The organism is Streptomyces sp. NPDC001157, from assembly GCF_053598255.1.
Window position 1 is genome coordinate 1 of sequence record NZ_JBSFJW010000019.1, and the last position, 55,529, is coordinate 55,529.

The window sequence follows — 55,529 nt, forward strand, 5'->3', positions numbered from 1 at the left end:
ACAACCCACAGGCTGAGCCCGATTGTCCCCAGCGAACACCACGTTCTCCACATCGCTGTCCACTGTTCGGCAACGTGACGCGCCGGCGACCGATGGTCGCCGGGCCTCTCCCGTTTCGCCCCAGGAAGTTTTTTCTCCACAACTGGAGCACAAGTCACGCACAGGGGAGGATTGCATTCCGCAGGTCACGGGTATGACGGGCTACGACCGCGAAGGGCAGTGTGGCCGTGTGGGAGGGACTCCATGATGTTGTTCGAAGCGCTCGGATCCGCACTTCTCGGTCTCGTGCTGGCAGGGGCGGCGATCCACCGCCTGTCCGACCGTCTGCCCACCCGTTCGCTGGTGCTCGCGACCGGTGTCGCCGGAGCCCTCTTCGGCGCCTTCGTCACCCACAGCGCGCTGGACCCCGGCAACTTCCTGCTGATCCTGCTCGGCGCGGCGATCGTCTCCGCGGCCTCGCTGTCGCTGCTGGTGCGCCCGGCCGGGAGACTCCGCCGGCGATCAGCGCCGGCGTGATCCCGACCGGGAGGACCAGGACAACCAGGACGACCAGGGAAGCGAGAGCTAGGCGGCGAGCCCCAGGGCGGCCATCCGCTTCGTGTGGGCCTCGGTGATCCGGGAGAACATCCGGCCGACCTCGGCGAGGTCGAAGCCGTCCGCGACGCCGCCGACGAGCATCGTCGACAGGGCGTCGCGGTCCGCGACCACCCGCTGGGACTGCGACAGGGCCTCGCCCATGAGACGCCTGGCCCACAGCGCGAGACGGCCGCCCACGCGCGGATCGGCGTCGATCGCGGCGCGCACCTTCTCCACGGCGAAGCCGGCGTGCCCGGTGTCGTCCAGCACGGCCAGCACCAGTTCACGCGAGTCCGAGTCGAGCCGCGCGGCGACCTCACGGTAGAAGTCGCTGGCGATCGAGTCGCCGACGTAGGCCTTGACGAGCCCTTCCAGCCAGTCCGAGGGCGCCGTCTGCTTGTGGAACCCGTCCAGCGCGGCGACGAACGGCTCCATCGCGCGCGTGGGCTCTTCACCGATCTCCGTGAGCCGGTTCCGCAGCCGCTCGAAGTGGTGGAACTCCGCCGACGCCATCTTGGCCAGCTCCGCCTTGTCCGCCAGCGTCGGCGCCAGCTTGGCGTCCTCCGCGAGCCGCTCGAACGCGGCGAGTTCGCCGTACGCGAGGGCTCCGAGGAGGTCGACGACCGCTGCACGGTACTGGGGGTCCGCGGAGGCCCGGGCCCAGTCCTGGGCGGCCACTCCGGTCTGCTCGGCGGGTGCGTCAGAGGTGTTGTCAGGCGTCGTCATGAAGCGCACAATAGTCCGCTTGCCGAGCCATGGAAGTCCCTGGTCAATCAGTGTGATGACGGCTACGTGACCGAATCGGCCATCGCGTGTGCGTGATTCCGGGGTATGGTGGTAATGCGCCTGCCGACTACTCGACGGGCCGCACGTATGAGGATGCCCGGTCGGTGGCCCGATCGGCTCCGACCCGACAGCCCTCCATATCCGTACGGCACATTGCGTACGGCGCCCGGAGGGACCCCCTCAGCGGTACGAGCGCTAGAGCGTCGGCAGTGGTCCCGTGCGTTACGGCAAGCCCGTAAGGCAGCCGACGTCCCCGGCACGGTCCGTCAAAGACCCCCGCGCTCGCCTCGCACCGCGCACACAGAAGAGGCAGCACCCTGACTACCACGTTCAGAGATCTCGGCATCCTTCCCGAGACCGCCGAGGCCCTCGAGGCCGTCGGCATCATCACCCCCTTCCCCATCCAGGAGATGACCCTCCCCGTCGCCCTCTCCGGCACGGACGTCATCGGCCAGGCCAAGACCGGCACCGGCAAGACGCTGGGCTTCGGCCTTCCGCTCCTCGAGCGCGTCACCGTCCCCGCCGACGTGGAGGCGGGCCGCGCCAAGCCCGAGGACCTCACCGACACCCCGCAGGCCCTCGTCGTGGTCCCCACGCGCGAGCTGTGCACGCAGGTCACCAACGACCTGCTGACCGCGGGCAAGGTGCGCAACGTACGCGTCCTCGCCATCTACGGCGGCCGGGCCTACGAGCCCCAGGTCGAGGCCCTCAAGCAGGGCGTCGACGTGGTCGTCGGCACCCCGGGCCGGCTCCTGGACCTCGCGGGCCAGAAGAAGCTCAACCTCAAGCACGTCAAGGCCCTCGTCCTCGACGAGGCCGACGAGATGCTCGACCTGGGCTTCCTGCCCGACGTCGAGAAGATCATCAACCTGCTGCCGGCCCGCCGTCAGACGATGCTGTTCTCGGCGACCATGCCGGGCGCGGTCATCGGTCTCGCGCGGCGCTACATGTCGCAGCCCACGCACATCCGCGCCACCGCGCCGGACGACGAGGGCGCGACGGTCGCGAACACCTCGCAGCATGTGTACCGCGCGCACAACATGGACAAGCCCGAGATGGTCGCGCGCATACTGCAGGCCGACGGCCGGGGACTGGCCATGGTCTTCTGCCGCACCAAGCGCACCGCGGCCGACCTCGCCGACCAGCTCAAGCAGCGCGGTTTCGCGGCCGGAGCGGTCCACGGCGACCTCGGCCAGGGCGCCCGCGAGCAGGCGCTGCGCGCCTTCCGCAACGGCAAGGTGGACGTCCTCGTCTGCACCGACGTCGCCGCCCGCGGCATCGACGTCGAGGGCGTCACGCACGTCATCAACTACCAGTCTCCCGAAGAGGAGAAGACGTACCTGCACCGCATCGGCCGTACGGGCCGTGCGGGTGCCAAGGGCATCGCGATCACGCTCGTCGACTGGGACGACATCCCGCGCTGGCAGCTGATCAACAAGGCGCTGGAGCTGAGCTTCAACGACCCGCCGGAGACGTACTCCACGTCCCCGCACCTCTTCGAGGAACTGAACATCCCCGCGGGCACCAAGGGTGTGCTGCCGCGCGCCGAGCGCACACGCGCCGGTCTGGACGCGGAGGAGCTCGAGGACCTGGGCGAGACCGGCGGCCGCGGTGCGCGCGGTCGCGGTGGACGCCCCGAGCGGGGTGGCCGGGGCGAGTCCCGGTCCACCGAGCGCGAGCGCCCGGAGCGTACGCCGCGGCGCCGCCGTCGTACCCGCGGCGGGACGCAGTTGGACGCAACGGCCACTCCTGAGGCCTCGACGGCGGTCTCGCCGTCCGAGGAGACCGCCGGTCCCCGCACCCCGCGTCGCCGTCGCCGCACCCGCAGTGGTTCGGCGTCGGAGCCGGTGACGACGGCCACGACCACGGCACCCGAGGCCGCGGAAGCCGCCGTCACGACGGCGGAGGGCCCGGCCCTGGACGCCCCCGAGGCCCCGTCGACGCCGCGCCGCCGCCGCACCCGCAGGTCCGCGGAGAGCACGCCGGCTGCCGAGTCGCTCGCCGCTGAGGCTCCTGTGACAGCGGAAGCCCCGACGGTCACGGAGCCCGAGGCTCCTGCCGCCGCACCGCGCCGCCGGACGCGCAAGGCGACGGCTGCCGCGGAGGCCGCCGTCGACACCGCCGAGGCCACGGAGGCGAAGCCCCGCACCCGGACCCGCAAGGCGACGGCCCCTGCGGAGACCGCGGTCGCCACCGCCGAGGGCACCACCGACTCGGCCCCGGAGCCGACGGAGACCGCGCCGCGCCGCCGGACCCGCAAGGCGACGGCAGCCGTGGAGCCCACTGTCGACACCGCCGAGACCACGGAAGCCAAGCCGCGCCGCACGCGCAAGGCGACGGCTGCTGCGGAGACCGCGGTTGACACGGCCGAGGCCACCGAGGCCAAGCCGCGCACCCGGACCCGCAAGGCGACGGCTGCTGCGGAAGCCGCAGCCGACACGGCCGAGGCCAAGCCCCGCCGGACGCGCAAGACGGCTGCCGCCGCTGAAGCCGCCGTCGACACAGCCGAAGTCACCGAGGCCAAGCCCCGCACCCGGACCCGCAAGGCAGCCGCCCCCGCGGACACCGCCGTCGACACGACCGAGGCCACCGAGGCCAAGCCGCGCCGCACCCGCAAGACGGCCGCTGCCGCAGAGGCCGTCGCCGATGCGGTCGAGGCGAAGCCTCGCCGTACCCGCAAGGCCGCCGCCGTGGCCGAGATCCCGGCGCAGGCCGCCGAGGAGCCCGTGGCCAAGCCGCGGACGCGGAAGGCTGCGGAGGCCGTGGTCGACACCGTCGAGGGCACGGAAGCCAAGCCGCGCCGCACCCGCAAGACGGCCGCCGCCGTGGAAACCACCGAGGCCGCGCCCCGTCGGCGTACCCGCAAGGTCGCCGAGTCCGCCGACGCCACCCCGGCGCCGGAGGTGGCGAACCCGCGTCGTACGCGCAAAGCGACGGCCGCGGTCGACACGGCGGAGGGCACGGAGGCCAAGCCGCGCACCCGCGCCCGCAAGACGGCCGCCGCGGAGACCACCGACGAGGCGAAGCCCCGTACCCGCACGCGGAAGGCCGCGACGGCCGAGATCCCGGCGCAGGCCGCCGAGGAGCCCGCGGCCAAGCCGCGCACCCGTGCCCGCAAGGCCGCGGTACCCGCCGAGGCCGCGGCCGAGGCGAAGCCCAGGGTGCGTCGCACGCGGAAGGCCACGGCCGCCGCGGAGCCCGCGGAGAGCTGATTCGCTCGCTCACCGACGGCCCGGCCCCCACCTCATGTGAGGTGGGGGCCGGGCCGTCGGTCTGTTCGGCTGCGGCCGGATGCCCCAGCCCGTCCCCCTCCCCGACACCCGAGCCGGATAACCTCACCCCATGAGCAGGCCCCCGACCTTCACCCCGCCCCCCGGCGCCCGCGCGTACTCACTGCGCACCGCGCGCGGAGAGTTCGCCGTCGTCGACGCGCCCGTGCCGGACGGCGTCGCCGCCAAGGGAACCGCGCTGCTGCTGCCCGGGTTCACCGGCAGCAAGGAGGACTACAACCCGCTGCACGAGCCACTGGCGGCACGCGGTTACCGGACCGTCGCGGTGGACGGCCGGGGGCAGTACGAGTCCGACGGTCCCGAGTCCGACGAATCGGCCTACGCGCAGGGCGAGTTGGCGCGGGACGTACTCGCCCAGGCCGCCGCCCTCGGGACTCCCGTGCACCTCGTCGGCCACTCCCTCGGCGGGCAGATCGCACGAGCGGCGGTCCTGCTGGACCACGCCCCGTTCCTGTCGCTCACCCTCATGGCCTCCGGCCCCGCCCAGATCTCCGGCTCCCAGCAGCAGCGCGTCAAGCTGCTCCGCGACGCGCTCGCCGTGATGAGCATGGCCGAGGTGTGGGAGGCGATCCAGGCCATGGAGGCGCCGGAGGAGACCGAGACCGGCGAGTCCGGGGAACTGGACGGCGGCCTCGACGACCAGGACGACCTGCGCCGCCGCTGGCTGGGCAACAAGCCCGCCCAGCTCATCGCTACGGGCCGCCAGTTGTGCGTCGAACCGGACCGTGTGGCCGAGCTGGCCGCCGTACCGCTGCCGTTCCACGTCCTGTCGGGTTCCCGCGACGACACCTGGCCGGTGCCGCTGCTCGACGACATGGCGCTGCGTCTGCGCGCGCACCGCACCGTCGTCCAGGGCGCCGAGCACTCCCCCAACACCGACCGGCCCCTCGACACGGCCCGCGCCTTCGCGGACTTCTGGGACGGCACGCAAGTCGGCCAGCAGGCGCCCCGCTAGTACTGCGCCTGGAGGTGCTCCCAGAACCCGTCCCGCAGCGCGCGCCGCAGGTCCGCCTGGCCGCGCAGGGAGTACTGCAGCAGGCCCTCGGCCTCCACCAGCAGGTCCTGGTCCACCGAGCCCGGCAGATAGGGGTGGCCCGGCAGCAGTTCCGCGAGGGAGTCGCGGCCCCGCGCGGCCAGCCACTTCGCGGCGATCTGCGCGCCGACGAAGCGGACGTCGTCACGGCCGGGCCGGGCGGCGGTGGCCTCGTAGGCGACCGCGGCGCGCCGGGAGACGTACGGCTTGAAGAAGTCGAGGTCGAGGGTGCGCTGGCTGTCGACCTCCCAGAGCAGGGGCTCCGCCTGGTTGCGGCCCTCGGGGGCTTCGATGCCCCACAGGTGGACGCGCGCTCCGTACCCCTGCGCCGCCTCGACCGCCGACACCAGGTCCTCGTCGCCGCCCAGCAGTGCCGCGTCACTGATCGCCCGGTGTCTGGCCAGTGACTCCAGGTCCGTCCTGATCAGCGAATCGACGCCCTTCTGCTGGTTGTTGGCGTTCAGGTTGCCGAGCCGGACCTTCACATCCGGGAGTTCGGCGATGGACTGCTGCTCGGCGGTGTGGATGCGGCGGCGGGCGCCGTCGTACCAGTAGACGCGGAGCAGCCGGCTGTCCGCGAAGATCGTGCGGGCCCGGTCGATGAGTGCCTCGATCAGGCCTTCCGCGTCCAGATCGAAGGCGCGACGGTCCTCCGTCCCCGCCACCAGCCGGCCCGCGGCCGCATACAGATACCCCGCGTCGACGAAGATCGCATGGGTCGAGGGTGTCTTCGCCACCTCGGCGAGCATGCGCTGCAGCAGCTCGTTCGTGCGGTCGATGCGGGCGCTGAGGGCCGCGAGGTCGTCGTTCATCGGCTCCATTGTCCCGGCGGTCACGCTGCGAACACAACCGGCCCCGGTCGGTCCTTACCCGCGAGTAGTTAGACGTTCGAAAAATTTCTTTAGCGTAGGGAATGTTTGTAACACGCAGCCCGTTGACTGACACGGAAGACAGCGAGACGAAGGGAGAGGCCATGCGCTTCGAAATCATGCGACTCGACGAGGTCAACGGCACGACCGTGGACAGCAAGGTCGTGGACGCCGCCTCCGTCAACCGGATCGTTCAGCAGGCCGCGGCCATCGGGCAGCGCCTCTGGATCCGGCCGGCCGAGGACTCGGCCGCGTAACAGACGCACGCGTAACAGACGCAACAGACGCGGATCACCGCAGCAGCTTCAGAGCCCCCGTACGGCGTCGACGCCGTACGGGGGCTCTGCGCATGCCCGGCACTCGGCGCGGCTCAGGCGCCCTTGATCACTTGCGTGATGCCGTTGATGATCTGCTGCACTGCGATCGCGGAGAGCATCATGCCCGCGAGTCGCGTCACCAGGACCACGCCGCCGTCCTTGATGACCCTGATGATCAGCAGCGAGTACCGCATCACCAGCCACAGCACGACATGGATGGCGAGGATCGCCGCCCACACCGACATCTGGGTGGCGACACTGTCGGCCTTCTGCACGGCGAGGATGACGGACACGATGGCTCCAGGACCGGCCAGCAGCGGCATGCCCAGCGGTACGAGCGCCACATTGACGTCCTTGGTCTGCTTCGGCTCGTCGGTCTTGCCGGTCAGCAGGTCGAGGGCGATGAGCAGGAGCAGCAGCCCGCCCGCGATCATCAGCGCGGGCACGGAGACATGCAGGTAGTTGAGGATCTGGTGCCCCAGCAGCCCGAAGACGGTGATCACACCGCCGGCCACGCACACGGCCTGGAAGGCCATCCGCTTCTGCACCTTGCCGGGGCGCCCGGCGGTCAGGGCCAGGAAGATCGGGGTGATCCCGGGGGGATCCATGATGACAAAAAGGGTCAGGAACAGGGAGCCGAAGACGGCGACGTCGAACATGGGTGAGCTACACGCCTTGCATGAAGAAGAGCAGGAAGGAAAGAGGGGCGGGAACGGCAGGTGCGGAGGGGATCCTCAGGCTCCGCCGGTCCCCGGCACCGGGAACGCTCCGGTCGCCCGCCGCGTGATCTCCCCGTACACCTCGGGATCCGTGACGTACTCGCCGAGCACGCAGGTCTTCCGGCTGCCGTGGTAGTCGCTGGACCCGGTGGTCAGCAGCCCCAGTTCCTTGGCCAGCCCGCGCAGCCGCGCCCGGGTCTCCAGGTCGTGGTCCATGTGGTCGACCTCGATGCCGTCGAGCCCGGCGGCGGCCATCTCGGCGATCGCGGCCTCCGGCACCGTGCGGCCGCGCTTGCTGGCGCCCGGGTGGGCGAAGACGGTGACCCCGCCCGCGGCCTTGACCAGCCGGATCGCCTCGAAGGGATCCGTCTCGTGCTTCTCGACGAAGGCCCGCCCGCCGTCGGACAGCCACTCCTCGGTGAACGCGTCGCTCACGGTCGGTACGACGCCGAGCTCGACGAGCGCGGTCGCGACATGCGGCCGCCCGACGGAACCGCCCCCGGCGATCCGCTCGACCTGCTCCCAGGTGATGGGCACGCCCAGCCCGTTCAGCTTGGCGACCATGCCCTTGGCCCGCGGCACCCGGTCGTCCCGCACCAGCTCACGCTCGGCGAGCAGCGCCGGCTCCTCGGGATCGAAGAGGTAGGCGAGCATGTGCATGGAGACACCGTCGACACGGCAGGACAGCTCGGCGCCGGTGACGAGCGTGAGCCCCTCCGGCACCGCGGCCAAGGCCTCGGCATACCCGCGGGTGGTGTCGTGATCGGTCAGCGCGACAACGTCCAACCCGGCCCGGGCGGCATTCCGCACCAGCTCAGCCGGGGTGTCCGTACCGTCGGAAGCAGTGGAGTGGGCGTGCAGATCGATACGCACTACGCAGACTCCAAGCGGTGACGGTACGGAGGGGAACGCTCAAGGATAACCGGCGTTTCAACGTCCCCTGTCACACCCGCACCCACTGAGCACCCCCTACCGACACCGCCGTCAGGGGCGCGGGCCCGTATCGATATGCGGCTCCGCCGCGTGGGCGCGATCAGCCACCCACAACCCGCAGACGCCGGACAAGCCCGCACCCCACCCCCGTAGGCGGAACGGCTCGGCAAGCGCGGCGACCCGGCGCTACGGCTCAAGCAAGCGCGGCGACAACGCCCCGCAGGGCACGAGCTCGACCTCCGCCCCCGCATCCCGCAGATCCGTCAGCACCAGCTCGTCGTACATCAGCAACCCGGACTGCTCGGGCCACACAACCGCCCACAGCCACAGCCCACGCGCCTCGCCCGCGAACACCGCCCGGTCGTCGGGGCTGCCGGAGACATGCCACAGCGGGGTGGGCCGCCCGCCCGCCAGCACCTTGGCCTGGGGCGGCTTCTCGACGTTCATGTACGGCCCCGGGTCCGGGCCGTCGATGCCCGCATACCGTGCGCCGAGCCCGACGCCGAGCTCCTCGGCGACCAGGATCAGCTCCCCTATGCCACCGAGCGGTCCCGGCCCGGAGCAGGCCACGGCGGTGGCGCGACCGCCGTGGCGGTCGTCACCCGCGCAGGCCACGCCGGTGAACAGCCAGCCGATCGGCAGCGGCCACGGCATCCACACCGGCACCTGTGTGCGATGCACCACGACACTGAGGGCCTCGACGCTGGGCGGGATCACGGGCTGCAGCGGATGCACGGTGCCGTGCACGTCGCACTGCCAGGTGTCGGAGAAGAGTCCGGGAGCCCTGACCCGGCCACCACACTTCGGGCAACTGGGTTCGCCCCTCATAGGGCCCCACGGTCCTACCCCGGCTCTCCCACGTCAAGGACGATCACCCGTCCGGACGGAACCCTTCACCGGAACCCTCACCACCAGAACCGGATGCGCGGGGGCGCGGTCTTTGCCAACTGACCGATTCCGGCCAGGTGTTGGTGAGCTTGCTCACTCGGCGGTCAGTCGAGCGGGACGGACTTCCGGGACGGGTCGCGGAGGTCCGTGCCGTTCGTCAGCCAGCGCTCCTGGAGAGCCTGGGCGCCGTGCACGCGCTTCCAGGCGGCCTCGTTCGGCGTCATGGGGAGCAGGGGCAGGAAACGGACCGGATCAAGGGGCTCATCGAGATCGAGGTCCTCGACCAGGCCACCGGGCTCGGCGACCAGGACGGAGCTGAACGCGGCGCCGGGCCACAGGGGTTCTCCGACGTCGAGCGAGGCGCCCGGGGCCACGATCACACCCTCGACCTGCGGGGACGCGGCGAGTACGGCGAGCGGGCGCAGCGCCTTGTCGGTGTCGGCGAGGCCGGCGCGCACCGAGAGGATCAGCTCAGCGCGGGGGCCCTTGACCGGGTCGGCGAGCACCGCGGTGGGGTCGCTCATGGGCTGCGCGGACATGCCGAGAGTGGCATAGCGGACGACGGCGCCGTCCCCCGAGTCGTCCCGGAAACGCAGCACCTCGATGCGGTCCGTACCCAGGAACGTGACCGCCGCGCGCGCGTCCGGTTCGCCCAGCGCGCTGCGCAACCGGGCCTCGACCAGAGGGAGAACATCAACCATGCGGCGAGCATAGAACTCGTCAGCACCGGGCAAAGCGGCGCCTTGACACTTTGGGCGGCTGATACTCTGGCCCGGTCGTTCGGGCAGCACGCAGAAGCGTCGCGATCGAGTCCCGACGCCGATTGAGACTCCCTTACGAGGGACCGGCCGGAGGAGGTGGGGCTGTCATGGATCGAAGTCACCCGTGCAGTACCACTCGCTCTTCCCGCCGCTGATACAGCTGATCCGGCTCCGGCTGACCGCCGCCTTTCATGCTCACGTCTTCCTGCGGAAGAGCACTTCGTTTTGCCTGATCTGTCTGATCTGAATCAGTAACGAAGCTCGCCACCGCGATGGTGCGGTGCTCCCCGCTTTGTGGACGTGCCAAACACACGAAGTCAGGACGTCCCCATTCCGGGCAGTTCCATCCGTCGTCGGCGCCCTTGCGTTGCCTGTCACGAAGGAGCCAGCCATGTCGATGATCCGTGACCTCCGCGCCGCGGTCCGGCCGTCCCGCATCTCCCTGCGCAAGGACACCGGCGTGTACGACACGACGCGCGACCCCTCGACGCCGTCCGCCGTCGTCGACTGCGCCGTCTACCGCGACGGGGCCCGCGTCGACACGGGCAAGCCGCTCACCCCGAACGAGGCGATGCGCCTGGTGCGCCGCGACGGGGGCTTCGTGTGGATCGGGATGCACGAGCCGACCGAGGCCGAATTCGCCGGTATCGCCCGCGAGTTCGGGCTGCACCCGCTGGCCGTCGAGGACGCCGTGCAGGCCCACCAGCGGCCCAAGCTGGAGCGGTACGACGACTCGCTCTTCACCGTCTTCAAGACCATCCACTACGTCGAGCACGACCAGCTCACCGCCAACAGCGAGGTCGTGGAGACCGGCGAGGTCATGTGCTTCACCGGGCGGGACTTCTTCATCACCGTCCGGCACGGCGGCCAGGGCTCGCTGCGGGCGCTGCGGCACCGGCTGCAGGACGACCCCGAGCTGCTCGCCAAGGGCCCCTCGGCGGTGCTGCACGCCATCGCCGACCACGTCGTCGACGGCTATGTCGCGGTCGCCGACGCCGTCCAGGACGACATCGACGAGGTGGAGACCGAGGTGTTCTCGCCGGGGCGCCGGGGCGGTGTCTCCCGCGGTGTGGACTCGGCGCGCATCTACCAGCTCAAGCGTGAGGTGCTGGAGTTCAAGCGGGCCGTGTCGCCGCTGCTGCGCCCCATGCAGCTGCTGAGCGAGCGGCCGATGCGGCTGATCGACCCCGACATCCAGAAGTACTTCCGGGATGTCGCCGACCACCTCGCCCGCGTCCAGGAGCAGGTCATCGCCTTCGACGAGCTGCTCAACTCGATCCTCCAGGCCAACCTCGCGCAGGCTTCCGTCGCGCAGAACGAGGACATGCGGAAGATCACCGCCTGGGCCGCGATCATCGCCGTACCGACGATGGTGTGCGGGGTGTACGGCATGAACTTCAAGTACATGCCGGAGCTGCACTGGAAGTACGGCTACCCGGTGATCATGATGCTCACCGGGGTCATCTGCCTGGGCATCCACCGCACGCTGAAGCGGAACGGCTGGCTCTGAGGCGCCTCGATAGGCTGGGCCCATGACAAGCGAGCTGCTCGACCAGGCCCTCGTCGAGGAGGCCACCAAGAAGTCCGGCCTCATCTGGGTCAAGGGTGCCGGTAGCGCGGCCCGTGCGCTGTGGCACGTGTGGCACGAGGGTGCGGTGTGCCTGGTCGGCGACGGGCCCGGCGAGCAGCCGCTGCCGGGGCTGGCCGACGGCGGCTTTGCCGAGGTGACCGTGCGCAGCAAGGACAAGGGCGGGCGGCTGGTGACGTTCGCGGCGACCGTGTCCGAGCTGCCGTCCGGCTCCGCTGAATGGGAGGCGGCTGTCGCCGAGCTGAAGGGCAAGCGCCTGAACGCCCCCGACGGTGAGGCGATGACAGGCCGTTGGGCCCGTGAGTGCCGGGTGCTCCGCCTGGAGCCTGCGGGGGTGTCGGGCCCGCTGCCCGACGGGAGTCTGGCGGAGGCGCCGCTGCCGTCACCGGCGACCACTCGTCAGCCGATCCCTGCGGGGTTGCCGCGGCTGCTCTTCCGGAAGCGCCGGCGCCGCTAGGCGCTCCGCGGGATGGGTGTCTTCGTCCGCGGCGCCATCGGGACTGGTCGCGCAGTTCCCCGCGCCCCTTTCGGGGCGCGGTCCACCTACGTCGGGAGTTTCTTGCCGTAGTCGACCGTTTCGTTCTTCTTCGGCTCGGTCAAGGGGAAGTCCTTGCCCCAGGAGGAGAAGGTGAGGGTGCCGGCGCCGCCCGCTCGTTCCAGGCGGAGGGGGTATGGGGTGCCCTCCAGGGAGACGTCCAGTGTGCCGCCGGAGCCCTTGTCGCCGGTGATGCGGATGGTGCGGGTGCCCGCCTGCTCGTGGTGGCCGTCCGTGGCGAGCGGGCCGTGCAGGGTCAGCAGGCCGTCGAGCAGGACGTCCTTGTCCGTGAACCCGCTGAACTTCTTGTACGAGGGGTCGCCCTGCGGCACCTTCACATACTTGCCGTCGAGTGAGCCCCCGGCAGACGTGTTGCCGTCCGCGTGGTTCCAGAACTCCGCGTCGGCCTTCAGATACAGCTGCTCGCCGATCCGCAGCAGCCCGAAGGCCACCCCCTTGGAGGTGACCGAGCCGCTGCCGCCGCCCGACTTCAGGCGCATGTCGAGGGTGTACGTCCGCCCGTTGGTCACCACGGTTCCGGAGAGCCGTACCGCCTCGGCGGATTCCGCGGCCGCCCTGGTCCTCGACTGGATCTTGTCGGCCGGCAGCTTGCCGACCCCGTTGGTGCCCGCGTCGGGGTCCTCGTTGCATCCTGCAAGCAGCCCCGTCCCCGTCACCACCAGCGCGCACACCGCGCTCACCAGCGAGGTCCGGCGGCTTCGGCCCAGGGCAATCGCAGTCACAGGTGGGGCTGCCTTTCAGTCGAGGGACGCCAGCAGCGTACGGCAGAGTAACGGGTGCCGTTCCGGGCCGGCGGAGCCGGTCCGTCCGGACCCCCCACCAGCGCGGATCCGATCGGTACGGGCTAGCCTGAAGCCCATCCGAGCGGGCAATTCGGAAAAGATGCACAGCAGCGACACGCAGCACTGGACACCCGTACGAAAAGGAGGCGCAGCCATGGCAGCGGGCGCGCCCCGGATCTTCGTCTCGCACCTCGCCGGCGTCGCCGCCTTCGACCCCAACGGCGACCAGGTGGGCCGTGTACGCGATCTGGTCGTCATGCTGCGCGTCGGGCGGCGGCCCCCGCGGGTGCTCGGACTGGTCGTCGAACTGCCCAGCCGGCGCCGCATCTTCCTGCCCATGACCCGGATCACCAGCATCGAGTCCGGCCAGGTCATCACCACCGGCGTGCTCAACGTCCGCCGCTTCGAGCAGCGCCCCACCGAGCGCCTGGTGTTCGGCGAGCTCCTCGACCGGCGCGTCACTCTCGCCGAGACCGGCGAAGAGGTCACCGTCCTCGACGTGTCGGTGCAGCAGCTGCCGGCCCGCCGGGACTGGGAGGTCGACCGGGTCTTCGTCCGCAAGGGCAAGAAGGGCGGCGCCTTCCGGCGGGCCAAGGGCGAGACGCTGACGGTGGAGTGGTCCGCGGTGACCGGCTTCTCCCTCGAAGAGCACGGTCAGGGCGCCGAGAGCCTGCTCGCCACCTTCGAGCAGCTGCGCCCCGCCGACCTGGCGAACGTCCTGCACCACCTCTCCGCCAAGCGTCGCGCCGAGGTCGCCGCCGCCCTCGACGACGACCGGCTGGCCGACGTACTCGAAGAGCTCCCCGAGGACGACCAGATCGAGATCCTCGGCAAGCTGAAGGAGGAGCGCGCCGCCGACGTCCTGGAGGCCATGGACCCGGACGACGCGGCCGACCTGCTCGCCGAGCTCCCGGAGGAGGACAAGGAGCGGCTGCTGACGCTGATGCAGCCGGACGAGGCCGCGGACGTGCGCCGCCTGATGGCGTACGAGGAGAAGACCGCCGGCGGGCTCATGACCACCGAGCCGATCGTGCTCCGCCCCGACGCCTCCGTCGCCGACGCCCTCGCGCGCGTGCGCAACCCCGACCTGTCGCCCGCCCTGGCCGCACAGGTCTACGTCTGCCGCCCGCCCGACGAGACGCCGACCGGCAAGTACCTGGGTACGGTCCACTTCCAGCGCCTGCTGCGCGAGCCGCCGTACACGCTGGTCAGCGCAGTCGTGGACGACGATCTGCAGGCCCTCGCCCCGGACGCCGCGCTGCCGCTGGTGGCCGGGTTCTTCGCGACGTACGACATGGTCGCGGCGCCCGTCGTCGACGAGGCAGGGTCGCTGCTCGGCGCGGTGACCGTGGACGACGTGCTGGACCACATGCTGCCCGAGGACTGGCGGGAGACCGAGTTCCACCTGGAGGACGACGAGGGGGCGGCCCCCCATGCCTCCTGAGCGCGAGACCGGTCGCGAGCGCACCCCGGCGGGTGCGACGGCGACCACGCGCACGCGTCCCCGCCTCGACCAGCCGCGGCCGCCGCGCCGCCGGATCCTGCCGGAGTGGGACCCGGAGGCCTTCGGACGGCTCTCGGAGCGCATCGCGCGGTTCCTGGGCACCGGACGGTTCATCGTCTGGATGACGGTCGTCATCATCGCGTGGGTGCTGTGGAACGTCTTCGCACCGCACGACCTGCGCTTCGACAACTACCCGTTCATCTTCCTGACGCTGATGCTCTCGCTCCAGGCCTCCTACGCGGCCCCGCTGATCCTGCTCGCGCAGAACCGGCAGGACGACCGCGACCGGGTCAACCTCGAACAGGACCGCAAGCAGAACGAGCGCTCCATCGCCGACACCGAGTACCTGACCCGCGAGATCGCCGCCCTGCGCATCGGCCTCGGCGAGGTGGCCACCCGCGACTGGATCCGCTCCGAGTTGCAGGACCTGGTCAAGGAGCTGGAGGGGCGGCAGGACGGCCACCACGAACATGCCGTATTCCCGGCAGAACGGTCGCGCGGACGTGACGTAGACGACCGGTGACGGGCTTACCGGGCCCAGGCTACCGAGCCGTACCATCGTTCCTATGGCTAGCGAAGACGCGGTGCGCGAGGCACTGGCGACGGTGAACGACCCCGAGATCAACCGGCCCATCACCGAGCTCGGGATGGTGAAGTCGGTGGAGATCGGCGCGGACGGAGCGGTCGCGGTCACCGTGTACCTGACGGTCTCCGGCTGCCCGATGCGCGAGACGATCACGCAGCGCGTGACGGAGGCGGTCTCCCGGGTCGACGGCGTCACCCGCGTCGACGTCACCCTCGACGTCATGAGCGACGAGCAGCGCAAGGAGCTGGCGGCCGCGCTGCGCGGCGGCACGGCCGAGCGCGAGGTCCCCTTCGCCAAGCCGGGCTCGCTGACCCGTGTATACGCGGTCGCGTCCGGCAAGGGCGGCGTCGGCAAGTCCTCGGTGACGGTGAACCTGGCGGCGGCGATGGCCGCCGACGGCCTCAAGGTGGGCGTCGTCGACGCCGACATCTACGGCCACTCGGTGCCGCGCATGCTGGGTGCGGACGGGCGTCCGACGCAGGTCGAGAACATGATCATGCCGCCTTCGGCCAACGGCGTGAAGGTCATCTCCATCGGCATGTTCACGCCGGGCAACGCCCCGGTGGTCTGGCGCGGCCCGATGCTCCACCGTGCGCTGCAGCAGTTCCTGGCGGACGTGTACTGGGGCGACCTGGACGTCCTGCTCCTCGACCTCCCGCCGGGCACGGGCGACATCGCCATCTCGGTCGCCCAGTTGGTCCCGAACGCCGAGATCCTCGTCGTCACGACCCCGCAGCAGGCCGCCGCCGAGGTCGCCGAGCGGGCCGGCTCCATCGCCGTCCAGACCCACCAGAAGATCGTCGGCGTGGTCGAGAACATGTCCGGACTGCCCTGCCCGCACTGCGGCGAGATGGTCGACGTCTTCGGCACCGGCGGCGGCCAGACGGTCGCGGACGGCCTGACCCGTACGACGGGCGCCACGGTCCCCGTCCTCGGCGCCATCCCGATCGACGTCCGCCTCCGCGAGGGCGGCGACGAGGGCAAGCCGGTGGTCCTGACCGATCCCGACTCCCCGGCGGGCGCGGCCCTGCGCGGCATCGCGGGCAAGCTGGGCGGCCGCCAGCGCGGCCTTTCGGGCCTGTCGCTGGGGATCACGCCGAAGAACAAGTTCTAGGGCCCGTACGGCAGAGGGGGCGCTGTCCTGGTGGACAGCGCCCCCTCTGCCGTACCCCTGGCTAGGCGTAGGTGCTGATGTCCTTGATCATGGCGAAGCCCAGCCCGTATGCGCTCATGCCTCTCCCGTACGCCCCCAGGTGCACCCCTTGCTGCGTGGAACCCGCGAGGACCCAGCCGAACTCGGACTCGCGGTAGTGGAACGGCGTAGGGACGCCGTCCACCGGCAGCGAGAGCATCGACCAGTCCGGACCGGCCAGGTCGTCCGCGAGGGCCCAGGCCGTCTCGGTCTGCTGCTCCAGCCAGTCGTCACGCAGGGAGTGGTCCATCTGCCCCGGCCAGGTGAAGGACAGCAGGCCCACACCCGCGAGCCAGGCCGCCGAGGACACCGAGGTGGCCTCCAGGAGCCCCGTGCCGTCGGCGCTGCGCCGCACGGGGTTGGCCGCGACCGTGACCACGACCGCGAACTTCTCCTTGGGCTCTCCGGCCGTCCCGACCGCGTACTCGTTCTTCACCGAGGGCTCGTCGCCGTGCCCGATCGAACCGTGTTCGACAGCTTCGTCGGCCGCCGTCCCGACCTGCATCAGCCAGCGCGGGCCCGTGAAGGCCTCATCGAGGCCGTACCACGGGAAGGGCGCCAGCAGGTAGCCGTCGACCGTACGCCGGGCGGAGGGCAGCTGTTCCTGTCCCTCCGCGGCCGGTGCCTGCGCGACCGCCTGACTCGTCGTCTCCATGTGCCCGGACGCCTCCTCGCTCTCGTCGGACCGGAGCGGCCCGCCCCCCTTCGGGCGGCGTTACTCCTCGAAGTACGGTCCGCACAACAACTCGGCAGCATAGCCACCCCACTCAAGACAGCACGGAAACCGCCCGGCGCGCAGGTCGCACCGAGGGCGGGTTTCAGGCCGTGCGGAGGCGCCGTGGACTATGAAACGCGTCACGTACGGCGCGGGTACGGCACGTACGGCGCGGGTACGGCGCAGGGGATCAGCCGGGGCGTACGGCCCCGGAGGCCTGAGTTCTCAGGTGGCGTCCGCGTCGAAGGGCGGGCGCTCGTCTTCCTCGGGCTTCTTCGTCATGTCGACACGGCCGCCGGTGGAACCGGACGAGGAGGAGGACGCAGACGTAGAGGACGAAGAGGGGGACGGCGAGTCGGTGCTGTGGACGGCGTCCGTGACCTCGGCCATCTCCTTCTTCAGGTCGAAGCCGTTGCGGATCTCCTTGAGCCCCAGTTCGTCGTTGTCCAACTGCTTGCGGATGAACGTCTTGGGGTTGAGGTCCTCGAACTCGAAGTCCTTGAACTCCGGGCCCAGTTCACTGCGGATGTCCTGCTTCGCGCTCTCCGAGAACTCACGGATCTTACGGATCGTCCGTGTGACGTCCTGGATGAACTTCGGGAGCTTGTCCGGACCGAAGACGAGCACGGCAAGGACAACGAGCGTCACCAGCTCGAGCGGTCCTATGTCATTGAACACCTGAAGCTCCTTGCGATGTCCTCGGTCCTCGGCCCTCGGTGGTCTGTGCGGGTCTTCCGTGGTCCGGGCCGGATCCACGGTACCCGGCGATCCCGTACGACCGGTACCGTCCCGAGGCTTCCGAGCGCGTCTTCCTGCGCGGTTTTGGGGGTTGTTTGCCTTGTGGGGCGGATGCTGAGGGTTGCACCTGTGAGGTTTGTGTCAATCGGTTCGATCAGTTGCCGTCGGCGGAACCGAGCACGAGCGAGATCTTGCTCTCCTTGCCGTCGCGCCGCACGGTCAGCTCCAGGCGGTCGCCGGGGCGGTGGGCGCGGGTCTTGACGATCAGCTCCTCGCCGGAGTGCACGCGCTCGCCGTCCACCTCGGTGATGATGTCGCCCGCCTCGATGCCGGCCTTGTCGCCCGGGCCGCCCCTGGTGACGGCGGGGCCGCCGCCGGAAGCCTTGGTGCCGACGCGGGCGCCGTCGCCGGTGTAGTCCATGTCGAGGGTGACGCCTATGACGGGGTGGGTGGCCTTGCCGGTGTTGATGAGTTCCTCGGCGACCCGCTTGGCCTGGTTGACGGGGATGGCGAAGCCGAGCCCGATGGAACCCGCCTGACCGCTCTCGTCGGTGCTGCTGTCGGCGGACCGGATGGCGGAGTTGATGCCGATGACGCGGGCCTTCGAGTCGAGGAGGGGCCCGCCGGAGTTGCCGGGGTTGATCGGCGCATCGGTCTGCAGCGCGTCGACGTACGACACATCGCTCCCGTCGGGGCTGTCGCCGCCGGCGGTGATGGGGCGTTCCTTGGCGCTGATGATGCCGGAGGTGACGGTGCCCTCCAGGTCGAAGGGGGCGCCGATGGCGACGACGGGGTCGCCGACCTGGACATTGTCGGAATTGCCGAGGGCCATGGGCTTCAGCCCGCGCACATTGCTGACCTTGACGACGGCGAGGTCGTAGCCGCTGTCCCGCCCCACGACGGTGGCCTTGGCGGTGTCCCCGCTGTTGAAGGTCACGGATATGTCGCCTGTACCGCCCGTCGATCCCGCGGCCGGTTCGACGACGTGGTTGTTGGTGAGGATGTGCCCCTGGTCGTCGAGCACGAACCCGGTCCCGGTGCCGGACTCGTCGGCGCCGGTCACATGCAGGGTCACCACACTGGGCAGGGCCCGGGCGGCAATCCCGGCCACACTGTCCGGAGCCCGCCCGGCGGGCTCCTTCCCGGCCTGCGGCAGCTCTACGGCCCCCAAGCCCCCGTTGCGCTCGAGGTACGCCCCGACGCCCCCACCGACACCCCCGGACACCAGCGCCAGCACCACAGCACCCCCCACAAGCCCCCTCCGCACCCGCCGACGCCGCTTGACCTCACCATCGACGGCAGCCCCGGTCTGCTGGAGAGGGGCGGGAGCCCAGGGGTCGTAGTTCTGCCACGGGGTGGAGAGAAGTGCGGGAGCGGAAGCTGCCATGGGCACGGCGGCGGACGGCGGCTGGGATATGCCGGGAGGCTGCGTGGGTTCGGGTGCGCTGGGGGGCTCGGAGCCGGGCAGAGGGGTGGGCATACCGGCGACCGGCGTGGCGGGCGGTGACGGCGGTAGGGGGGTTGGTTCGGCCTGGGGCGTGGAGGCCAACGTGGGGGCGACCGGCGATCCGGGGGCCGACGGCGACACCGGGGGCGGTGTGGCGTGGGGCGTGGAGGTCGCCGCGGGGGCGACCGGCGATCCGGGGGCCGACGGCGACACCGGGGCCGATGCGGCGTAGGGCGGCGTCGGCGTCGGTATCGCCGTGCCCTGTGCGGGTCTGGCCGCCGGGTGCTGTACCGGCGGAGCAGGGGCCCAGGGGCCGGGCTCGCCGTAGGGCGGGGTGCTGTAGGGGTCGGGGTCGTGCAGCGGTTGGGGACGGTCGGCGGCGGGCGGGGCAGAGGCGGTGACCGCAGCCTGGTCCTTGTCCGCAAAGGGGGCTGCCTCAGCGGGTGGGTCCAGCTCGAAGTCACCCCCGGTGCCCGGGTCTTCCGAGCCGGGTGCCGCGGCGGCGCTCTGCAGGCCGCCGACCAGGCCGCCCTCGGCCTCGGACCCGGCCGTATCCCCCGGGGCCCTCAACTCGAAGTCACCCTCGTGCGGAGCACCTGCGCCGCCACCGACCGCAGTGGGACGACGCCCTGACTCGCCCGTGGAAACGGCGCTATCGCTCCCGGCATCGCCCTCGGCGACAGCCGCGCGCACACCGGAACAACCCTCCGGCTCGCCCAACTCGAAATCGCCCTCGCGGACGGACGCGTCGTCGTCGGCACCCTCCGGTCGACCCGGCTCACCGGCGGCCTCGGAGGCGGCTGTCCCGCTGCGTACCCCGGTCGGCGGGTCCAGCTCGAAGTCGCCGTCGGCACCGTCATGCGCCAGGGCCGCACTGCCTTCCACCGGCGCCGTCCCGGCCACGGGGCGCGGCGTCGCGTCCACAGCCCCGGTCAAAGCGGCCGCTGTGTCGGGGACCGCCGCCGGCCCTACCGCCGCATCCGCGGCCGCTGTCGAACCCGGAGCTTCATCCCCAGACCTCAGCGAACCGGCAGCCGTCCCCGCAGCCTCCACCGACCCCGCCGTCGGATCCGCCTCCGCAGCCCCCGGTGCGGGCGCCGTGTCCGTCAGAGGCCCCGCAGGGGTCTGCGGGCGTGGCCGGTTCCACCACTTCGGCTTCGTGGGCTTCCCCTCGTTCATGCTCTCCCCACAGCTGGCCACGACGCAGCACTGCTCGTCGGCGGTGACCTGAGTTGTCGACTCCGCGCGCGGCTGTCTGCCGTGGACGCGGTCCACCTGGATTCAACCAGGTTCACGGGCCGTCGCGCAGGGGCCGGTCAGCGGGAGGTGTGAGGGGAGGAGGGAGCGGAGGCCGAGTCGGGGAGGGGTGCGGCCAGGAGACCGGGGGACGAGGCCTCGGGGGCCGTGGACCACGAGGTCAGGGTGAGCAGCGGGGTCGTGGTGAGCGGACGTATCAGCGGGGACATCACTGCGGCACCCGCCACCACGGGGGTGGTCAGCGTGTGCATGGTCTGCGCCGCGCCGGCGGGGCTCGGTACCCCCGGCAGCAGCGGTGCGGACACCTGGGTAGGGGCCACCGGGGCGTCGCCGACCGACTGCCGGCCCTGCGCGAGCAGCGGGCCGGTGCCGCGGCGCCGCTGCGTCTCGGGGCCCGTCGCGGCGCCCGTCCCCTGCGTACGCATCGGGGTCACGTTGCTGCCCGCGCCTGTGCCGCCGCGCGCGTCCGTGGTGTCGACCGGGGTGCCCGTCGTGACACCGCCCAGCGCGACCGCGGCGAGCGACACCGCACCGGCGGCGACGAACGCGAACCGCATCCCGCGCGAGGCAGACCGTTCGGCCTCGTGCCGGCTGACGTCGTGTATACGGAAGCCGCGGTCCGCGGACGGCGGGAGCATCGGGGCGTGCGAGGAGGAGGAGGAGGGGACGTAGTCGAACTCGAAGCGCTCACCCCGCTTCAGGCCGAAGACTCCGGCGACGCCCGGTCTTGCGGGGGTTCCGCCGAGGAGTCCTCCCCCGCCGAACGGCGAGCCACCGCCGTCCGGATCACCTCCCCCCGGAAGACCCTGCAGACGGGCCAGGAAACTCTCGGAGGGCGGCGGCGGAGCCGCCTCCGCGAACACGTTCTTCAGCTGTCGCTGCGCGTCGGCCTCCGCCTTGCACTTGGCGCAGGTGGCCAGGTGGGCGAGGACACGCTCGCGCGACTCATGACCGAGCTCTCCGTCCACCAGGGCGGAGAGTCGGTCTCCCAGATGCTGCTCGGCCAGACGCCTTTCGGCGGGGCTGGGTCGTGTTCCACTCACGCGGTCGCGCCCCCTCCCCCCAGTGCGGGCACGCGAGGCACGAAGGAGCGCCGCTCAGAGGCACGGGCCTCCGGCGAACGGTGCGCGAGCGCCTTGCGCAGCTGCGAGCGGCCGCGGTGGATCCGGGAGCGGACCGTGCCGAGCTTGACGCCGAGGGTCGCGGCGATCTCCTCGTACGACAGTCCTTCGATGTCGCACAGGACGACCGCGGCGCGGAACTCGGGCGCGAGGGTGTCGAGGGCCTGCTGGACGTCCGCGTCGAAGTGCGCGTCGTTGAAGACCTGCTGGGGTGACGGCTCACGGCTCGGCAGCCGTTCCGCCGCGTCGTCGCCCAGGGCGTCGAAGCGAATGCGCTGCTTGCGGCGGACCATGTCCAGGAAGAGGTTGGTGGTGATCCGGTGCAGCCAGCCCTCGAAGGTGCCCGGCGTGTAGGTCGACAGGGACCGGAAGACGCGGACGAAGACCTCCTGGGTGAGGTCCTCGGCGTCGTGCTGGTTGCCGGTCAGGCGGTAGGCAAGCCGGTAGACGCGGCCACTGTGTGTGCTGACGATCTCCTCCCAGGTGGGCGGAGTCCACGCCTGCCCGTCCGCGTCGGTGGAGAAAGTCGCGGTCTGGGCGTGGTCAGCGGCGTGGCTGGGGTCAGCAGCGGTGTCGTTCACGGATTTCGGCCTGCCTGCCGAACCGAGAAAGCGCCGCAGCACTCCTCCCCGATCCACAGGCGCAGCCGCACCTCCCCTGTCGGCTCTGGTGGTGTCCAGTGGAGCCCCTACCATAGCCACCTCGCCCGTTAGCTCCGGATAAGCGGTTTTACGAGAATTTGATCTGGGCTGATACCGCTCGGACCCCTGCGTCTGCAGTTGCTCGGGCCGCTGCCCCTCATCGTGATCCAACTGTGTCCCCCCGTGCCGTCTCCTACCCCTCTAAACGCCCGGTCCCATCAGCGGGTTCCCGGCCCCAACGGATACAGTCACGCCCAGGCAACCACGGGGACAGGAGAGGGTCATTACCGGCAACCGGCAGACGAGCTGGGCGTTCGCCGACGCCTACGTCGCCGAGGACGAAGTGCTGCGCTGGGCCCGTGACCGGGCCCGTGAGGCCGGCCTGCGCTCGGTGTCTCCCGGCACGGGCTCCGCGCTGCGGTTGCTGGCGGCTTCGGTGGACGCGAAGGCGGTGGCGGAGATCGGCACCGGCACCGGCGTCTCCGGCATCCATCTGCTGCACGGCATGCGCCCGGACGGGGTGCTGACCACGGTGGACCCCGAGCCCGAACACCAGCAGTTCGCCCGCCAGGCCTTCCGCGCCTCCGGTTTCGCCAGCAACCGCGCCCGGTTCATCCCGGGCCGCGCCCTGGACGTCCTGCCCCGGCTCGCGGACGCGGGCTACGACCTCGTCTTCTGCGACGGCGACCGCCTGGAGTTCCTCGACTATCTCGCTGAATCGTTGCGCCTGCTGCGCACGGGTGGCCTCGTCGTCTTCGAGGGCGTCTTCGCCAACGGCCGCACGGTGGACTCCGGCCCGCAGCCCACGGAGGTGCTGCGGCTGCGGGAGCTGCTGCGCGCGGTGCGCGAGAGCCAGGAGCTGGTGCCGTCACTGCTGCCGGTGGGCGACGGACTGCTGTGCGCGGTCAAGCGGTGAGGGGCCGGGAACGAGCGGGTAAGGACCGGCAAACAGCAACCCCGGCACCACTTGGATGCCGGGGCAGCTGAAAGGGTATGGTCGCTTCCGCGTCAGCCGACGACCTTCTTGAGGGCGTCGCCGAGCGCGTCGGCCTCGTCAGGGGTCAGCTCGACGACGAGCCGACCGCCGCCTTCGAGCGGAACGCGCATGACGATGCCCCGCCCCTCCTTGGTCACCTCGAGCGGGCCATCGCCCGTCCGCGGCTTCATGGCCGCCATGCTCGTTCCCCTTCCTGAAACCAGCTCATCGTCAAAGCCGACGGCCCTGGGAGGGCACGCCTGTCCAGCGTGGGACACGCGACACCGGCATCGAACACATTGCTTCCAAGCCATTATCCCGCATCTCAGGACCCGATGACCAACATCAGTCGGCATCGCTTGGGCAACGCGCGCGAGCAAAACCACTCAATTCGGCGATGTGACTGCGATACTGCGCGGCCGCACGGAGTCCCGCCGACCGGAAACCGTCCCGGATTCTTTGACGCAGGTCACACGTCCCCTCCGGTCTCCCGGCGGTGATCTCCGCCATGCTGTCCTACGGACAGGGGCGTACCGGCCGGTACGCCTGAACCGCGACAGCCGAGGGGACACACACCATGGCCGACACCGTGCTCTACGAGGTGAGCGACGGACTCGCGACGATCACGCTGAACCGCCCCGAGGCGATGAACGCGCTGAACATCGCGACGAAGGTCGCCCTGCGGGAGGCGGTTCGCTCCGCGGCCGAGGACGATGCCGTACGGGCGGTGCTGCTGACCGCCGCCGGAGAGCGGGCGTTCTGTGTGGGGCAGGACCTCAAGGAGCACATCGGGCTGCTGACGCAGGACCGGGAGACGGGGTCCGGGCAGACGATGAGCACGGTGAAGGAGCACTACAACCCCGTGGTGCGGGCGATCGCCGGGATGCCGAAGCCGGTGGTGGCGGGGGTGAACGGGGTGGCCGCCGGGGCCGGCTTCGGACTGGCCCTCGCGGCGGACTACCGCATCGTCGCGGACACGGCTGCGTTCAACACGTCCTTCGCGGGGGTCGCGCTGACCGCCGACTCCGGCATGTCCTGGACCCTGCCGCGGGTCGTCGGGCCGGGGCGCGCCGCCGATCTGCTGCTCTTCCCGCGCAGCATCAAGGCGCAGGAGGCGTACGAGCTGGGGATCGCCAACCGGCTGGTGCCGGTCGGCGAGCTGCACTCCGAGGCGGAGAAGGTGGCGCGGGCGCTGGCCGAGGGGCCGACGGTGGCATATGCGGCGATCAAGGAGGCGGTGGCTTACGGGTTCTCGCACACCTTGTCCGAGACGTTGGACAAGGAGGACGAGCTGCAGACGCGGGCGGGGTCGTCCGAGGACCATGTGATTGCGGTGCAGGCGTTTGTGAACAAGGAGAAGCCGAAGTATTTGGGGCGGTGAGCTCCGTTGTGGGGTGCGGGTTCGTTGTGGTTGATCGCGCCCACGCGGCGGTAGCCGCAAATCGACACAGCCCCCGCGCCCCTTAAGGGGCGCTCCTGGCGACGCATGTCTCCAGGTGGTCGTCGACCAGTCCACACGCCTGCATCAGGGCGTACGCCGTCGTGGGGCCCACGAAGCGCAGGCCCCTCTTCTTGAGCGCCTTCGACAGCGCCGTCGACTCCGGGGTGACCGCGGGCACGTCCCCGAGTGTCTTCGGGGCCGGCCTCCGGGCCGGAGCGTGCGACCAGATGAACTCATCCAGCTCCCCCGGCTCCCACTCCGCCAGCACCCGCGCGTTGGCCAGTGTCGCGTCGATCTTGGCGCGGTTTCGGATGATGCCGGGGTCGGTGAGGAGGCGGGCCCGGTCCGTCTCCGTGAAGGCGGCGACCTTCGCGATCTTGAAGTCCGCGAAGGCGGCGCGGAAGCCGGGGCGGCGGCGCAGGATCGTGATCCAGGACAGGCCCGACTGGAAGGCCTCGAGGCTGAGGCGCTCGTAGAGGGCGTCGTCGCCGTGGACCGGGCGGCCCCACTCCTCGTCGTGGTACGCCACGTAGTCCTCAGTGGACAGGGCCCAGGGGCAGCGCAGGGCGCCGTCCGGACCGGCGATGGCGGTGCCGTCGCTCACTGCTGCTCCTCCCGGCCGTGCATCGGCTTGTCCATGGACACGTGGTGTGCGGCGGCCCGGGCGCCCGCCAGTGCGGACTCCAGGTCGGCGATACGGGCGTCGCGCTCGGCGAGTTCGGCGCCGAGGCGGTTGAGGGCGTCGTCGACGTCCGCCATGCGGTAGCCGCGGGCGGCGAGCGGGAAGCGGAGGCTGTCGACATCGGCGCGGCCGACGGGCCGGTCCAGCGGCAGCGGGTCCTGCAGCCGCTCGGGGGCGACCTCGGGCAACGGGCCCTCGCCCTCCCCGCCGCCCACCACGGCCAGTGTCACAGCGGCGACCACGACGGCGAGAGCGACGACCAGGAACAAGAACATAACCATCGCTGTGGTCCCCACGCTCGATGTTCGGAAGCTGGATGAAGCTGACGACGAACCTGAATGTGTCAGGGTCCGATCGTGCCATGCGAGTCTGACAGTTAGGGTCGCAGGCGGCCGAGGAACCGGTCTTACCCAGGTCGTACTACGAGAGGTCACAGCGGATGCTCAGGCTGGGCAGGCGCGCTTTCGAGGCGCACGAGCCGGTGATCATGGCGATCGTGAACCGGACCCCTGACTCCTTCTACGACCAGGGAGCGACCTTCCGGGACGAGCCCGCCCTCGCGCGCGTGGAGCAGGCGGTGTCGGAGGGCGCTGCCATCATCGACGTCGGCGGGGTGAAGGCCGGTCCGGGCGACGAGGTGTCGGCCGAGGAGGAGGCGCGGCGCACGGTGGGGTTCGTCGCGGAGGTGCGGCGGCGCTTCCCGGACGTGGTCATCAGTGTGGACACTTGGCGGGCCGAGGTCGGCGAGGCCGTGTGCGAGGCCGGCGCGGATCTGCTGAACGACGCGTGGGGCGGCGTCGACCCCGGGCTGGCGGAGGTCGCGGCGCGGTACGGGGTCGGGCTGGTGTGCACGCACGCGGGGGGCGCCGAGCCGCGTACTCGTCCGCATCGGGTGACGTACGACGATGTCGTGGCCGACATCCTGCGGGTGACGCTGGGGCTGGCCGAGCGGGCGGTGGCACTGGGGGTGCCGCGGGAGTCCGTGCTGATCGATCCCGGGCACGACTTCGGGAAGAACACACGGCACAGCCTGGAGGCGACGCGGCGGCTCGGGGAGATGGTCGACACGGGGTGGCCCGTCCTGGTCTCCCTGTCCAACAAGGACTTCGTGGGCGAGACCCTGGACAAGCCGCTGAAGGAGCGGGTGGTGGGGACGCTCGCCACCACGGCCGTGTCGGCGTGGCTGGGGGCGCAGGTCTACCGGGTGCACGAGGTCGCCGAGACCCGGCAGGTGCTGGACATGGTGGCGTCCATCGCGGGGCATCGGCCGCCGGCCGTGGCACGGCGGGGGCTGGCGTAGGGCCCGCGGCGGAGCCGCTGAGGGATGCAGCCACGCCCCCGCCGCCCCCTTCCCGTCCCAACCCCCGGGGGCTCCGCCCCCGGACCCCCGATCGGCCGGAACGGCCTCGTCCTCAAACGCCGGACGGGCTGAAATGCTCAAGCGCCGGACGGGCTGACTAGCGCGCCGCCTCCTTCGACACCAATGCCACCGCCTCGTCCACGTCGTCCGTGACGTGGAACAGCAGCAGGTCCTTCTCCGAGGCCTTGCCCTGGGCGATCAGTGTGTTCTTGAGCCAGTCGACCAGACCGCCCCAGTACTCGCTCCCGAACAGCACGATCGGGAAGCGGGTCACCTTCTGGGTCTGCACCAGGGTCAGCGCCTCGAAGAGCTCGTCCAGGGTGCCCAGGCCGCCGGGCAGGACCACGAAGCCCTGCGCGTACTTCACGAACATCATCTTGCGGACGAAGAAGTAGCGGAAGTTCAGACCGATGTCGACGTAGGGGTTCAGGCCCTGCTCGAAGGGCAGCTCGATGCCGAGGCCGACCGAGATGCCCTTCGCCTCGCAGGCGCCCTTGTTCGCCGCCTCCATGGCGCCCGGTCCGCCGCCGGTGATCACCGCCCAGCCCGCCTCCACCAGGCCGCGGCCGAGCCGGACGCCCGCCTCGTACTCCGGGGAGTCGACGGGTGTGCGCGCCGAGCCGAACACGCTGATCGCGGGCGGGAGTTCGGCGAGGGTGCCGAAGCCCTCGATGAACTCCGACTGGATGCGCAGCACCCGCCAGGGGTCCGTGTGGACCCAGTCGGTGGGTGCGCGCTCGTCCAGCAGCCGCTGGTCGGTCGTGCTCTCCGTCACCTGGCCGCGCCTTCGGAGGACCGGTCCGAGACGCTGCTCATCCGGTGGCACCTTCTTGCCCTCGGGGTTCCCGGTAGCCATGTGCGCTCCCTCCGCTTGCAGGTGTTTCCACCTCAGAGTAGATCTACGCGGGTTACGGACGGGGGACGTGGGCATGTCCGCCGTGAAGCGCTGTACGGGCTATGCCGTCAGCCACGCCCGCAGGCGCTGCTCACCCGCCAGGATCTTCGCGGTTTCCACCCGTTCGTCCCGCTTGTGCGCCAAGTGCGGGTTGCCGGGGCCGTAGTTGACCGCGGGGATGCCGAGGGAGGAGAAGCGCGAGACGTCCGTCCAGCCGTACTTCGGCTGCGGGGTTCCGCCGACCGCCTCGATGAAGGCCGCCGCGGCCGGGTGCGAGAGGCCGGGCAGCGCCGCGCCGCTGTGGTCGTCCACCACGAACTCCGCCACCCCGCAGTCCGCGAAGACCTCTCTGACGTGGGCGATCGCCTCCTCCTCCGTGCGGTCGGGCGCATAGCGGAAGTTGACGGTCACCACGCATTCGTCGGGGATCACATTGCCCGCCACGCCGCCCGAGATGCCCACCGCGTTCAGTCCCTCCCGGTACTCCAGGCCGTCGATCACCGGGTAGCGGGGTTCGTACGACGCCAGGCGGGCCAGGATCGGCGCGGCCGCGTGGATGGCGTTGGAGCCCATCCAGCTGCGCGCCGAGTGGGCCCGCTCGCCCGTGGTCTTCAGCAGCACCCGGAGGGTGCCCTGGCAGCCGCCCTCGACCTCGCCGTCGGACGGCTCCAGCAGCACCGCGAAGTCGCCCTCCAGCCATTCGGGGTGCGCCTCTGCCACGTGCCCCAGGCCGTTGAGGTCCGCCGACACCTCTTCGTTGTCGTAGAAGACGAAGGTCAGGTCGCGGTTGGGGGCCGGGACCGTGGCCGCGATGCGCAGCTGCACGGCCACACCCGACTTCATGTCGCAGGTGCCGCAGCCCCACAGCACGCCGTCCGCGTCCAGCCGGGACGGGACGTTGCCGGCGATCGGCACGGTGTCGATGTGGCCGGCCAGGATCACCCGCTCCGGTCGGCCCAGGTTCGTCCGCGCGAGGACGTTGTTGCCGTGTCGCTCGACCGTCAGGTGCGGCAGGGCGCGCAGGGCGGACTCGATCGCGTCTGCGAGGGGCTTCTCGGTGCCGCTCTCGGACGGGAAGTCGACGAGCTGCGCGGTGAGCTCGGCGGCGTCCAGGGTGAGGTCAAGTGGGGTGTCGGCCATGCAGCCGACCCTAACCCGCCGGCACCCCGGCCCACTGTCCACATCCGGCACGTGGGTCACAGAGCCCTCCGCTACCTTGTACGACGTGCCAGAGCCGTCATCCGCCCTCAAACGCCGTGGCCGCCTCTTCCGTGTCGGGGCGGCCTTCGTGGTCCTGCTCGCCGTGGCGGGCTATCTCACGGTGCAGTACATCACCGGAGGCAGAGGCGCTTCGGGCTGCAGAGTGGTCTCGGGCAAGGCCGACGGGGTGGCGTACGAGTTCACGCCGGAGCAGGCGGTGAACGCGGCGACGATCGCCGTGGTGGGCACCGGGCGCGGTATGCCCGAGCGGGCGGTGACCATCGCGATCGCGACCGCGCTCCAGGAGTCGCAGCTGCGCAACATCGAGCACGGCGACCGGGACTCGCTCGGCCTGTTCCAGCAGCGGCCCTCGCAGGGCTGGGGCACGGAGAAGCAGATCCTGGATCCGACGTACGCGGCCGGCGAGTTCTACCGGCACCTGGCCAAGGTGCACGACTACGCGAGGCTCCCCCTGACGGTCGCGGCGCAGCGTGTGCAGCGCAGCGGATATCCCGAGGCGTACGCCAAGCACGAGCCGGACGCCGCCCTGCTCTCCGCGGCCCTCACCGGGAACTCGGCTGCCACGCTGACCTGCGCCGGCCTCCCCGCCACCACGCAGGCGGCGGGTCCGGACGCCGTGCGGGCCGCTCTCGTACGGGACTTCGGGCGCGACGCACTGCAGCCGGCCGCCGCGGAGGTGAGCGCCGTGTCGACACCGGCACCTTCGCCCACCGAGAGCACGGGGACGAGCGCCCGCACCGTCACGCTCCCCGTCGCCGCCGGCAAGAGCCCCGCCAAGGGCCGCAGCGTGCGCCAGCGCGGCTGGCAGCTCGCCCACTGGGCCGTGGCCAACTCCTCCGCCCTGCACATCGAGCGCGTCTCCTACGGCGGGCGGGAGTGGACCGCCGGAAACGCCGACAACCCGTGGCACACGGCCACCGCGGAAACCGCCGACGGGGCGGAAAAGGCCGCCGGCGCGGTCCGAATCGTCACTGCGCAGTAGTGCGGTCCTTCACTCGCACGGGTTATGCCGGGCATGCGTGATCCACGCTGTGGGCAGGTTTTCGCACCGTCACCCCTGCATCCGTCAAAGCCCTTGACAACAAAGGGATGTAAGGATTCGGCACGCTTTCCGGCCGGACGCTTTTTGCCCGTTTTTATCCGCAGCCGATAATGCGACGCATTGCCAACTCTTTACATTGGGACGCCGCAACCTTCGGGGCCTTCGAGCGGTAGTCACATCGTCCGAGCCCGGACGATCAACATCCATCGAAGGAGCATCATGTCCCTCCCCCTGACCCGTCGGATCGCCCGTGCCGCGCTGCTCGTCGCAGCGGGAGCGGCTGCCGGGGTCGGTGCGGCCGGCTCCGCCAGCGCGGCCCCCGAACTGCCCGCCGCCCCGACCACCGCAGGTCTGACCTCGCTGGACGGGGCGAGCGTCGGCAACACCGTCGACGGTGCGGCGCAGAACGTGACCGGGCTCGCGGGCGAAGCCGGCAGCAACGCGGTCAAGAAGGCCGTGCCGAACGCGGGCAAGACCGGCGGCAGCGTGGCGAAGAAGGCGGCCCCTGCGGCCCAGCGCGCCGCGGGCGCAGCGGCGGGCTCCGTCGGGGAGATCGTCGGCGTCACCACGCAGACCGCGAGCCAGAACGGCGGCGCCCTGCCGTCGGGCCCGCTGGCCAAGGGCAGCCTGCCGAGCACCGGCAACCTGCCGGTGAAGGGCCTCCCGATCGGCGGCTGAGCCACCTGCGGCAAGGAAGGGGGCCCGGGACACTGTCCCGGGCCCCCTTCGTCACGTCCACGGCGGCTACAGCCGCTCCACGGCCGCCCGCACCCGCTCGTCCGTCGCCGTCAGCGCCACGCGCACGAACTTCTCGCCCGCCGTGCCGTAGAAGTCGCCCGGCGCGACCAGGATGCCGAGCTCGGCCAGGTGGGCCACGGTGTCCCAGCAGGACTCGTCCCGCGTCGCCCACAGATAGAGGCTGGCCTCGCTGTGCTCGATGCGGAAGCCATGACCGAGGAGCGCCTCGCGCAGGGCCGTGCGCCGGGCCGCGTACCGCTCACGCTGCTCCTGGACATGGGCGTCGTCGCCCAGAGCCGCCACCACGGCCGCCTGCGTGGGAGCGGACGTCATCATGCCGCCGTGCTTGCGGATCTCCAGCAGCGGGCCGAGGACGGCCGGGTCACCGGCCAGGAAGGCGGCGCGGTAGCCCGCCAGATTGGAGCGCTTGGAGAGGGAGTGGACGGACACGATGCCCTCGTACGAGCCGCCGTTCACATCCGGGTGCAGGACCGAGACCGGGTCCGCCTCCCAGCCCAGCTCCAGGTAGCACTCGTCGGAGAAGATCAGGATCCCGTGCTCGCGCGCCCACGCGACGATCCGGGTCAGCTCGTCCTTGCCCAGCACCTTGCCGGTCGGGTTGGAGGGCGAGTTGAGCCAGAGGAGCTTGAGGTTCGCCGGGTCGAGCTCCGTCGGGTCGTCGTAGACCTCGTGGTCGGCGCGGGCCAGACGGGCGCCCACCTCGTACGTCGGGTAGGCCAGGCGCGGATACGCCACCTTGTCGCCCGGGCCGAGACCCAGCTGGGTGGGGAGCCAGGCGACGAGCTCCTTGGAGCCGACGATCGGCAGGACGTGCCGGTGGGTGACCTCACGGGCGCCGAGGCGGCGCTCCACCCAGCCGGTGATCGCGTCACGCAGGGCAGGGGTGCCCCAGACCGTCGGATAGCCCGGGGAGTCCGCCGCGTCGATGAGGGCCTTCTGGACCAGCTCGGGGACCGGGTCGACCGGGGTGCCGACGGAGAGGTCGACGATGCCGTCCGGATGCGAGGCGGCCGTTTTCTTGTACGGCTCCAGCTTGTCCCAGGGGAAGGTGGGCAGGCGGTCGGAGACTGCGGACACGGGGATCTGGCTCACTTTCTGGTACGGCAGAAGGCCCTCGGACCCTGGTACGGCAAACGCCTCGGTCCCGTACGGCGATCACCAGGGCGATGCGGCCGTACGGGACCGAGGCGGCACGATCTGCGGGCCGCTTACGTGTTACTCGGCCTGCGGCGGCAGCGCGGCGATGAAGGGGTGGTCCCGCTCGATCAGGCCCAGCTTGCTGGCGCCACCGGGGGAGCCGAGCTCGTCGAAGAACTCGACGTTCGCCTTGTAGTAGTCCTTCCACTCCTCCGGAGTGTCGTCCTCGTAGAAGATCGCCTCGACCGGGCATACCGGCTCACAGGCACCACAGTCGACGCATTCGTCCGGGTGGATGTACAAGGACCGCTGGCCCTCGTAGATGCAGTCGACCGGGCACTCCTCGATGCACGCCTTGTCCTTGACGTCGACACAAGGCTGCGCGATGACGTAGGTCACGCTGTCGTTCCTCCTCGATAGGGCGCTGGCGGGCCTCCGTAGGCTCCGCCGCCTGGCGCGCGGGAGCGCGGCTCGTCGATGCCCGCCCCTAGTATCTCCGTTCTTGGGCTTGATCCGAACAGGAGGGGTGAACTGACCTGTGGAAATCTCGGCCGGCGGACGTCTCGAGGTTCGTATCACCGCTGCTGACGTGGGGAAACGGGTCTCGGTACGACGCTTGATCGAAGCTGCGGTCCCGGAGGAGAAGTTCACCGACACGGTGGGTGTTCTCACATCATGGGACAACGGTGTGCTGCGGATCACACGCAAGGGCGGCGAGAGCGTCCGGATTCCGGAATCCGCGCTGGTCGCGGGGAAGGTCGTGCCCTCGGCCCCGGCCCGACGCAGAGGTCCCGCCGCCGCCTACGAGGAGCTCGCACACGTCGCCTCGCGTGCGTGGCCGCCGGTGGAGAGCGAGCGGCTCGGCGAGTGGGAGCTGCGGGCCGCGGCCGGGTTCACCCGGCGCGCGAATTCGGTGCTGCCGCTCGGCGACCCGGGCATGCCGCTCGACGAGGCGCTGGATGTCGTACGACGCTGGTACGGCGACCGTGGGCTGCCCGCGTACGTCCAGACCGCGACCGGCGCCGAGGGCACGCAGGAGCTGCTGTGTGCGGAGCTGGAGCGGCGCGGCTGGGTGCGTGAAGTGACCGCCGAGCTGTGGATCGGGGCGCTGGCACCGGTCGCCGACCGGGCGGAGGGCGCGGGTGTCGTGCTGTCCCGGGAGGCGGACGAGGCGTGGCTTGCGCGGTACCAGCGCAAGGGGGTGAGCGAGGTGGCGCTCAAGGTGCTGGGGACCGGGCCCTCGGTGTGGTTCGCGACGGTTCCCGGCTCGTCGGAGGGTGCGGCGCCCGCGGCGATCGGGCGGTGTGTCGTGGACGGGCGGTGGGCGTCCTTCGCGGCCGTCGAGGTGGATCCGGAGCAGCGGCGGCGCGGGCTGGCCACCACCGTGATGGCCGCGTTGGCCCGGCGGGCGCTCGACGAGGGCGCCTCGGCCGCCTGGCTGCAGGTCGAGGAGGACAACGCGGGAGCGCGGGCGCTGTACACCGGAATGGGCTTCGCCGCGCACCACGCGTACCACCACTACCGGGAGCCGTCGCCTTCCGGCGGCGGCCAGTAGTACCGATCGCCGGGAGAGGGCACCAGCCTGCTATGCGTCCCCCATACCCCCCACCGCCCGAGCGGTCCGCCGAGCTGCGGCGGCGGTTCGCCGAGGAGGCGCGGTCCGAGCGGCCCGATCTGTCCATGCTGTGCCTGCTGCTGGGCGCGGAGGCGGACGGGGCGCTGGACGAGGCGGGACTGGACGCCGCCCAGATGGAGCTGGACCGGCTGGCGGGTCGGGTGCCGTTCCGGCCGGGCGGTCCGATGGCGTGGGCAACGGCGCTGCACCACCTGCTCGGGGTGCAGGACGGCTTCCGCGGCTCCCCTGCCGACTACCAGCGCCTGGAGTCGTCACTGCTGCACGAGGTGCTGCGGCGGCGGCGCGGGCTGCCGATCCTGCTGTCGGTGGTGTGGATGGAGGTCGCACGGCGGGCGGGGGCGCCGGTGTACGGGGTCGCTCTGCCGGGGCACTTCGTGGTCGGGTTCGGGCCTCGGGAGGAGCAGGTGCTGGTGGATCCGTTCGACGGGGGGCGTGTGCTCGGTGTCGGCGACGCGGAGCTGTTGGTGGCGGGCGCCACCGGGGCTCCGTTGGATCAGGCGATGCTGACCCCGACGGATCCGCTGGACGTCGTTCTGCGGATTCTCAACAACATCCGGGCGTGGGCGGCCGCTCGGCCGGAGCGGTCGGATGTGTCCTTGTGGGCGGTGGAGCTGTCGTTGTTGTTGCCTTCGCATCCTGCGCGGTTGCGGTATGAGCGGGCTCAGTTGCTGGTCCAGCGGGGGGACTTCGTCGAGGGGGCGGTGGAGCTTGAGGCTTACGCCGATGTGGTGGCGGCGGTGGATGAATCTGCCGCGGAGCGTGTGCGGGCGCAGGCCCGAGCAGCCCGAGCAATGCTCAACTGAGTTCGCCTGATCAGCATGGAGTTTCTGTGATTGCGCGAGTGCTTGTTCGTCGTGGCTTGTCGCGCAGTTCCCCGCGCCCCTGGGGGGCTACAGCCAGCCCTTTTCTCTAGCGATCCGTACCGCTTCCGCCCTGTTCCTTACCGCCAGTTTCTGGATTGCCGTCGAGAGGTAATTGCGGACCGTGCCCTGGGACAAATGCAGTGCTGCCGCCAGTTCCGCGTTCGTCGAGCCGTCTGCCGCCGCTCGCAGGACCTCTCGCTCTCGGTCGGTCAGCGGGTTGGCGCCCTCTGCCAGAGCCGCTGCCGCCAGCGTGGGGTCGATGACCCGCTCCCCCGCCAGTACCTTGCGTACCGCTTCCGCCAGTTGGGCCGCCGGGGCGTCCTTGACCAGGAAGGCGTCGGCGCCTGCTTCCATGGCGCTGCGGAGGTATCCGGGGCGGCCGAAGGTGGTGAGGACGACCAGTTTCACGGCGGGCAGGGCCTTGTGTACCTGGGCCGCCGCCTCGATGCCGGTGCAGCCCGGCATCTCGATGTCGAGGAGGGCCACGTCCACGGCGTGCTCTCGGGCGGCCGCCAACACCTCGTCGCCGCGTGCCACTTGGGCCACGACCTCGATGTCGTCCTCCAGGCCGAGGAGGGCGGCCAGCGCCTCGCGGACCATCGACTGGTCCTCGGCGAGCAGCACCTTGATCGTAGAGCTCATGCCCCGGATCCTACGGCCGACGGGGTGTCGACGGGCACGCGGGCGACGAGGCGGAAGCCATGCTTGATGCGGCCTGCCTCCAGGGTGCCGCCGGCCTTCTCCAGGCGTTCCGTCAGGCCCGTCAGACCGTTGCCGGGGCCCTTGACCGGACCGCCGGAGCCGTTGTCCTCGACGGCGAGTTCGAGGACCGGGCCGTCCAGGGTCTGGCGGTGCAGCACCTCCACCGTGCAGCGGGTGGCGCCGCTGTGCCGTACGACGTTGGTGACGGCCTCGCGCAGTGCCCAGGCGAGGGCGGACTCGCTCTCCTCGGGGACGCCGGTGAGGTCCGGTTCGTCGGGAACCTCGGCCGTGACGCCCGCCGCCGTCAACGCGACCTGTGTGCCCGCGAGTTCCTCGGACAGGCGCGGGCGGCGATAGCCGGAGACCGCCTCGCGGACGTCCACCAGAGCCTGCCGGCTGACCTGTTCGATGTCGGCGACCTGCTGGGCCGCCTTGTCGGGGTGGTCGGGCAGCATACGGCCCGCCAGCTCGCTCTTCAGGGTGATCAGGGAGAGGGAGTGGCCGAGGAGGTCGTGCAGGTCGCGGGCTAGGCGCAACCGCTCCTCGTTGGCGGCCAGTTGGGCGACCGTGGCGCGGGCCTTGCGCAACTCGACGGTCGTGCGCACCAGTTGTTTCACGCCCATCATCGCGAAGCCCAGGAGCAGCACCACGAGGACCAGGCTCCAGTCGTCCAGCCCGACGTGCAGGCCGACCAGGACCATCGCGAGGGTGTTCAGCCCGACCGCCCCGTACGCCATCCGCTGCGGCAGCGAGGCGCCGCAGGTGACGGAGACGTACACGAAGAGGCCGATCCATGCGCTGCCGAGGGTGAGGCTCAGGACGACGGCGAGGGTTCCGAGCAGGGCGACGAGACCGGTGACCGTCCGTCCGCCGAACGGGCGGCCCATGTTCCGGAAGACCAGCGTCAGATAGGCGCCGGTGAAGGAGACCAGGGCCACCCAGCCCGCCGCGGTCGCGGCGGGCGTGTGGTGGCCGGAGGTCAGATCCTGCACCGGCGACCCGAGGAAGATCAGCCAGGGCAGGATCCAGAGCAGTTTGCGCACGGCCTCGCCCCGGTTGCGTGGCGGCTGGCCGACCCGGATCGCGTTCTCGGCCCGGAGTTCCGCGGGCAGTCCGTCGTCCGTCATCGTGCTCACGCCTTCAGCGTGTCCTTCCGGTACAGCCATGCCGCGCCGCCCGTGAAGAGGACGAAGAAGACGGCGAGGATGGCGATGTCCTGGGCGTGGGGGGCCTGGCTCTGTTCGATGGCCCGTCCGAGGGCAGCGTACGCGTGCGTGGGCAGCCACTTGGCGATGTCCTGCAGCCACTGCGGGAAGGTCGTGGACGGCATCCACAGGCCGCCGAGGATCGACAGGCCGAAGTACGTGATCATCGTGATCGGACGGACCGCGTCCCCGGTGGCCAGGTAGCCGATGGCGACGCCGAGCGCGGCGAAGACCAGGCTGCCGGCCCAGATCGCCCCGGTGAGCGCGAACCACTGCCAGGCATCCAGCCGTACGCCCCGCACGGCTGCGGCGACCAGGAAGACCACCACGATGGACGGCAGGCTGACGACGGCGGCGCTGGCGGTCTTGGCGAGGACATAGCCGCGCCCGGGCAGCGTGGTCAGCCGCAGCTGCCGTACCCAGCCGCCCTCCCGCTCCTTGGCGATGCGCTCGCTGTTGCCCATGAGGACCGCCGTCAGGGCGCCGAAGGAGGCCATGGAGACCATGACGTACGAGGCGACGCTCAGGCCGGTGCCGTCGACCTTCCCGGTCTGGTTGGAGACGAGGAGGAAGATGACCGACGGGTAGATCACCGAGAAGAACAGGAACTTGCGGTTGCGCAGGGCGCGGGTGAGCTCCAGCTTGATCAGACTGTTCACGGCTGCTTCGCCTCCTCGGCGGCGGTGATGGCGACGAAGGCCTGCTCCAGACCGAGCCCGGCGACTTCGAGGTTGCGGGGGTAGAGGCCGAGGCCGTACAGGGCGTGGACGGTCGCGTCGGCGTCGGAGGACTGGATGCGGACGGTCTGACCGGAAATGTCGATCGAGGTGAGGAACGGCAGCGCCCGGATCGGGGCCTCGTCGATGGTGCCCTCCAGGTCGAACGACACCCTGCGCGCCCCGGCCTTCGCCTTGATCTCGGCCGCGGTGCCGTCCGCGAGGAGCCGGCCCCGGTGCAGCACCAGCACCCGGTCGGCGATGGCGTCCGCCTCCTCCAGGTAGTGCGTGGCGAACAGGACCGTCCGGCCCTGGTCGGCCTGCTCGCGCATGGTGGCCCAGAAGGCCTGGCGGGCAGAGACGTCCATGCCGGTGGTCGGCTCGTCGAGGACGATCAGGTCGCTGTCGCCGGCCGTGGCGAGGGCGAAGCGGACGCGCTGGGCCTGGCCGCCGGAGAGCTTGTTGACCTTGCGGTCGGCGATCTGGGAGATGCCGGCGCGGGCGAGCACGTCCTTCGCCTTGTAGGGCTTCGGGTGCAGGTCGCAGGCGAGCTTCACCAGTTCGGCGACCGTGACCTCGTCCATCAGCCCGCCGCTCTGCAGCATGGCGCCCACGCGCCCGGCGACGATGGCCTCGCGCGGGGTGGTGCCGAAGACGCTGACCGTGCCGCTGTCGGCGTTCTTGAGGCCGAGCAGCAGGTCGAGGGTGGTCGACTTGCCCGCCCCGTTCGGCCCCAGCAGGGCCACGGTCTCCCCCGGGTGCAGGGCGAGGGTCAGCCCGTCGACGGCCCGTACCGTCCCGTACGTCTTGCTCACCTGGTCGAAGCCGACCACCGGGGCGGTGGTCGCTGTCGCTGTCGTCGTCATGGGATCCATGGTGGCCGCGCAGGCCCAGGTCACGGCAGTGTCGGCCATCCTGACCGGCGGATGACAGATGTCATACGGCGGACGGTGACTTACGGCGAAGGGGGCACCCGGCGCCTGCCGGGTGCCCCCTTTCCGGGTCTGACGTCAGCTGGGGTTCGTCTTGATGATCCCGACCCGGTTGGTCTTGCTCAGCAGGGCCTGGCGCAGGGCGACGTACACGTCCTGCGGGGTGACCGCCGTCTTCTTGCCGGTGCCCCGGGTGATCAGGACGTTGTCGAACTGGCCGCCGTAGAGCTGCTTCAGCGCGGCGAGGTCCGGCTTGTCGACGAGCTTGCCGCCCACGGCCGCGACCCTGAGGAACTTCCACAGGGAGTTCTGCGGGCTGAGCGGCAGCGAGACGCCCGTGTCCGTCTTGACCGTGACGAGCCCCGACATCGCAGGCTCGGCGAAGGCCTTCATCTCCCGGTCGACCTCGGCGTTCGTGACCGTCGGCTGCTGGGTCGTGGTCACGACCGCGACCGGCTCGGTGGAGTTGGTCTCCACCTGGCTGCGGTACGCGTCCTCGACCGCCTGGGCCGACCTGGCGGCGTCGATGCCCTTGCCGGCCTTGCCGTAGACGGCGACGGCCTTGCCGGACTTGAACTCGATCGTGCCCTCGGTCATCGAGCCGGAGCCGCCCGCCGTGGCCTTCAGGGCGGCCGTCAGCTTCTCCTCGTCGACGGGCATGACCGGGTCGACGACCCGGTGGTTGCCGAAGAGGGAGCCGATGACGGAGATCGGGTTGTAGTCGGCCTGCGCGGCCGCCGCGACCGTGGCCTGCTCGTCGAACTGCAGGCCCGCCTGGTCCGGCTTGAGCTCGACCGTCTTGCCGCCGACGGACAGCTTCAGCGGCTTGTTCACCCGGTCGCCGAAGGCCGCGTCGAGCTTCTTGACGGCGTCGTCACGGGTGCCGCCGCCGATGTCGACGCCGAGCACGGTGGTGCCCTTGGGCACGTCGGAGTGGTTCATCAGCAGCCCGGCGCCGTACGCGAGACCGCCGACGATGACCACGCCGGTGGCGAGCAGCACCAGCTTGTTGCGCCCCTTCTTCTGCTTCTTGGGGGCTGAGGCGGCCGGCTTGTTCTGTCCGGCCGGCTCGGGCAGCTTCGGGGGCGTGTGCGGCAGCGGGCCGTCGGTGTGGGAGCCGGGGCCGAACGGTGAGTTCGCGCCGGGTGACCCGACCGGGACGCCGCTGGTGACGGTGTGTCCGGAGATGTTGTCCGGTGCCGGGAAGCCCTGCTGGCCCGGCTCGGGGGCCGGCTTCTGCGGGGTGAGGATCGCGGTGTCGTCGCTGAGGCCGCCACCGGGGCCGAGACCGGCGCCGTGCGTGCCGCCGATGGTTCCGGGACCGCCGGGGCCCCCGATGCCCGCCGGGCCGCCGAGGCCGGCGGGCGCGCCGGAGCCGCCCGGTCCCTTGGGTCCGGTGGGTCCGGCGCCGAAGGGGGGCGAGGTCACGGGGCCGTCACCGGTGACCGGCCCGACGGTCGGGCCCGCGGGGCCCTGGGCGCCGCCGCCCTGGCCGCCGCGACTGTTCGGCCCGTTGAAGCCGCTCGCGCCGCCCGGGCCGCCGTAACCGCCCTGGCCGTTCTGCCGGTTCTGCCCGTTCTGCGTGCCGGGCTCCCCGTCCGAGAAGTAGGGGAGCTCGTCACGGCGCGGCTCACTGCCGCCACTGCCGGGGCGCGCGCCGCCGCCGAGCGGTCCCGCGGCCAGCGCCTCGGTGACGTCGAAGGAACCGGTGCCGCCGCCGTGCCCGGGGGCCACGGGGCCGCCGGTCGCTCCGGGGAGCCCGGCGCCGTTCGTCCCGCCCGGGCGGGGGGCGCCGCCGGGCCGGGAGCCGCCCGGCACGCTCATGGAGCCGACCACGCCGCCGGGGCGACCGGTCCCCGGACGGCCGCCGCCGGAAGGGGCGCCCGCGCCGAAGGGCCCGGCACCGGGGGCGGCCGGCGCACCCGCGCCCGAACCGCCCGGCAGACCGGCCCCGTTGGTGGCGCCGCCGCCCTGACCGCCCTTGGGGGGTGCCGACTTGCGGGGCGCGAACCACCCGCTCGTCCTGTCCTCGGCGGGCTGAGCGGGCTCGGCCGGGGGCTCGACGCTGCCCATGGCCTGGGTGGCACCCGGCGCCGGAGCCTCGGTCTCCCCGGTGTCGCCGGAGCCCTCGGCGTCCGCGACGGGCGTACGCACGACGACCGGCGGGATGGGCCGCGACCCTGGGATGTTGATCCGGATCCGGGTCGTCAGTGTGGTCTCGGTCTTGCGGTCCTCCGGCTGCGCGGCCGAACGGCCCGCATCCGTACCGGCGTCGGAAGCCGTGGGTGTCCCGTACGGCGGCGTGCCCGACGGGTATGCGGCTTGGCCGCGCCCGTTGGGCCCGGAGGACGGAGTGTCAGTTTCACGACTCAAGGCAGGTTCTCCCGGTTGGCTCCGCCGCCCGACACAACCTCACGGGCGGCTCGGCGGCGCGCACCACCATACTGGCCACTTCTGGCGCGTATCCCATGACCGCCGGGGAAACCCACACGGGACTCCCACGCGCGGTTAATGGCGAAGTGGTACGTCACTTGCCAAGTCGGACGTCACGGGCACCTGGTTGCCGCCCCTGTCCAAGGGTGGCGCAGATCACAGCGACGGCCATCCCTCCGAGGAGGAAGAGATAGGAGCCGCCTCCCGCGCCGAAGAGGAAGTCCCCTTCGGGTCTGCTGGCGGTGAGCAGGATGACGGAGATCATCCATCCGGCGGCAGGCGCGAACGCCCCGCCGCGGCTGCCGGTGGCCCGTCCGCCGCCGAGGCAGAGCCCGGCCTCGCCCGCGAGGGCGAGCAGCAGCCCGCCGGGGAACCAGCCGGCCTGCACCAGCGCACCGGCCGCACCGACGACCGCGCCGAGCAGGAAGAGGCCCACGTACAGGAACGTCCGTCCGGCGGAGGGCCGCTGCAGCGGCTGGGCGAGCAGGGAACCGCGCTCGGTCATGACGCCTCCTCGGCACCGGCGGACTCGATCCCTGCGAAGAGATCGGTCTCTCTCGGCTCTGCGGCTTCCCCGCGCACCAGTTCGTAGTACTCGGTGGTGAAGAGGGGTTGCGCCTGTTCGTTGGAGAGTGCGAAGTACGGTTCCGCGACCTCGATCTGCGTGGCGTGCGCCCGCATCGCGGCGGCCTTGGCGGCGGCGTGTGCGGTGCCGTCGATCTCGGCGGTGATCCGGTCGTCGGGCACGACACCCGGTACGTCGTCGATGACGGCCGCCTTGGAGAACGGCAGATCGGGCAAATCATCCGCAAGCCGGGCGAAGGCACCCTCGGCGACGGACCGCGGCACGCGGTTCCAGTACACCTTGGGGATCTCCCACCCTGCCCGCGCGGCCAGTTCGGCGGCGCGCATGGCCACGCGGTGGGCCTGGATGTGGTCGGGGTGGCCGTATCCGCCGTTGTCGTCGTAAGTGACGAGGACCTGGGGGCGTACCTCCAGGATCACCTCGACGAGGTGGGCGGCCGCCTCGTCCACGTCCGCCTGCCAGAAGCAGGCCGGGTCGTCGTTGTCGGGCAGGCCCATCATCCCGGAGTCGCGGTAGCGGCCCGGGCCGCCGAGCTGACGGAAGTCCTCGACACCGAGCTCACGCATGGCGTCCGTGAGCTCCCGCAGCCGGTACTCGCCCAGGGCGGTGCCGGTGAGGTGCCGCAGCTCCGGCGGAATGACCTCGCCGAGCTCACCGAGGGTGCAGGTGACCAGGGTCACGCGGGCACCCCCGGCCGCGTAGGCGGCCATGGTCGCGCCGTTGTTGATCGACTCGTCGTCCGGGTGCGCATGCACCAGCAGCAGACGCCGGGAGGGCTGTTCCGTCATGGAGCCAGCCTACGAGGCGGCACCGACAGCGCAGTGCAGCCCGGGCGTCAGAACTTGATGCTGCCGATCATCCCCGCGATGTTCGTCGTCAGCTCACTGATGGTCGGAGCGATCGTCGAGGACGCCATGTAGAACCCGAGCAACATGCAGACGATCGCATGCCCCGCCTTCAGTCCTGACTTCTTGATCAGAAGGAAGACGATGATCGCCAGCAGCACCACCGCCGAAATCGAGAGTGCCACGGCGGCTCACCTCCAAAGGTCCCAAGAGCGCGGGGGGTCGAACTTAGGGGCCGGACAAAACCACACAACAACCAGCAGGCTCATACCCACTATGCGCTAGTGATCATAACTATCCGACCGCGCGCATCGATCGGCGCACGGCCGCACAAGGGGGCGCATGGCCAATATGGTCAGGGCATGACGACGACGTCCGACTCCTTCCCCCGCAGGCACGCCCGCACCCAGCGATTCACCCTCGGCGCGCCGCGCGCCTTCACCGTGGCGCCCGACGGCACCCGTGTCGCGTTCCTGCGCTCCACCTCCGGTACGGACAGGGCGAGTTCCCTGTGGGTTCTCGATGTGGGTGACGGCGGGGAGCGCGTGGCGGCCGACCCGCGCGCCCTGCTCGGCGGCGCCTCGGAGGAGCTCCCGCCCGAGGAGCGGGCGCGCCGCGAACGCAGCCGCGAGGGCGGCGCCGGCATCGTCGGCTACGCCACCGACGCAGCCGTGGAGTTGGCGTCTTTCGCCTTGTCAGGGCGGCTTTTCACGGCGGAACTGCGGGCCGGTACGGCACGTGAACTCCCCACTCCCGGGCCGGTGATCGACCCGCGCCCCTCCCCCGACGGGCGGCACATCGCCTACGTCGCGCAGGGTGCGCTGCGGGTCGTGGGCGCCGAGGGCAAGGACGAACGGGCTCTCGCCGAGCCGGAGTCGGCGAACGTCACCTACGGTCTGGCGGAGTTCATCGCGGCCGAGGAGATGCACCGCCTGCGCGGTTTCTGGTGGTCGCCGGAGTCGGACCGACTGCTGGTCGCGCGCGTGGACGACACGCCGGTACGGCGCTGGTGGATCTCCGACCCGGCCCAGCCCGAACGTGATCCACAGCACGTCGCCTACCCGGCGGCGGGCACCGACAACGCGGACGTACGGCTGTTCGTGATCGGCCTGGACGGGGTGCGCACCGAGGTCGTCTGGGACCGGGCGCGCTACCCGTACCTTGCACATGTGCACTGGTCAGACGCGGGCGCACCCCTGCTGCTCGTACAAGCACGCGACCAGCGCAGCCAGTTGTTCCTGGCCGTGACCCCGGAGACGGGCGCGACCCGGCTGGTGCACGCGGACGAAGATCAGGTTTGGCTTGATCTTTTCCCCGGTGTGCCCTGCTGGAGCCCCTCCGGGAGGCTCGTGCGCATCGTCGACGAGGGGGGCGCACGGGTCCTGGCGGTCGGTGAACGCCCGCTGACGGGGCCGCAGTTGCATGTCCGCGCGGTACTGGACGTCTCGGACGACAACGTGCTGATCGCCGCGTCCGCCGGCGAGGAGGCCGAGGCTCCCGAGACCGGCGAAGTGCATGTCTACCGCGTCAACGAGCTCGGCCTGGAGCGTGTCTCGCAGGAGCCCGGCGTGCACTCGGCGGTGCGCGCCGGGGGCGTGACCGTGCTGGTGTCCGCCGCACCGGACCGGCCGGGGGCTCGCGTCCAGGTACTTCGCGATGGCAAGCAGGCGGCGACCGTCGCCTCGTATGCGGAAGATCCCGGTATGACCCCGCGCGTGACCCTCACCGAGGGGGGCGCACGGCGCATCCCGTGCGCCGTGCTGCTCCCCCGCGATCACGACGGCGAGACCCCGCTCCCCGTCCTCATGGATCCCTACGGCGGGCCGCACGGCCAGCGGGTGGTCGCCGCGCACAACCCGCATCTGACCTCGCAGTGGTTCGCCGACCAGGGGTTCGCGGTCGTGGTCGCCGACGGGCGCGGCACTCCGGGCCGCTCCCCGGCCTGGGAGAAGGCGGTCCGCGACGACCTCGCGGGGGTCACGGTCGAGGACCAGGTGGACGCGCTCCAGGCGCTCGCCGACCGTTTCCCGCTGGATCTGACCCGGGTCGGTATCCGCGGCTGGTCCTTCGGCGGCTATCTGGCGGCGCTCGCGGTGCTGCGCCGCCCCGATGTCTTCCACGCGGCCGTGGTGGGCGCCCCGGTCACCGATCTGCGGCTGTACGACACCCACTACCAGGAGCGCTACCTCGGCCACCCGGACGAGCAGCCGGAGGTCTACCGCCGCAACTCCCTCGTCGACGACGCGGGCCTGGTGGACGCGGCCGAGCCGCACCGTCCAATGATGATCATCCATGGTTTCGCCGACGACAATGTGGTGGTCGCCCACTCGCTGCGGCTGTCCTCGGCCCTGCTGGCCGCCGGACGCCCGCACGAGGTGCTGCCGCTGTCCGGCGTCACGCACATGACCCCGCAGGAGTCGGTCGCCGAGAACCTGCTGCTGCTCCAGCTGGACTTCCTGAAGCGTTCGCTCTCATAACCGTGCAAACCCGCCTGAACCGCGTTAACACGCAGGCAACTTCGAGGAAGCCGTACCGATATACGGACGCGCGAGTCTGAACAGCGTACGGCCGTGCGGGTGCCGTAAACGGACCGGGGTGCGCCATGTCACCCCGGTCCGTTGCCGTTCCCCACCACCGCCTTCTCTTCGGCGAAGTGGCAGGCCGAGTCATGGGCGGCCGGACCGCTCACATGCCGGAACTCGGCCGGCACCGCCAGCAGCGGCACCTCCAGCGCGCACCGCTCCTGCGCCTTCCAGCACCGCGTGCGGAAGCGGCACCCCGAGGGGATGTTCGTCGGCGACGGCACGTCTCCCGACAGGATGATCCGCTCCCGGTGCTCCCGCGCCACCGGGTCGGGCACGGGGACGGCGGACAGCAGCGCCTGTGTGTAGGGATGCGTCGGATGGTCGTAGATCTCGGCGTCCTTGCCGGTCTCCACGATCCGCCCGAGGTACATCACCCCGACCCGGTCCGAGATGTGCCGGACGATCGACAGGTCGTGCGCGATGAAGACGTAACTCAGCTCGAACTCGCTCTGCAGCCGGTCCATCAGGTTGATGACCTGGGCCTGCACGGAGACGTCCAGCGCGGAGACCGGCTCGTCGGCGACGATGATCTCGGGGCGCAGCGCCAGCCCCCGTGCGATGCCGATGCGTTGGCGCTGGCCGCCGGAGAACTGGTGCGGATAGCGGTTGATGTACTCGGGGTTGAGCCCGACCACGTCCAGCAGCTCCTGGACCTTCGCCCGCCGGTCGCCCTTGGGTGCCACCTCGGGGTGGATCTCGTACGGCTCCCCGATGATGTCGCCCACGGTCATCCGGGGGTTGAGGGAGGTGTAGGGGTCCTGGAAGACCATCTGGATGTTGCGCCGCACGGCTCGCAGGGCCTTGCCGGACAGCTTGGCGATGTCCTCTCCCTTGTAGCGGATCTCCCCCGCCGTCGGCTTCTCCAGGTTGACCAGCATCTTGGCGACCGTCGACTTGCCGCAGCCGGACTCGCCGACGATGCCGAGGGTTTCACCGCGGGCGAGTTCGAAGTCCACGCCGTCGACGGCCTTCACCGCGCCGACCTGCTTCTTGAAGAGGATCCCCTGAGTCAGCGGATAGTGCTTGAAGAGCCCTGTGACCTGCAGAATCGACTCAGCCATTCATGCACTCCCTCCAGAAGTGGCAGGCGCTGCGCCGGGCCGGCTCCTCACCGTTCACCTCGTACAGGGGCGGCTCGTCGGTCCGGCAGACGTCCTGGGCCATCGGGCAGCGGGGGTGGAAGGCGCAGCCCGGCGGGATGTGCATCAGGTTGGGCGGCAGGCCCTTGATGGCGTAGAGCTCCTGGCCCTTCTGGTCGAGCCGCGGGATCGACTCCAGCAGGCCCTTGGTGTACGGGTGCGCGGGCACCTTGTAGATGTCGTGCACCGGGGCCGACTCGACGATCCGGCCGGCGTACATCACGGCGATCCGGTCGGCGACGTCGGCGACCACGCCGAGGTCGTGGGTGATCAGGATGAGCCCCATGTTGTACTCGCGCTGCAACTCGGCGAGCAGGTCCATGACCTGGGCCTGGACGGTGACGTCCAGTGCCGTCGTCGGTTCGTCGGCGATGATCAGCGCGGGTTCCAGGGCCAGCGCCATCGCGATCATGATGCGCTGGCGCATACCGCCGGAGAACTGGTGCGGGTAGTCCCTGACCCGCTCCTTCGCCGCCGGGATCCGCACCCGCTCCATCAGCTCCACGGCCTTCGCCCGCGCGTCCTTCCTCGACATCCCCCGGTGCACGACGAACATCTCGCCGAGCTGGTCGCCCACGGAGAGCACGGGATTGAGGGAGGACAGCGCGTCCTGGAAGATCATGGCCATCTCGGCGCCGCGAACCTTCCTGCGCTCGTCCTCCTTCAGCTTCAGCAGGTCCGTGCCCTGGAAGAGGATCTCCCCGCCCGTGATCCTCCCGGGCGGCATGTCGAGGATGCCCATGACCGCCTGCGCGGTGACGGACTTCCCCGACCCTGACTCCCCGAGCACGGCGAGGGTCTCCCCCTCGTCCACGGCGTAGTCGACCCCGTTGACGGCCTTGGCGACCCCGTCCCGGGTCCGGAACTCCACATGCAGATCCCGCACTTCGAGCAGCATGACGACGGCTCACCTCAGCTTCGGATCGAGGGCATCGCGGACGGCGTCGCCGAGCATGATGAACGCCAGGACGGTGACCGCCAGCGCGCCGGCCGGCCACAGGAGCATGTGGGGGGCGTTGCGGATGTACGGGGAGGCCGCCGAGATGTCGATGCCCCAGCTGACCGTGGGGGGCTTCAGGCCGACGCCGAGGTATGACAGGGTCGCCTCCAACGCGATGTAGGTGCCGAGCGCGATGGTCGACACGACGATCACCGGGGCGACCGCGTTCGGCGTGATGTGCCGCAGCAGGATGCGTGAGTCGGAGGCGCCGAGCGCGCGGGCGGCCTGCACGTAGTCGTTCTGCTTGGCGGTGATGACCGAGCCGCGAGCGATGCGGTAGACCTGCGTCCAGCCGAGCAGCACGATGAAGCCGATGACCGGCCAGATCGTGTTGCTGGTCACCACGGAGAGCAGGACGAGACCGCCGAGCACGACCGGGATCGCGAAGAAGATGTCGGTGATCCGGGACATCAGCGAGTCCCCTGCCCCGCCGAAGTACCCGGCCAGCCCGCCAAGGACCGAGCCGAGGAGCGCGACGCCGAGCGTGGCCAGGACGCCGACGCTGATGGAGATGCGGGTCCCGTACACGGTGCGCGTGTAGACGTCGCAGCCCTGGCCGTCGTAGCCGAAGGGGTGCCCGGGCTGGGAGCCCTCCTGGGCCTTGGCCAGGTCGCACTTGAGGGGGTTGCCGGAGGCGATCAGGGACGGCCACAGGGAGATCACGAGCAGGAACAGGATCACCAGCGCCGAGACGATGAAGACCGGGTTGCGGCGCAGGTCGCGCCAGGCGTCCGACCACAGGGAGCGCGGTTTGCCCGCAGGTCCCGTCCCCGCGGGCCCGCCGGGCGTCCGCTCCAGGCTCTCCCCCTCGCTCACGGCGAGGTCCATCGCACCGCCCATGCCCGTGGAGGAGATGGCGCCCTCGGACTCGTACTGCTCAGGCATAGCGGATCCTCGGGTCGAGTACGGCGTACAAGAGGTCGACCAGCAGGTTGGCCACCAGGAAGACGAGCACGAGGACGGTCACGAAGCCGACGACCGTTTGGGTGTTCTGCCTGAGAATCCCCTGGTAGAGCTGGTAGCCGACGCCGTGGATGTTGAAGATCCGCTCGGTGACGATCGCGCCGCCCATCAGCGCGCCGATGTCCGTGCCGATGAAGGTGACCACGGGGATCAGCGAGTTGCGCAGCAGGTGGCGGATGATCACCCGCTGCCGGGGCAGGCCCTTGGCGACAGCCGTGCGGACGTAGTCGGAGCGCCGGTTCTCCGCGATGGAGGTACGGGTGAGCCGGGTGACGTAGGCCAGCGAGACGGACGCGAGGACCAGGCCCGGCACGATCAGTTCGCTGAAGGTGGCGTCGGTGGAGACCGACGGTTTGATCCAGCCCCATTCGACGCCGAGGAGCAGCTGCAGGAGAAGACCGGTCACGAAGGTGGGGACGGAGATGACCACCAGGGTGGCCAGCAGGACCGAGGTGTCGACCGGCCGGCCGCGCCGCAGGCCGGTGATCACGCCCAGCGTGATGCCGATGACGATCTCGATGAGGATCGCGACGATCGTCAGCCGGATGGTGACGGGGAACGCTGTCGACATCAGTTCGGTGACCTTCTGGCCGTTGAACGCCGTACCGAAGTCGCCGGTGAAGACGTTCCCCATGTAGGTCAGGTATTGCTGCCACACCGGCTTGTCGAGGCCGAACTCCTTCTTCAGCTGCGCGGCCGTGGCCGGGTCGCACTGCCGCTCGCCGCACAGTCCCGCGATGGGGTCGCCCATCACGTTCACCATCAGGAAGATCAGCAGCGTGGCCCCGATGAACACCGGGATCATCTGGAGCAGACGCCGGACCACGTACCGTCCCATGCGCGGTCAGCCGACCTTGATCTCGTCGTAGACGGGGACGCTGAACGGGTTCAGTGCGACGTTGGACAGCCGGTCGGACCAGCCTGCGCTGCCGTTCTGGTACCAGAGCGGGATGGCCGCCATGTTGTCGCGGACGACCTTCTCGGCGCTCTGGAAGAGCCCGATCGCCTTGGTGGTGTCGGTCTCGGAGTTGGCCTGGTTGACGAAATTGTCGAAGTCCTTGTTGGACCACTTGCCGTCGTTCGATGAGGCGTTGGTGTAGTAGAGGGGCTGCAGGAAGTTCTGGATGAGCGGGTAGTCCATCTGCCAGCCGGCCCGGAACGGCCCGGTCATCTTGTGCTGCCCGATCTGGTTGCGGAAGTCCGCGAAGGTGCCGATCGGGTTGCCCACGCAGGCCTTGTCGTTGCCGAGCGCGTTGTTGATGGAGTTGCAGACGGCGTCCACCCACTCCTTGTGGGAGCCCGTGTCCGCGTTGTACGAGATCTTGACCTGGCCGCCGGGCAGCCCGCCGCCCTCCTGAATCAGCTTCTTGGCCTCGCTGGGGTTGTACTCGCAACTGCTCCCGCACAGCCCGTCCTGGAAGCCGCCCTTCGTGCCGAGGACCGGGGAGGTCCAGTCGGTGGCCGGGGTGCGGGTCTTCTGGAAGATCGTGTCGGTGATCTGCTTGCGGTTGATCGCCATGGACAGGCCCTTGCGGACCTTCTCCGAGCCGCTCTTGTTCCAGTCCGGGTCGTAGAACGGGAAGGCGAGCGTCTGGATGATGCCGGCGGGGGTGTTGAGATACCGGTCGCCGAGGTCGCTCTTGACGTTCTTCAGCTGGGCGGCCGGGACGTCGTCGACCAGGTCGAGGTTGCCGGCCATCAGGTCGGTGTAGGCGGTGTTGTTGTCGGTGTAGACCTTGAGGTCCACACCGCCGTTCTGCGCCTTGTCCGTCCCGGGGTACGCGTCCCACTTCCTCAGGGACATCTTCGAGCCCTTGGTGTACGACTGCACGGTGTACGGCCCGTTGCCGACCGGCTTCTTGATCCACGCGGCGTGGTCCGTGAAGAAGGCCTGGGGCAGCGGGTCGTAGGCCGAGTAGCCGAGGGTGTCCGGGAAGGTCGAGAACTTCTGGGTCAGCTTGACGGTGAAGGTCAGGTTGCCGGTGACCTTGAGGCCGGAGAGCGTGTCGGCGGTCTGTGCGCCGGTCTCCGGGTGCACCTTGTCGTAGCCCTCGATGTACCCGAAGAAGTACGCGTTCTTCTGGTTGTTCTTGAGGCTCGCCCCGTAGTTCCAGGCGTCCACGAAGGACTTGGCGGTGACGGCCTCGCCGTTGCTGAACTTCCAGCCGCTCTTCACGGTGACGGTGAAGTTCTGCGAGTCCGTGGTGTCGATCTTCTCGGCGAGCATGTCCTTGGCGGCGCCGGTCTTCGGGTCGTACCGCTTCAGCCCCCGGAAGATCATGTCGAGGACCTTGCCGCCCTGCACCTCGTTGGTGTTGGCCGGCTCCAGCGGGTTCTGCGGGTCTCCCCAGGAGGAGCTGAGCACCGCGCTGCTGTCACCACCGCCGCCGCTGCCGCTGCTGCCGCCGCAGGCCGTCGCGGCGAGTGCGAGCGCCGCCGCGCCTGCGGCCCATTTGGCGTGCGTGGCTCCAGGCATGGAGTGCCTCCTCGGGAATACCCAACCGTTACCGGCCAATATCCGAGCAAAAGGCACACAGTGCATATTTGGTGCACCCATCTGCGGGACGGAGCCATCCGTTCGCAAGAGTCACGACATCATCACGGTGGCTGATTCCCTCCGCCGACGGCGTCAGCGCTCTACCAGGACGCCTTCACCGGTCTAGACCAATAGCGGTCCAAGTGAAGATCAAGCGGCCGTTTTCGCAGGCCACCATGGTTTCAAGCGCCGTTGACGTGCGCAGACTGCCGCTGATAGACACACTCATCACCCAGCCGGCCCGTCACCAGGCAGAACCCGCTCCTGAAGTCCGAACCAGCCGTCCCTGTGCGAGCGATGACGCGAGGTCACGATCCATGAGCACACAAGACCAGCACGGCACAAGGTGTTTACGTCCGAGAAGGCCGCGAGCGCGCACGGCCCGGCTCGTGGCGGCCGCCGGCGCCGCCGCTCTGACGTTCTCGGCGGGCCTCGCGACTCCGCTCAACCCGGCGCCCCAGCGCGCGGAGGCCGCCGCAGACGGCAACAAGACCCTCACCGTCGCCGTGGCGCAGAGCGTCGACTCCCTGAGCCCCTTCCTGGCGGTGCGTCTGCTCAGTACGAGCATCCTGCGGCTGACGTACGAGTACCTGACCGACTACGACCCCGGGGACGCGCACCCGGTCCCGGGCCTGGCCACCAGCTGGCAGCCGTCCGCCGACAAGCTCACCTGGACGTACACGATCCGCTCCGACGCGAAGTGGTCGGACGGGCAGAAGGTGACCGCCGAGGACGCCGCCTGGACGTTCAACAAGCTGATGACCGACGAGGCCGCGGCCACCGCGAACGGCAGCTTCGTCACCAACTTCCGCAAGGTGACGGCCCCCACCCCCACCAAGCTGGTCGTCGAACTGAAGAAGCCCCAGGCCACCATGACGGCTCTCGATGTGCCGATCGTGCCCGAGCACATCTGGAAGGACGTCAAGGACTTCTCGAAGTTCAACAACGACAAGTCCTTCCCCGTCGTCGGTGACGGACCGTTCGTCCTCAGCGACTACAAGGCGGACAGCTACGTCCGGCTCAAGGCCAACAAGAGCTTCTGGCGCGGGGCGCCCAAGTTCGACGAGCTGGTCTTCAAGTACTACAAGGACCAGGACGCGGCCGTGGCCGCCCTCCGCAAGGGCGAGGTCTCCTTCGTCGCGGGCGCTCCGGCCCTGACGCCGGCCCAGGCGGCCTCCCTCAAGGGCCGGCAGGACATCCGCGTCAACGACGCCCCCGGCCGCCGCTTCTACGCCCTCGCCACCAACCCGGGCGCCCGGGCGAGGAACGGCAAGAAGTTCGGTGACGGCGACCCGTCACTGCTCGACCAGCGGGTGCGGCACGCACTGTTCCTGGCCGTCGACCGCAGGACCATCATCGACAAGGTGTTCCAGGGCCACGCGGCCGAGGGCCAGGGCTACATCCCGCCGCGCTTCTCGACGTACTTCTGGAAACCGTCCGCCGACCAGGAGCTCTCCTACGACCCCGCCAAGGCCGCCCAGCTACTCGACCAGGCCGGCTACAAGAAGAACGCCGACGGCAAACGGGTCGGCAAGGACGGCAAACCGCTGAACTACCGGGTCCTGTGCCACGCCACCGACCCCAACGACAAGGCGGTGGGCCAGTACCTGAAAGAGTGGTGGGCCAAGCTCGGCGTCGGCATGACGCTCGACTGCCTGGACAACGTCACCGACCCCTGGCTCGCGGGCAAGTACGACCTCGCCTTCGACGGCTGGTCCGTCAACCCCGACCCGGACTACGTGCTGTCCATCCACACCTGTGCCGCCCTGCCCGCGACCCCGAAGGACACCGGCGCGACCGACAACTTCATCTGCGACAAGACGTACGACGGCCTGTACGCCAAGCAGCTCGCCGAGTACGACTCCGCCAAACGGGCCGACATCGTCAAGCAGATGGAGTCGCGGCTGTACGACCTGGGGTACATGAACGTCATGGCGTATCCGAACGCCGTCGAGGCCTACCGCACCGACCAGATCAAGTCGATCGAGACGATGCCCAAGGCCGCCGGCAACATCTACGGGCAGGACGGCTACTGGAGCTGGTGGTCGGCCGTCCCGGCGGATTCCGGGTCCTCCTCCGGGGGCTCCTCGACCGGGGTGATCGTCGGTGTCGCCGCGGGTGCCGTGGTCCTCGCCGGCGCCGGACTGCTCTTCGCACGGCGCCGCCGCGCCACCGCCGACGACCGCGAGTAGGCCATGCAGCCGACCGCCCCTGACGCGGCGTCCGCCGCGGTCGACAAGGCCGCCGTACCGGTCCCCGCCGGTCCGGCGGTCCGCGGACCACGGGCCCGCACCGCCACCGCGTATCTGCGGTACGGGGCGGGCAAGGCGGGCGGTGCCGCCGTCTCGCTGCTCGCGGTGCTGGTCACCGGGTTCTTCCTGTTCCGGCTGATCCCCGGTGACCCGGTCAAGACGATGACCGGCGGCCGCCCGATCTCGGCGGAGCAACTGGCCGCCTACCGCAGGGAGTTCGGGCTCGACCTGCCCGTGTGGCGGCAGTTCACGGACTACTGCGGCAAGGCGCTCACCGGCGACCTGGGCACCTCGTACCAGTTCCGCACCCCGGTCGTCGACAAGATCGGGGAGGCGCTGCCGAACACACTGCTGCTGACCGGCACGGCCTTCGTGCTCTACACCGCGCTCGGCATGTTCCTCGGCACCCGCTCGGCCTGGCGTCACGGCCGGCTCGGCGACCGGCTCAACACAGGTCTGGCGCTGACCCTGTACTCCGTGCCCTCCTTCTGGCTCGGGCTGCTGGTCATCATCGTGTTCGGTGTGGGCCTCGGCCCCGTCCCCGGGCTCTTCCCGACCGGCGGCATGGAGTCGGGCGGCAAGGAGGGCTTCGCCTACGTCCTAGATGTCGCCCATCACCTCGTACTCCCCGTCCTCACCCTGGTCGCGGTCGAGTACGGCCAGACGCTGCTGGTCACGCGCTCGGCACTGCTCGACGAGATGGGCAGCGACTATCTGACGACCGCCCGCGCCAAGGGCCTCAGGGACGACCTCGTGCGGCGCCGGCACGCCGTGCCGAACGCGCTGCTGCCAACGGTCACCCTGGTCTTCGTCAACCTCGGCCGGACGGTCGCGGGCGTCATCCTGGTCGAGACGGTCTTCTCCTGGCCGGGCCTGGGCGGACTGTTCTACCAGGCACTGAGCGTCCCTGACCTGCCCCTCGTCCAGGGCCTGTTCCTCTTCTTCGCCTCGGCGGTGATCGTCATGAACACTCTGGCCGACCTGGTGTACCCGCTGCTCGACCCCCGGGTGGGCCGATGACGACCGCACCGGTGCAGGAGACCCCTCGCCGACTGGCCTGGCAGCGCCGCCGCCGCTCCGCCGTGCGGTTCTGGCAGCAGTACCGCACACACCGCGCCGGACTGGTCGGCCTGGCGGCGCTCGCACTGTTCGCGCTGGCCGCACTGACGGCACCGTTGACGGTCGGCTCGGACGTGGCCGGCGTCACCGACGCGCCGGGCAGTCCCCTCCAGCCACCGAGCGGTGAATTCCCGCTGGGCACCGACCGGTTCGGGCGCGATCTGCTGGGCCTGGTGGTGTGGGGCTCCCGGGTCTCGCTGCTGGTCGGGCTGCTCGCGGCGGTGCTGTCGGTGGTGATCGGCACGGTCGTCGGGATCACCGCAGGGCACTTCCGGGGGCCGTACGCGACGATCCTGATGCGCATCACCGACTGGTTCCTCGTGATGCCGGCGCTGGTTCTCGCCATCGCGCTGGCCACCGTGATGTCCCGCTCCCTGGGCACAGTGATCCTCGCGATCGGCGTCACGTCCTGGCCGACGACGGCCCGCCTGGTGCGCGCCCAGACGCTGGCGGTGGAGTCCCGGCCGTACATCGAACGGGCGAAGGCGCTGGGCGGCGGCCACTGGCACGTCATGACCCGCCATGTCCTGCCCAACGTGATGCCGCTGGTCCTCGCCCAGACGACCCTGATGATCTCCTCCTCCGTACTCGCCGAGGCGACACTGGCCTTCCTCGGCCTCGGTGACCCCACGGTCATCTCCTGGGGCGGCCTGCTTCAGGACGCACGCGAGGCCGGTGCGGTCAGCTCCGGCGACTGGTGGTACCTGGTGCCACCGGGCATCGCGATCGCGGTCGTCGCGCTGACGTTCACGCTGTGCGGCCGCGCGGTGGAGTCCGTCCTCAACCCCAGGCTGGGGGTGGCCCGTTGACGCTGCTGGAGGTACAGGACCTCGAAGTGACGTACGCCGGTGGAGCGGCCGCGGTCCGGGGCGTGGATCTGTCGCTGGCGGCGGGGCAGAAGCTCGGCATCGCGGGCGAGTCGGGGTGCGGGAAGTCCACGCTGGCGCTCGCGCTGCTCAGGCTGTTGCCGGCCGGGGCCCGGGTGTCCGGGCGGATCCTGCTGAACGGCGAGGACGTCCTGGCCATGCGGTGGGGGCAGGTGCGGGCGGTGCGCTGGGCGAGCGCCTCGATCGTCTTCCAGGGGGCGATGCACTCGCTCAACCCCGTGCACCGCGTCGGCGACCAGATCGCCGAGCCGATCCTGCTGCACCGCGGCGCGACGGCGGCCGCTGCGCGCAAGCGGGCCGGTGAGCTGCTGGAGCAGGTGGGCCTGCCCGCGGCACGCGCGTCGGCGTACCCGCACGAGCTGTCCGGCGGCCAGCGCCAGCGCGTCATGATCGCCATGGCGCTGGCCTGCGACCCCCAGCTGGTCATCGCCGACGAACCGACCACCGCCCTGGACGTGATGATCCAGGCACAGATCCTGCGGCTGATCGAACAGCTAGTCGCCGAGCAGGACGTGGGCCTGATCATGATCAGCCACGACCTGGCGGTGCTGGCCGACACCTGCGACCGGCTGGCGGTGATGTACGCGGGCCGGGTCGTCGAGGAGGGGCCCGCCCGGCAGGTCTACGAGGACGCCCGGCACCCGTACGCCAAGGCCCTCTCGGCGGCCTTCCCGCGCATCGGCGACACGGCCTCCCGGTTCGCTCCGAGCGGCCTGCCCGGCGACCCGCCCGATCCCGCCGCGCTGCCCTCCGGATGCACCTTCCACCCGCGCTGCCCGGTCGCCCTGGACGAGTGCACCGTCGAGGACCAGCGGCTGAGGGACGCGGGGCAGGGGCGGTGGGCTGCGTGTGTGCACGTCGGGGCAGCGGCCCCGCCCCCGGCCGGCCCGACCGAGGACGCGAGGAGCACCACATGACGACGCCCGCCTCCTCACCGCCCCTGCTCAGCGCCCAGGACCTGCACGTGATCTTTCCCGGGCGGCACGGCGCCCCAGCGGCCCGGGCCGTCGACGGGGTCGAACTGGACATCCGGGCCGGAGAGATCGTGGCGCTGGTCGGCGAGTCGGGCTGCGGCAAGACGACGCTGGCGCGTTCGCTGCTCGGCCTGGTGAGGCCGGCCGCAGGACGGATCACGTTCGCCGGGAAGCCCCTGGAGTACTCCTCCCGGGCGCTGAAGGCGTACCGCCGACGCGTTCAGCTCGTACTGCAGGATCCGACCGGCTCCCTCAACCCCCGGCACACGGTGTACGACGCGGTCGCCGAGGGCCTGCGGATCCACGGCCGTACGGGCAACGAACGGGCCGCCGTCGCCGAGGCC

54 protein-coding genes (1 of these 54 running past the window's edge) are annotated in these 55,529 nt (G+C 70.7%); 22 read left to right on the top strand and 32 right to left on the bottom strand.

Annotation, left to right across the window (positions count from 1 at the left end; translation table 11 throughout):
- Window positions 1-243 precede the first annotated feature (243 nt).
- Entirely contained in the window at window positions 244-516 is a 273-nt protein-coding gene (locus ACWDAG_RS28235; protein WP_123967319.1) for a hypothetical protein, read from the top strand.
- Window positions 517-564: 48 nt separating this feature from the next.
- On the opposite strand, the gene ACWDAG_RS28240 is transcribed toward ACWDAG_RS28235, so the two are convergent.
- Entirely contained in the window at window positions 565-1,302 is a 738-nt protein-coding gene (locus tag ACWDAG_RS28240; protein WP_450698361.1) for a ferritin-like fold-containing protein, read from the bottom strand.
- A gap of 470 nt (window positions 1,303-1,772) precedes the next feature.
- Here ACWDAG_RS28240 and ACWDAG_RS28245 point away from each other — a divergent pair, with 470 nt between their 5' ends.
- Both ACWDAG_RS28245 and ACWDAG_RS28250 read left to right on the top strand, forming a co-directional pair.
- The gene (locus ACWDAG_RS28245; RefSeq protein WP_450698362.1) at window positions 1,773-4,574 is read left to right on the top strand and encodes a DEAD/DEAH box helicase; all 2,802 of its coding nucleotides are present in this window, start codon (window positions 1,773-1,775) and stop codon (window positions 4,572-4,574) included.
- A 130-nt stretch (window positions 4,575-4,704) separates the two neighbouring features.
- Complete coding sequence (locus tag ACWDAG_RS28250) at window positions 4,705-5,607, top strand: alpha/beta fold hydrolase (RefSeq protein WP_450698363.1); 903 nt, start codon at window positions 4,705-4,707, stop codon at window positions 5,605-5,607.
- Here the strand turns inward: ACWDAG_RS28250 and ACWDAG_RS28255 are convergent.
- Window positions 5,604-6,497: an NYN domain-containing protein gene (locus ACWDAG_RS28255; RefSeq protein WP_450698364.1), complete on the bottom strand. Its 894-nt coding sequence runs from the start codon at window positions 6,495-6,497 to the stop codon at window positions 5,604-5,606. The two genes, ACWDAG_RS28250 and ACWDAG_RS28255, sit on opposite strands and share 4 nt — an antisense overlap.
- A gap of 161 nt (window positions 6,498-6,658) precedes the next feature.
- Between ACWDAG_RS28255 and ACWDAG_RS28260 the strand changes: the two genes are divergently transcribed.
- Window positions 6,659-6,811, top strand: a complete 153-nt coding sequence (locus ACWDAG_RS28260) for a hypothetical protein (protein ID WP_099931158.1) — start codon at window positions 6,659-6,661, stop codon at window positions 6,809-6,811.
- Window positions 6,812-6,924: 113 nt separating this feature from the next.
- On the opposite strand, the gene ACWDAG_RS28265 is transcribed toward ACWDAG_RS28260, so the two are convergent.
- The 4 genes from ACWDAG_RS28265 to ACWDAG_RS28280 form a co-directional block, all read right to left on the bottom strand.
- A complete protein-coding gene (locus ACWDAG_RS28265) occupies window positions 6,925-7,530 on the bottom strand; it encodes a MarC family protein (protein ID WP_450698365.1) in 606 nt (201 codons plus the stop codon).
- A gap of 75 nt (window positions 7,531-7,605) precedes the next feature.
- A complete protein-coding gene (locus ACWDAG_RS28270; RefSeq protein ID WP_450698366.1) occupies window positions 7,606-8,463 on the bottom strand; it encodes a PHP domain-containing protein in 858 nt (285 codons plus the stop codon).
- Window positions 8,464-8,709: 246 nt separating this feature from the next.
- Window positions 8,710-9,351, bottom strand: a complete 642-nt coding sequence (locus tag ACWDAG_RS28275) for a DUF6758 family protein (protein WP_450698367.1) — start codon at window positions 9,349-9,351, stop codon at window positions 8,710-8,712.
- Window positions 9,352-9,515: 164 nt separating this feature from the next.
- Complete coding sequence (locus tag ACWDAG_RS28280) at window positions 9,516-10,112, bottom strand: suppressor of fused domain protein (protein ID WP_450698368.1); 597 nt, start codon at window positions 10,110-10,112, stop codon at window positions 9,516-9,518.
- Window positions 10,113-10,563: 451 nt separating this feature from the next.
- Between ACWDAG_RS28280 and ACWDAG_RS28285 the strand changes: the two genes are divergently transcribed.
- Together ACWDAG_RS28285 and ACWDAG_RS28290 are read left to right on the top strand one after the other, a co-directional pair.
- Window positions 10,564-11,682: a magnesium and cobalt transport protein CorA gene (locus tag ACWDAG_RS28285; protein ID WP_450698369.1), complete on the top strand. Its 1,119-nt coding sequence runs from the start codon at window positions 10,564-10,566 to the stop codon at window positions 11,680-11,682.
- Between the two features lie 22 nt (window positions 11,683-11,704).
- Window positions 11,705-12,217, top strand: coding sequence for a hypothetical protein (locus ACWDAG_RS28290; protein ID WP_450698370.1), 513 nt, complete (start codon window positions 11,705-11,707; stop codon window positions 12,215-12,217).
- 86 nt (window positions 12,218-12,303) lie between these two features.
- On the opposite strand, the gene ACWDAG_RS28295 is transcribed toward ACWDAG_RS28290, so the two are convergent.
- On the bottom strand, window positions 12,304-13,038 hold the full coding sequence (locus ACWDAG_RS28295; protein WP_450698371.1) for a hypothetical protein: 735 nt from the start codon (window positions 13,036-13,038) through the stop codon (window positions 12,304-12,306).
- 214 nt (window positions 13,039-13,252) lie between these two features.
- On the opposite strand from ACWDAG_RS28295, the gene ACWDAG_RS28300 reads away from it, so the two are divergent.
- From ACWDAG_RS28300 to ACWDAG_RS28310, 3 genes are read left to right on the top strand one after another with little or no spacing between them, the layout of a single operon-like run.
- Complete coding sequence (locus ACWDAG_RS28300; protein ID WP_450698372.1) at window positions 13,253-14,542, top strand: magnesium transporter MgtE N-terminal domain-containing protein; 1,290 nt, start codon at window positions 13,253-13,255, stop codon at window positions 14,540-14,542.
- The gene (locus ACWDAG_RS28305) at window positions 14,532-15,125 is read left to right on the top strand and encodes a DUF1003 domain-containing protein (protein WP_351483537.1); all 594 of its coding nucleotides are present in this window, start codon (window positions 14,532-14,534) and stop codon (window positions 15,123-15,125) included. The genes ACWDAG_RS28300 and ACWDAG_RS28305 overlap by 11 nt, the downstream gene beginning before the upstream one ends.
- 43 nt (window positions 15,126-15,168) lie before the next feature.
- Window positions 15,169-16,302, top strand: a complete 1,134-nt coding sequence (locus ACWDAG_RS28310) for an Mrp/NBP35 family ATP-binding protein (protein WP_099931150.1) — start codon at window positions 15,169-15,171, stop codon at window positions 16,300-16,302.
- A 61-nt stretch (window positions 16,303-16,363) separates the two neighbouring features.
- Here ACWDAG_RS28310 and ACWDAG_RS28315 read toward each other — a convergent pair whose 3' ends face one another.
- From ACWDAG_RS28315 to sigE, 5 genes are all read right to left on the bottom strand, one after another.
- Window positions 16,364-17,035, bottom strand: coding sequence for a hypothetical protein (locus tag ACWDAG_RS28315; protein ID WP_450698373.1), 672 nt, complete (start codon window positions 17,033-17,035; stop codon window positions 16,364-16,366).
- A gap of 285 nt (window positions 17,036-17,320) precedes the next feature.
- Window positions 17,321-17,773 carry a sec-independent translocase gene (locus tag ACWDAG_RS28320; protein ID WP_450698374.1) on the bottom strand — a complete coding sequence of 151 codons (453 nt, stop codon included), beginning with the start codon at window positions 17,771-17,773 and terminating at the stop codon, window positions 17,321-17,323.
- Between the two features lie 214 nt (window positions 17,774-17,987).
- A complete protein-coding gene (locus ACWDAG_RS28325; protein WP_450698375.1) occupies window positions 17,988-20,216 on the bottom strand; it encodes a trypsin-like peptidase domain-containing protein in 2,229 nt (742 codons plus the stop codon).
- 380 nt (window positions 20,217-20,596) lie between these two features.
- A complete protein-coding gene (locus ACWDAG_RS28330) occupies window positions 20,597-21,580 on the bottom strand; it encodes an anti-sigma factor family protein (protein WP_450698376.1) in 984 nt (327 codons plus the stop codon).
- Window positions 21,577-22,281 (bottom strand): RNA polymerase sigma factor SigE, encoded by a 705-nt coding sequence (gene sigE / locus ACWDAG_RS28335; RefSeq protein WP_078912335.1) that lies wholly within the window; start codon window positions 22,279-22,281, stop codon window positions 21,577-21,579. Before sigE ends, ACWDAG_RS28330 begins: the two co-directional genes overlap by 4 nt.
- Window positions 22,282-22,582: 301 nt before the next feature.
- Between sigE and ACWDAG_RS28340 the strand changes: the two genes are divergently transcribed.
- Window positions 22,583-23,215, top strand: a complete 633-nt coding sequence (locus ACWDAG_RS28340) for an O-methyltransferase (protein WP_078912336.1) — start codon at window positions 22,583-22,585, stop codon at window positions 23,213-23,215.
- 92 nt (window positions 23,216-23,307) lie between these two features.
- On the opposite strand, the gene ACWDAG_RS28345 is transcribed toward ACWDAG_RS28340, so the two are convergent.
- Window positions 23,308-23,475 (bottom strand): DUF3117 domain-containing protein, encoded by a 168-nt coding sequence (locus ACWDAG_RS28345; protein WP_003966491.1) that lies wholly within the window; start codon window positions 23,473-23,475, stop codon window positions 23,308-23,310.
- Window positions 23,476-23,852: 377 nt separating this feature from the next.
- Here ACWDAG_RS28345 and chcB point away from each other — a divergent pair, with 377 nt between their 5' ends.
- Window positions 23,853-24,656 (top strand): 2-cyclohexenylcarbonyl CoA isomerase, encoded by an 804-nt coding sequence (chcB, locus tag ACWDAG_RS28350; RefSeq protein ID WP_450698377.1) that lies wholly within the window; start codon window positions 23,853-23,855, stop codon window positions 24,654-24,656.
- 82 nt (window positions 24,657-24,738) lie between these two features.
- Here chcB and ACWDAG_RS28355 read toward each other — a convergent pair whose 3' ends face one another.
- A complete protein-coding gene (locus tag ACWDAG_RS28355; protein WP_450698378.1) occupies window positions 24,739-25,320 on the bottom strand; it encodes a DNA-3-methyladenine glycosylase I in 582 nt (193 codons plus the stop codon).
- Window positions 25,317-25,673 (bottom strand): DivIVA domain-containing protein, encoded by a 357-nt coding sequence (locus tag ACWDAG_RS28360; protein WP_450698494.1) that lies wholly within the window; start codon window positions 25,671-25,673, stop codon window positions 25,317-25,319. The genes ACWDAG_RS28355 and ACWDAG_RS28360 overlap by 4 nt, the downstream gene beginning before the upstream one ends.
- A 164-nt stretch (window positions 25,674-25,837) precedes the next feature.
- Here ACWDAG_RS28360 and folP point away from each other — a divergent pair, with 164 nt between their 5' ends.
- On the top strand, window positions 25,838-26,698 hold the full coding sequence (gene folP / locus ACWDAG_RS28365; RefSeq protein WP_450698379.1) for a dihydropteroate synthase: 861 nt from the start codon (window positions 25,838-25,840) through the stop codon (window positions 26,696-26,698).
- Window positions 26,699-26,855: 157 nt separating this feature from the next.
- Here the strand turns inward: folP and ACWDAG_RS28370 are convergent, their stop codons facing one another.
- Window positions 26,856-27,614, bottom strand: a complete 759-nt coding sequence (locus tag ACWDAG_RS28370; RefSeq protein WP_232647819.1) for an LOG family protein — start codon at window positions 27,612-27,614, stop codon at window positions 26,856-26,858.
- A gap of 99 nt (window positions 27,615-27,713) precedes the next feature.
- Entirely contained in the window at window positions 27,714-28,793 is a 1,080-nt protein-coding gene (dapE, locus tag ACWDAG_RS28375) for a succinyl-diaminopimelate desuccinylase (RefSeq protein ID WP_450698380.1), read from the bottom strand.
- 85 nt (window positions 28,794-28,878) lie between these two features.
- Between dapE and ACWDAG_RS28380 the strand changes: the two genes are divergently transcribed.
- The gene (locus ACWDAG_RS28380; RefSeq protein ID WP_450698381.1) at window positions 28,879-29,856 is read left to right on the top strand and encodes a heavy metal transporter; all 978 of its coding nucleotides are present in this window, start codon (window positions 28,879-28,881) and stop codon (window positions 29,854-29,856) included.
- Between the two features lie 279 nt (window positions 29,857-30,135).
- A complete protein-coding gene (locus ACWDAG_RS28385) occupies window positions 30,136-30,594 on the top strand; it encodes an ATP-binding protein (protein ID WP_450698382.1) in 459 nt (152 codons plus the stop codon).
- A gap of 66 nt (window positions 30,595-30,660) precedes the next feature.
- On the opposite strand, the gene ACWDAG_RS28390 is transcribed toward ACWDAG_RS28385, so the two are convergent.
- Together ACWDAG_RS28390 and fdxA are read right to left on the bottom strand one after the other, a co-directional pair.
- The gene (locus ACWDAG_RS28390) at window positions 30,661-31,752 is read right to left on the bottom strand and encodes a bifunctional succinyldiaminopimelate transaminase/glutamate-prephenate aminotransferase (RefSeq protein WP_450698383.1); all 1,092 of its coding nucleotides are present in this window, start codon (window positions 31,750-31,752) and stop codon (window positions 30,661-30,663) included.
- 138 nt (window positions 31,753-31,890) lie between these two features.
- Window positions 31,891-32,211, bottom strand: a complete 321-nt coding sequence (gene fdxA, locus ACWDAG_RS28395) for a ferredoxin (protein ID WP_030929316.1) — start codon at window positions 32,209-32,211, stop codon at window positions 31,891-31,893.
- Window positions 32,212-32,350: 139 nt separating this feature from the next.
- On the opposite strand from fdxA, the gene ACWDAG_RS28400 reads away from it, so the two are divergent.
- Complete coding sequence (locus tag ACWDAG_RS28400) at window positions 32,351-33,367, top strand: GNAT family N-acetyltransferase (protein ID WP_450698384.1); 1,017 nt, start codon at window positions 32,351-32,353, stop codon at window positions 33,365-33,367.
- Window positions 33,368-33,399: 32 nt separating this feature from the next.
- Window positions 33,400-34,251: a transglutaminase-like domain-containing protein gene (locus ACWDAG_RS28405; protein WP_450698385.1), complete on the top strand. Its 852-nt coding sequence runs from the start codon at window positions 33,400-33,402 to the stop codon at window positions 34,249-34,251.
- Window positions 34,252-34,338: 87 nt separating this feature from the next.
- On the opposite strand, the gene ACWDAG_RS28410 is transcribed toward ACWDAG_RS28405, so the two are convergent.
- From ACWDAG_RS28410 to ACWDAG_RS28445, 8 genes are all read right to left on the bottom strand, one after another.
- A complete protein-coding gene (locus ACWDAG_RS28410; protein ID WP_115906111.1) occupies window positions 34,339-34,953 on the bottom strand; it encodes a response regulator transcription factor in 615 nt (204 codons plus the stop codon).
- Window positions 34,950-36,140, bottom strand: coding sequence for a sensor histidine kinase (locus tag ACWDAG_RS28415; RefSeq protein ID WP_450698495.1), 1,191 nt, complete (start codon window positions 36,138-36,140; stop codon window positions 34,950-34,952). The genes ACWDAG_RS28410 and ACWDAG_RS28415 overlap by 4 nt, the downstream gene beginning before the upstream one ends.
- Before the next feature lie 5 nt (window positions 36,141-36,145).
- Window positions 36,146-36,877, bottom strand: coding sequence for an ABC transporter permease (locus ACWDAG_RS28420; protein WP_450698386.1), 732 nt, complete (start codon window positions 36,875-36,877; stop codon window positions 36,146-36,148).
- The gene (locus ACWDAG_RS28425; RefSeq protein WP_450698387.1) at window positions 36,874-37,800 is read right to left on the bottom strand and encodes an ABC transporter ATP-binding protein; all 927 of its coding nucleotides are present in this window, start codon (window positions 37,798-37,800) and stop codon (window positions 36,874-36,876) included. Before ACWDAG_RS28425 ends, ACWDAG_RS28420 begins: the two co-directional genes overlap by 4 nt.
- Window positions 37,801-37,944: 144 nt before the next feature.
- Window positions 37,945-40,239 (bottom strand): hypothetical protein, encoded by a 2,295-nt coding sequence (locus ACWDAG_RS28430; RefSeq protein WP_450698388.1) that lies wholly within the window; start codon window positions 40,237-40,239, stop codon window positions 37,945-37,947.
- Window positions 40,240-40,393: 154 nt separating this feature from the next.
- Window positions 40,394-40,804, bottom strand: a complete 411-nt coding sequence (locus ACWDAG_RS28435; RefSeq protein ID WP_450698389.1) for a DUF6113 family protein — start codon at window positions 40,802-40,804, stop codon at window positions 40,394-40,396.
- Window positions 40,801-41,673 carry an N-acetyl-1-D-myo-inositol-2-amino-2-deoxy-alpha-D-glucopyranoside deacetylase gene (gene mshB, locus ACWDAG_RS28440; protein WP_450698390.1) on the bottom strand — a complete coding sequence of 291 codons (873 nt, stop codon included), beginning with the start codon at window positions 41,671-41,673 and terminating at the stop codon, window positions 40,801-40,803. The genes ACWDAG_RS28435 and mshB overlap by 4 nt, the downstream gene beginning before the upstream one ends.
- A gap of 47 nt (window positions 41,674-41,720) precedes the next feature.
- Complete coding sequence (locus tag ACWDAG_RS28445) at window positions 41,721-41,915, bottom strand: hypothetical protein (protein WP_351483477.1); 195 nt, start codon at window positions 41,913-41,915, stop codon at window positions 41,721-41,723.
- 177 nt (window positions 41,916-42,092) lie between these two features.
- On the opposite strand from ACWDAG_RS28445, the gene ACWDAG_RS28450 reads away from it, so the two are divergent.
- On the top strand, window positions 42,093-44,207 hold the full coding sequence (locus tag ACWDAG_RS28450) for a prolyl oligopeptidase family serine peptidase (protein ID WP_450698391.1): 2,115 nt from the start codon (window positions 42,093-42,095) through the stop codon (window positions 44,205-44,207).
- A 128-nt stretch (window positions 44,208-44,335) separates the two neighbouring features.
- Here ACWDAG_RS28450 and ACWDAG_RS28455 read toward each other — a convergent pair whose 3' ends face one another.
- The 5 genes from ACWDAG_RS28455 to ACWDAG_RS28475 are packed head-to-tail and all read right to left on the bottom strand — an operon-like array spanning window position 44,336 to window position 49,893.
- Window positions 44,336-45,376 (bottom strand): ABC transporter ATP-binding protein, encoded by a 1,041-nt coding sequence (locus ACWDAG_RS28455; protein WP_450698392.1) that lies wholly within the window; start codon window positions 45,374-45,376, stop codon window positions 44,336-44,338.
- Complete coding sequence (locus ACWDAG_RS28460) at window positions 45,369-46,352, bottom strand: ABC transporter ATP-binding protein (RefSeq protein ID WP_450698393.1); 984 nt, start codon at window positions 46,350-46,352, stop codon at window positions 45,369-45,371. Before ACWDAG_RS28460 ends, ACWDAG_RS28455 begins: the two co-directional genes overlap by 8 nt.
- 9 nt (window positions 46,353-46,361) lie before the next feature.
- A complete protein-coding gene (locus tag ACWDAG_RS28465; RefSeq protein ID WP_450698394.1) occupies window positions 46,362-47,339 on the bottom strand; it encodes an ABC transporter permease in 978 nt (325 codons plus the stop codon).
- Window positions 47,332-48,255, bottom strand: coding sequence for an ABC transporter permease (locus ACWDAG_RS28470; RefSeq protein WP_450698395.1), 924 nt, complete (start codon window positions 48,253-48,255; stop codon window positions 47,332-47,334). Before ACWDAG_RS28470 ends, ACWDAG_RS28465 begins: the two co-directional genes overlap by 8 nt.
- A 6-nt stretch (window positions 48,256-48,261) precedes the next feature.
- Complete coding sequence (locus tag ACWDAG_RS28475; RefSeq protein ID WP_450698396.1) at window positions 48,262-49,893, bottom strand: peptide ABC transporter substrate-binding protein; 1,632 nt, start codon at window positions 49,891-49,893, stop codon at window positions 48,262-48,264.
- A 377-nt stretch (window positions 49,894-50,270) separates the two neighbouring features.
- Here ACWDAG_RS28475 and ACWDAG_RS28480 point away from each other — a divergent pair, with 377 nt between their 5' ends.
- The 5 genes in view from ACWDAG_RS28480 to ACWDAG_RS28500 are tightly spaced (at most 3 nt apart) and all read left to right on the top strand, a layout consistent with a single transcriptional unit that may run on beyond the window.
- The gene (locus tag ACWDAG_RS28480; RefSeq protein WP_450698397.1) at window positions 50,271-52,145 is read left to right on the top strand and encodes an ABC transporter substrate-binding protein; all 1,875 of its coding nucleotides are present in this window, start codon (window positions 50,271-50,273) and stop codon (window positions 52,143-52,145) included.
- Window positions 52,146-52,148: 3 nt separating this feature from the next.
- Window positions 52,149-53,225 carry an ABC transporter permease gene (locus ACWDAG_RS28485; protein WP_450698398.1) on the top strand — a complete coding sequence of 359 codons (1,077 nt, stop codon included), beginning with the start codon at window positions 52,149-52,151 and terminating at the stop codon, window positions 53,223-53,225.
- Complete coding sequence (locus tag ACWDAG_RS28490) at window positions 53,222-54,133, top strand: ABC transporter permease (protein ID WP_450698399.1); 912 nt, start codon at window positions 53,222-53,224, stop codon at window positions 54,131-54,133. The genes ACWDAG_RS28485 and ACWDAG_RS28490 overlap by 4 nt, the downstream gene beginning before the upstream one ends.
- Window positions 54,130-55,128 (top strand): ABC transporter ATP-binding protein, encoded by a 999-nt coding sequence (locus ACWDAG_RS28495; RefSeq protein ID WP_450698400.1) that lies wholly within the window; start codon window positions 54,130-54,132, stop codon window positions 55,126-55,128. Before ACWDAG_RS28490 ends, ACWDAG_RS28495 begins: the two co-directional genes overlap by 4 nt.
- Window positions 55,125-55,529 carry the 5' end (the start) of an ABC transporter ATP-binding protein gene (locus ACWDAG_RS28500; RefSeq protein WP_450698401.1) on the top strand. The gene runs 594 nt beyond the window's last position, so the window shows 405 of its 999 coding nt (coding positions 1-405); its start codon is at window positions 55,125-55,127; the stop codon falls past the right edge of the window. The genes ACWDAG_RS28495 and ACWDAG_RS28500 overlap by 4 nt, the downstream gene beginning before the upstream one ends.

Coding starts and splice junctions, on each gene's coding strand:
- chcB (WP_450698377.1), top strand. CDS start 23,853: ATGGCCGACACCGTGCTCTACGAGGTGAGCGACGGACTCGCGACGATC.
- ACWDAG_RS28235 (WP_123967319.1), top strand. CDS start 244: ATGATGTTGTTCGAAGCGCTCGGATCCGCACTTCTCGGTCTCGTGCTG.
- mshB (WP_450698390.1), bottom strand. CDS start 41,673: ATGACGGAACAGCCCTCCCGGCGTCTGCTGCTGGTGCATGCGCACCCG.
- ACWDAG_RS28310 (WP_099931150.1), top strand. CDS start 15,169: ATGGCTAGCGAAGACGCGGTGCGCGAGGCACTGGCGACGGTGAACGAC.
- ACWDAG_RS28280 (WP_450698368.1), bottom strand. CDS start 10,112: ATGGTTGATGTTCTCCCTCTGGTCGAGGCCCGGTTGCGCAGCGCGCTG.
- ACWDAG_RS28425 (WP_450698387.1), bottom strand. CDS start 37,800: ATGACGACGACAGCGACAGCGACCACCGCCCCGGTGGTCGGCTTCGAC.
- folP (WP_450698379.1), top strand. CDS start 25,838: ATGCTCAGGCTGGGCAGGCGCGCTTTCGAGGCGCACGAGCCGGTGATC.
- ACWDAG_RS28290 (WP_450698370.1), top strand. CDS start 11,705: ATGACAAGCGAGCTGCTCGACCAGGCCCTCGTCGAGGAGGCCACCAAG.
- ACWDAG_RS28465 (WP_450698394.1), bottom strand. CDS start 47,339: ATGCCTGAGCAGTACGAGTCCGAGGGCGCCATCTCCTCCACGGGCATG.
- ACWDAG_RS28240 (WP_450698361.1), bottom strand. CDS start 1,302: ATGACGACGCCTGACAACACCTCTGACGCACCCGCCGAGCAGACCGGA.
- ACWDAG_RS28490 (WP_450698399.1), top strand. CDS start 53,222: ATGACGACCGCACCGGTGCAGGAGACCCCTCGCCGACTGGCCTGGCAG.
- ACWDAG_RS28385 (WP_450698382.1), top strand. CDS start 30,136: ATGTCCCTCCCCCTGACCCGTCGGATCGCCCGTGCCGCGCTGCTCGTC.
- ACWDAG_RS28480 (WP_450698397.1), top strand. CDS start 50,271: ATGAGCACACAAGACCAGCACGGCACAAGGTGTTTACGTCCGAGAAGG.
- ACWDAG_RS28455 (WP_450698392.1), bottom strand. CDS start 45,376: ATGGCTGAGTCGATTCTGCAGGTCACAGGGCTCTTCAAGCACTATCCG.
- ACWDAG_RS28470 (WP_450698395.1), bottom strand. CDS start 48,255: ATGGGACGGTACGTGGTCCGGCGTCTGCTCCAGATGATCCCGGTGTTC.
- ACWDAG_RS28285 (WP_450698369.1), top strand. CDS start 10,564: ATGTCGATGATCCGTGACCTCCGCGCCGCGGTCCGGCCGTCCCGCATC.
- ACWDAG_RS28250 (WP_450698363.1), top strand. CDS start 4,705: ATGAGCAGGCCCCCGACCTTCACCCCGCCCCCCGGCGCCCGCGCGTAC.
- ACWDAG_RS28300 (WP_450698372.1), top strand. CDS start 13,253: ATGGCAGCGGGCGCGCCCCGGATCTTCGTCTCGCACCTCGCCGGCGTC.
- ACWDAG_RS28415 (WP_450698495.1), bottom strand. CDS start 36,140: ATGACGGACGACGGACTGCCCGCGGAACTCCGGGCCGAGAACGCGATC.
- ACWDAG_RS28265 (WP_450698365.1), bottom strand. CDS start 7,530: ATGTTCGACGTCGCCGTCTTCGGCTCCCTGTTCCTGACCCTTTTTGTC.
- ACWDAG_RS28475 (WP_450698396.1), bottom strand. CDS start 49,893: ATGCCTGGAGCCACGCACGCCAAATGGGCCGCAGGCGCGGCGGCGCTC.
- ACWDAG_RS28450 (WP_450698391.1), top strand. CDS start 42,093: ATGACGACGACGTCCGACTCCTTCCCCCGCAGGCACGCCCGCACCCAG.
- ACWDAG_RS28435 (WP_450698389.1), bottom strand. CDS start 40,804: ATGACCGAGCGCGGTTCCCTGCTCGCCCAGCCGCTGCAGCGGCCCTCC.
- ACWDAG_RS28405 (WP_450698385.1), top strand. CDS start 33,400: ATGCGTCCCCCATACCCCCCACCGCCCGAGCGGTCCGCCGAGCTGCGG.
- ACWDAG_RS28255 (WP_450698364.1), bottom strand. CDS start 6,497: ATGAACGACGACCTCGCGGCCCTCAGCGCCCGCATCGACCGCACGAAC.
- ACWDAG_RS28275 (WP_450698367.1), bottom strand. CDS start 9,351: ATGAGGGGCGAACCCAGTTGCCCGAAGTGTGGTGGCCGGGTCAGGGCT.
- ACWDAG_RS28305 (WP_351483537.1), top strand. CDS start 14,532: ATGCCTCCTGAGCGCGAGACCGGTCGCGAGCGCACCCCGGCGGGTGCG.
- ACWDAG_RS28315 (WP_450698373.1), bottom strand. CDS start 17,035: ATGGAGACGACGAGTCAGGCGGTCGCGCAGGCACCGGCCGCGGAGGGA.
- ACWDAG_RS28245 (WP_450698362.1), top strand. CDS start 1,773: ATGACCCTCCCCGTCGCCCTCTCCGGCACGGACGTCATCGGCCAGGCC.
- ACWDAG_RS28260 (WP_099931158.1), top strand. CDS start 6,659: ATGCGCTTCGAAATCATGCGACTCGACGAGGTCAACGGCACGACCGTG.
- ACWDAG_RS28410 (WP_115906111.1), bottom strand. CDS start 34,953: ATGAGCTCTACGATCAAGGTGCTGCTCGCCGAGGACCAGTCGATGGTC.
- dapE (WP_450698380.1), bottom strand. CDS start 28,793: ATGGCCGACACCCCACTTGACCTCACCCTGGACGCCGCCGAGCTCACC.
- ACWDAG_RS28460 (WP_450698393.1), bottom strand. CDS start 46,352: ATGCTGCTCGAAGTGCGGGATCTGCATGTGGAGTTCCGGACCCGGGAC.
- ACWDAG_RS28485 (WP_450698398.1), top strand. CDS start 52,149: ATGCAGCCGACCGCCCCTGACGCGGCGTCCGCCGCGGTCGACAAGGCC.
- ACWDAG_RS28370 (WP_232647819.1), bottom strand. CDS start 27,614: ATGGCTACCGGGAACCCCGAGGGCAAGAAGGTGCCACCGGATGAGCAG.
- ACWDAG_RS28360 (WP_450698494.1), bottom strand. CDS start 25,673: ATGTTCTTGTTCCTGGTCGTCGCTCTCGCCGTCGTGGTCGCCGCTGTG.
- ACWDAG_RS28345 (WP_003966491.1), bottom strand. CDS start 23,475: ATGGCGGCCATGAAGCCGCGGACGGGCGATGGCCCGCTCGAGGTGACC.